35 protein-coding genes are annotated in these 42,969 nt (G+C 72.9%); 14 read left to right on the plus strand and 21 right to left on the minus strand.

The features are described from left to right. Nucleotides 1-69: 69 nt before the first annotated feature. A complete protein-coding gene (locus tag IH45_RS0119105; RefSeq protein WP_030669359.1) occupies nt 70-1,167 on the plus strand; it encodes a citrate synthase 2 in 1,098 nt (365 codons plus the stop codon). Between the two features lie 10 nt (nt 1,168-1,177). Here IH45_RS0119105 and IH45_RS0119110 read toward each other — a convergent pair whose 3' ends face one another. After that, nucleotides 1,178-1,585 (minus strand): VOC family protein, encoded by a 408-nt coding sequence (locus IH45_RS0119110; protein ID WP_030669362.1) that lies wholly within the window; start codon nt 1,583-1,585, stop codon nt 1,178-1,180. Nucleotides 1,586-1,691: 106 nt separating this feature from the next. On the opposite strand from IH45_RS0119110, the gene IH45_RS0119115 reads away from it, so the two are divergent. Next, nucleotides 1,692-2,675 carry a helix-turn-helix transcriptional regulator gene (locus IH45_RS0119115; protein WP_234440592.1) on the plus strand — a complete coding sequence of 328 codons (984 nt, stop codon included), beginning with the start codon at nt 1,692-1,694 and terminating at the stop codon, nt 2,673-2,675. A gap of 5 nt (nt 2,676-2,680) precedes the next feature. On the opposite strand, the gene IH45_RS0119120 is transcribed toward IH45_RS0119115, so the two are convergent. The 8 genes from IH45_RS0119120 to IH45_RS0119155 form a co-directional block, all read right to left on the minus strand. Further along, nucleotides 2,681-3,307 carry a TetR/AcrR family transcriptional regulator gene (locus tag IH45_RS0119120; RefSeq protein WP_030669367.1) on the minus strand — a complete coding sequence of 209 codons (627 nt, stop codon included), beginning with the start codon at nt 3,305-3,307 and terminating at the stop codon, nt 2,681-2,683. After that, the gene (locus IH45_RS0119125; protein WP_030669370.1) at nt 3,295-4,086 is read right to left on the minus strand and encodes an enoyl-CoA hydratase family protein; all 792 of its coding nucleotides are present in this window, start codon (nt 4,084-4,086) and stop codon (nt 3,295-3,297) included. Before IH45_RS0119125 ends, IH45_RS0119120 begins: the two co-directional genes overlap by 13 nt. After that, nucleotides 4,083-5,675: a 4-coumarate--CoA ligase family protein gene (locus IH45_RS0119130; RefSeq protein WP_030669373.1), complete on the minus strand. Its 1,593-nt coding sequence runs from the start codon at nt 5,673-5,675 to the stop codon at nt 4,083-4,085. Before IH45_RS0119130 ends, IH45_RS0119125 begins: the two co-directional genes overlap by 4 nt. A gap of 146 nt (nt 5,676-5,821) precedes the next feature. After that, a complete protein-coding gene (locus tag IH45_RS0119135; RefSeq protein WP_030669376.1) occupies nt 5,822-6,991 on the minus strand; it encodes an acyl-CoA dehydrogenase family protein in 1,170 nt (389 codons plus the stop codon). A 26-nt stretch (nt 6,992-7,017) separates the two neighbouring features. Continuing rightward, nucleotides 7,018-8,916, minus strand: a complete 1,899-nt coding sequence (locus tag IH45_RS0119140) for an acetyl/propionyl/methylcrotonyl-CoA carboxylase subunit alpha (protein ID WP_030669379.1) — start codon at nt 8,914-8,916, stop codon at nt 7,018-7,020. 7 nt (nt 8,917-8,923) lie between these two features. Further along, entirely contained in the window at nt 8,924-10,522 is a 1,599-nt protein-coding gene (locus tag IH45_RS0119145) for an acyl-CoA carboxylase subunit beta (protein WP_030669382.1), read from the minus strand. After that, a complete protein-coding gene (locus IH45_RS0119150; RefSeq protein WP_030669385.1) occupies nt 10,519-12,231 on the minus strand; it encodes an acyclic terpene utilization AtuA family protein in 1,713 nt (570 codons plus the stop codon). Before IH45_RS0119150 ends, IH45_RS0119145 begins: the two co-directional genes overlap by 4 nt. Then, nucleotides 12,228-13,034 (minus strand): TIGR03084 family metal-binding protein, encoded by an 807-nt coding sequence (locus IH45_RS0119155; protein WP_030669388.1) that lies wholly within the window; start codon nt 13,032-13,034, stop codon nt 12,228-12,230. Before IH45_RS0119155 ends, IH45_RS0119150 begins: the two co-directional genes overlap by 4 nt. Before the next feature lie 824 nt (nt 13,035-13,858). Here IH45_RS0119155 and IH45_RS0119160 point away from each other — a divergent pair. Genes IH45_RS0119160 through IH45_RS0119170 form a run of 3 tightly spaced genes read left to right on the plus strand, consistent with a single transcriptional unit; the run spans nt 13,859 to nt 16,499 of the window. Next, a complete protein-coding gene (locus IH45_RS0119160) occupies nt 13,859-15,151 on the plus strand; it encodes a hypothetical protein (RefSeq protein ID WP_050514976.1) in 1,293 nt (430 codons plus the stop codon). After that, nucleotides 15,148-15,750 (plus strand): hypothetical protein, encoded by a 603-nt coding sequence (locus IH45_RS0119165; RefSeq protein WP_158813141.1) that lies wholly within the window; start codon nt 15,148-15,150, stop codon nt 15,748-15,750. The genes IH45_RS0119160 and IH45_RS0119165 overlap by 4 nt, the downstream gene beginning before the upstream one ends. After that, the gene (locus tag IH45_RS0119170; protein ID WP_030669396.1) at nt 15,747-16,499 is read left to right on the plus strand and encodes an ABC transporter ATP-binding protein; all 753 of its coding nucleotides are present in this window, start codon (nt 15,747-15,749) and stop codon (nt 16,497-16,499) included. Before IH45_RS0119165 ends, IH45_RS0119170 begins: the two co-directional genes overlap by 4 nt. Nucleotides 16,500-16,535: 36 nt before the next feature. On the opposite strand, the gene IH45_RS0119175 is transcribed toward IH45_RS0119170, so the two are convergent. Then, nucleotides 16,536-17,543 (minus strand): EamA family transporter, encoded by a 1,008-nt coding sequence (locus IH45_RS0119175; protein ID WP_107058676.1) that lies wholly within the window; start codon nt 17,541-17,543, stop codon nt 16,536-16,538. 69 nt (nt 17,544-17,612) lie between these two features. On the opposite strand from IH45_RS0119175, the gene IH45_RS0119180 reads away from it, so the two are divergent. Further along, entirely contained in the window at nt 17,613-18,473 is an 861-nt protein-coding gene (locus tag IH45_RS0119180; protein ID WP_030669404.1) for a LysR family transcriptional regulator, read from the plus strand. 9 nt (nt 18,474-18,482) lie between these two features. Here IH45_RS0119180 and IH45_RS0119185 read toward each other — a convergent pair whose 3' ends face one another. Then, the gene (locus IH45_RS0119185; RefSeq protein WP_050514978.1) at nt 18,483-21,377 is read right to left on the minus strand and encodes an FAD-binding and (Fe-S)-binding domain-containing protein; all 2,895 of its coding nucleotides are present in this window, start codon (nt 21,375-21,377) and stop codon (nt 18,483-18,485) included. 51 nt (nt 21,378-21,428) lie between these two features. Then, the gene (locus IH45_RS0119190; protein ID WP_030669410.1) at nt 21,429-22,787 is read right to left on the minus strand and encodes an FAD-binding oxidoreductase; all 1,359 of its coding nucleotides are present in this window, start codon (nt 22,785-22,787) and stop codon (nt 21,429-21,431) included. A 74-nt stretch (nt 22,788-22,861) separates the two neighbouring features. Between IH45_RS0119190 and IH45_RS0119195 the strand changes: the two genes are divergently transcribed. Both IH45_RS0119195 and serC read left to right on the plus strand, forming a co-directional pair. Beyond that, nucleotides 22,862-23,941 carry a helix-turn-helix transcriptional regulator gene (locus IH45_RS0119195; RefSeq protein WP_030669412.1) on the plus strand — a complete coding sequence of 360 codons (1,080 nt, stop codon included), beginning with the start codon at nt 22,862-22,864 and terminating at the stop codon, nt 23,939-23,941. Between the two features lie 17 nt (nt 23,942-23,958). After that, on the plus strand, nt 23,959-25,077 hold the full coding sequence (serC, locus tag IH45_RS0119200; protein ID WP_030669415.1) for a phosphoserine transaminase: 1,119 nt from the start codon (nt 23,959-23,961) through the stop codon (nt 25,075-25,077). 79 nt (nt 25,078-25,156) lie between these two features. Here the strand turns inward: serC and IH45_RS0119205 are convergent, their stop codons facing one another. Then, complete coding sequence (locus IH45_RS0119205) at nt 25,157-25,978, minus strand: ABC transporter permease (RefSeq protein WP_030669418.1); 822 nt, start codon at nt 25,976-25,978, stop codon at nt 25,157-25,159. Beyond that, on the minus strand, nt 25,975-26,988 hold the full coding sequence (locus tag IH45_RS0119210; protein WP_030669421.1) for a daunorubicin resistance protein DrrA family ABC transporter ATP-binding protein: 1,014 nt from the start codon (nt 26,986-26,988) through the stop codon (nt 25,975-25,977). The genes IH45_RS0119205 and IH45_RS0119210 overlap by 4 nt, the downstream gene beginning before the upstream one ends. 133 nt (nt 26,989-27,121) lie before the next feature. Between IH45_RS0119210 and IH45_RS0119215 the strand changes: the two genes are divergently transcribed. Then, nucleotides 27,122-27,889 carry a TetR/AcrR family transcriptional regulator gene (locus IH45_RS0119215; protein WP_030669423.1) on the plus strand — a complete coding sequence of 256 codons (768 nt, stop codon included), beginning with the start codon at nt 27,122-27,124 and terminating at the stop codon, nt 27,887-27,889. Between the two features lie 31 nt (nt 27,890-27,920). On the opposite strand, the gene IH45_RS0119220 is transcribed toward IH45_RS0119215, so the two are convergent. Next, nucleotides 27,921-28,925 carry a WD40 repeat domain-containing protein gene (locus IH45_RS0119220; RefSeq protein ID WP_030669425.1) on the minus strand — a complete coding sequence of 335 codons (1,005 nt, stop codon included), beginning with the start codon at nt 28,923-28,925 and terminating at the stop codon, nt 27,921-27,923. A 154-nt stretch (nt 28,926-29,079) separates the two neighbouring features. On the opposite strand from IH45_RS0119220, the gene IH45_RS0119225 reads away from it, so the two are divergent. Then, complete coding sequence (locus IH45_RS0119225; protein ID WP_030669429.1) at nt 29,080-29,769, plus strand: GDSL-type esterase/lipase family protein; 690 nt, start codon at nt 29,080-29,082, stop codon at nt 29,767-29,769. 61 nt (nt 29,770-29,830) lie between these two features. After that, on the plus strand, nt 29,831-30,829 hold the full coding sequence (locus IH45_RS0119230) for an aldo/keto reductase (RefSeq protein WP_030669433.1): 999 nt from the start codon (nt 29,831-29,833) through the stop codon (nt 30,827-30,829). 167 nt (nt 30,830-30,996) lie between these two features. Here the strand turns inward: IH45_RS0119230 and thpR are convergent, their stop codons facing one another. The 3 genes from thpR to IH45_RS0119250 form a co-directional block, all read right to left on the minus strand. Then, on the minus strand, nt 30,997-31,563 hold the full coding sequence (gene thpR, locus IH45_RS0119240; RefSeq protein ID WP_030669435.1) for an RNA 2',3'-cyclic phosphodiesterase: 567 nt from the start codon (nt 31,561-31,563) through the stop codon (nt 30,997-30,999). 114 nt (nt 31,564-31,677) lie between these two features. Beyond that, the gene (locus IH45_RS0119245; protein WP_030669438.1) at nt 31,678-33,078 is read right to left on the minus strand and encodes an MFS transporter; all 1,401 of its coding nucleotides are present in this window, start codon (nt 33,076-33,078) and stop codon (nt 31,678-31,680) included. Between the two features lie 28 nt (nt 33,079-33,106). Next, nucleotides 33,107-33,556: a MarR family winged helix-turn-helix transcriptional regulator gene (locus IH45_RS0119250; protein ID WP_030669441.1), complete on the minus strand. Its 450-nt coding sequence runs from the start codon at nt 33,554-33,556 to the stop codon at nt 33,107-33,109. 130 nt (nt 33,557-33,686) lie between these two features. On the opposite strand from IH45_RS0119250, the gene IH45_RS1000000146625 reads away from it, so the two are divergent. Beyond that, the gene (locus IH45_RS1000000146625; protein ID WP_078897657.1) at nt 33,687-33,875 is read left to right on the plus strand and encodes a ribbon-helix-helix protein, CopG family; all 189 of its coding nucleotides are present in this window, start codon (nt 33,687-33,689) and stop codon (nt 33,873-33,875) included. Nucleotides 33,876-33,905: 30 nt separating this feature from the next. Here the strand turns inward: IH45_RS1000000146625 and IH45_RS0119260 are convergent, their stop codons facing one another. Continuing rightward, nucleotides 33,906-35,375 carry an NCS2 family permease gene (locus IH45_RS0119260; protein ID WP_030669444.1) on the minus strand — a complete coding sequence of 490 codons (1,470 nt, stop codon included), beginning with the start codon at nt 35,373-35,375 and terminating at the stop codon, nt 33,906-33,908. A gap of 285 nt (nt 35,376-35,660) precedes the next feature. Here IH45_RS0119260 and IH45_RS0119265 point away from each other — a divergent pair, with 285 nt between their 5' ends. Then, nucleotides 35,661-35,930 (plus strand): DUF2530 domain-containing protein, encoded by a 270-nt coding sequence (locus tag IH45_RS0119265; protein WP_030669446.1) that lies wholly within the window; start codon nt 35,661-35,663, stop codon nt 35,928-35,930. Nucleotides 35,931-36,160: 230 nt separating this feature from the next. Beyond that, on the plus strand, nt 36,161-38,554 hold the full coding sequence (locus IH45_RS0119270; RefSeq protein WP_030669448.1) for an HAD-IC family P-type ATPase: 2,394 nt from the start codon (nt 36,161-36,163) through the stop codon (nt 38,552-38,554). Between the two features lie 4 nt (nt 38,555-38,558). Here IH45_RS0119270 and IH45_RS0119275 read toward each other — a convergent pair whose 3' ends face one another. Both IH45_RS0119275 and IH45_RS0119280 read right to left on the minus strand, forming a co-directional pair. Beyond that, nucleotides 38,559-38,867: a hypothetical protein gene (locus IH45_RS0119275; protein WP_030669451.1), complete on the minus strand. Its 309-nt coding sequence runs from the start codon at nt 38,865-38,867 to the stop codon at nt 38,559-38,561. Nucleotides 38,868-39,159: 292 nt separating this feature from the next. Continuing rightward, nucleotides 39,160-42,384: a sacsin N-terminal ATP-binding-like domain-containing protein gene (locus IH45_RS0119280; protein ID WP_030669454.1), complete on the minus strand. Its 3,225-nt coding sequence runs from the start codon at nt 42,382-42,384 to the stop codon at nt 39,160-39,162. Between the last annotated feature and the right edge of the window lie 585 nt (nt 42,385-42,969).

Genomic DNA, 42,969 nt, shown 5'->3' on the forward strand with positions numbered 1-42,969 from the left:
TGACAGTTCTCGAACGCACGGCATCTTGGTCATGAGCCGCATGTCGTCCACATCTTGAGGAGCCGCCTGATGTCCGACTTCGTCCCCGGACTCGAAGGAGTCGTCGCGTTCGAAACGGAGATCGCCGAACCGGACAAGGAAGGCGGCGCGCTCCGGTACCGCGGTGTCGACATCGAGGACCTGGTCGGAAAGGTCTCCTTCGGGAACGTGTGGGGGCTGCTGGTCGACGGGTCGTTCAACCCCGGCCTGCCGCCGGCCGAGCCGTTCCCGATCCCCGTCCACTCGGGTGACATCCGGGTGGACGTGCAGTCCGCGCTGGCCATGCTCGCGCCGGTGTGGGGCCTGAAACCGCTGCTGGACACCGACGAGCAGACGGCCCGGGACGAGCTGGCGCGGGCCGCGGTCATGGCGCTGTCGTACGTGGCGCAGTCGGCGCGCGGACAGGGCCTGCCGATGGTGCCGCAGAAGGAGATCGACAAGGCCGGGACCATCGTCGAGCGCTTCATGAAGCGCTGGCGGGGCGAGCCCGACCCGAAGCACGTCGCGGCCGTGGACGCGTACTGGACCTCGGCGGCCGAGCACGGCATGAACGCCTCCACCTTCACGGCGCGGGTCATCGCCTCGACCGGTGCCGACGTGGCGGCCGCGCTGTCCGGCGCGGTCGGGGCGATGTCCGGGCCGCTGCACGGCGGCGCGCCGTCCCGGGTCCTCGGCATGATCGAGGAGATCGAGCGGACGGGTGACGCGACGGCGTACGTGAAGCGGGCGCTGGACCGCGGCGAGCGGCTGATGGGCTTCGGCCACCGGGTGTACCGCGCCGAGGACCCGCGGGCGCGGGTGCTGCGGCGCACGGCGCGCGAGCTGGGCGCGCCGCGCTTCGAGATCGCGGAGGCGCTGGAGAAGGCCGCCCTGGAGGAGCTGCACAACCGGCGCCCGGACCGCGTCCTGGCGACGAACGTGGAGTTCTGGGCGGCGATCGTGCTGGACTTCGCGGAGGTCCCGGCGCACATGTTCACGTCGATGTTCACCTGTGCCCGTACGGCGGGCTGGAGCGCGCACATCCTGGAGCAGAAGCGGACCGGCCGCCTGGTCCGGCCGTCGGCCAAGTACGTGGGCCCGGGGCCGCGCGGCCCCGAGTCGGTGGACGGCTACACGCTGCCCGCATAGGGGCCGGTGCCTAGGCGGCCGGGCGCTCCTGGCGCCGTATGGCGTCCTCGGTGACGGGCGTGAACAGGTTGACCAGGTTGCCGTCGGGGTCCCGCAGGAGCAGGGAGCGGTTGCCCCACGGCATGGTCGTGGGCTCCTGGACGAACGTGCGGCCGAGGGACGCCAGACGCCGGTGTTCCGCGTCGACGTCGGTGACGCGGAACTCGGTGATCACGGTGTGGTTGGCGGCGGCCCGGGCGGTCCCCTCGCCGAACAGGGCCACCGTGCGGCTGCCGGCGATCGCCAGCGTGCCGGAGGGTGTGCGGAGTTCGGCGAATTCGGGGGTGGACCAGGCGGCGGTCACGCCGGTGACGTCTTCGTAGAACGCGACGAGGCGGGCGACGTCGTCGGTGATCACGCGGAGGGAGACGAGGTTCACGGTTCGGCTTTCTGGTGTAGGGAGATGCGCCCTGATCTGCGGGCTTCCCTCACGCTAGGACCAATACCGGACAGGTTCCGCCCGGTATTCGCGGCAGACTTCCAGGGTGACCACTTCGACCACCGCCCGGGTGCTCGCCCTGCTGGAGATCCTTCAGGGCGGCGGCATCCGTACCGTTCCCGACCTGGCCGCCCGCCTCGGCGTGGACGAACGCACGGTCCGCCGCTACGTCGGCCACCTGCTGGATCTGGACATCCCCGTCGACGCGGTGCGGGGACGCCACGGCGGCTACCGGCTCGCCCCCGGCTACCGGATGCCCCCGCTGATGCTCACCGACGAGGAGGCCCTGGCCGTCCTGCTGGGCCTGCTCGCGGGGCAGCGCGGCGGGCCGGGTGCCGCCTCCGCGGCGGCCGGTGAGAGCGCCGCGGCGAAGGTGCGGCGGGTACTGCCGGTGGCCTTGCGGCGGCGGCTGGAAGCGCTGCTGGAGACGGCCGACTTCACCGAGCGGCCCCGGCCCGCCGCTCCGCCGGAGGCGGCGGTGCTGCTCGAACTCGCCGAGGCCGTACGACGGCGGCGGCCGGTGGAGTTCGCGTACACCGACCGCAAGGGCAGCGGCAGCGCCCGTACGGTCCTGCCGTACGGTCTCGTGGCGCACTCCGGACGGTGGTACCTGACCGCGGCGAACCGGGACGGCGGGGAGATGCGGATCTTCCGGCTGGACCGGATCGCCCTGGTCCGCGTGCTGTCCGGTTCGTTCGATGTCCCGGACGGTTTCGACCCGGCGGCGACCGTCCTCGACCACCTCGCCCGTACGCCATGGACCCACGACGTGTCGCTGCGCGTCCGCGGCAGCGTCGAGCAGATCCGCGAACGCCTCCCGGCCGGGATCGCCGCCCTGTCCGATGACGGGGCCGAATGGGTCAGCGTCCGCATCCGGGCCGAGCGGCTGGACTGGATTCCGCCCGTACTGGCCGCGCTGGACCACCCGTTCGTCATCGAGCGCCCGGCCGCCCTGCGCGACCTCGTACGCGAGCTGGCCCGCCGCCTGGGCTCGTACGCGGACGCCGAAGCCGACGAGCGGCCCTCCTGACCCCGTCATCCCCCGTTCAGCACGGTGTCCAGGATGTGCGCCCACTGCGTCACCACGCGGTCGCGACGGGGCTTGTCCTCCGTGAGGAGGGTGGCCAGGCCGAGGCCGCGGGACATGTCGAGGAGACCCTGTACGGTCTCGCGGACGCCGGGGACCGACTCGTCGGCGCCCAGCAGGCCGACCGCCGTACGGTGCGCCTCGCGGCCGACGCGGGCCTCCAGGGCGGTGACCCGGTCCCGCAGCGGTTCCTCGTCGGATGCCGCCACCCACAGGTGGAGGGCGGCGCGGAACAGGGGGCCCGTATAGAGGCCGACGATCTCCTCGACGACGATACGGGTGCGTGCCGACGATCCGGTGGGCGGCAGGTCGTTCGCCACCGCCTTCAGCGCGCTCTGGCGCATTTCCGCGACGTGCTCGACGGCGGCCGTGAACAGGTCCTCACGCGTACGGAAATGGTGCTGGGCGGCCCCCCGCGAGACGCCCGCGCGCTCCGCGACGACGGAGACCGTGCTGCCGCTCCAGCCGCGCTCGGCGAGGCAGGAGACGGCCGCTTCCAGCAGGGCGCGGCGGGTGGCGCGGCTGCGTTCCTGCTGCGGTTCCTTGGCGGCGCGGGAGGAGGTCACCGTACCCATGACGGTTCCCGGCGCTGGAGGAAGGCGGTCATGCCCTCGCGGGCCTCGTCGGAGGCGAAGAGGCGGGCCGAGGTCTCGGCGAGGGCCGCGGTGTCGCGGTCGAAGGTCCGCAGGACTTCGGCGGTGACCAGGGCCTTGGACTCCGCCAGGCCCTGCGGGGAGCCCTTGCGCAGCCCGGCCAGGACCGGTTCGAGGGCGGCGTCGGGGTCGTCGGCGGCCAGCGTCACCAGGCCGGTGCGAGCCGCTTCCGCGGCGTCGAAGCGCTCGCCGGTGAGGTAGTAGCGGGCGGCGGCCCGCGGGTCCATGCGGGGCAGCAGCGGCATGGAGATGACGGCGGGGGCCAGGCCGAGGCGGGCCTCGGTGAAGGCGAAGGTGGCGCCGGGGCCCGCCACCGACAGGTCGCAGGCGCCGAGGAGGCCGAGGCCGCCCGCGCGGACATGGCCGGTGACCTTGGCGACGACCGGCTTGGGGAGTTCGATGACCGTACGCAGCAGGCGGGCGAGGCCGAGCGGGCCGGAGGCCGCGGCAGCGGCGGGATCCGTGGCCTCCGTCAGGTCCGCGCCCGCGCAGAACGTCGTCCCGGTATGGGTGAGCAGCACGGCGCGCGTGCCGGCGGAGTCGGCCGCCGCCGCGAGCGCCGCGTGGAGCTCGCCCACCAGACGCCGGGAGAGCGCGTTGCGGTTGTGCGGGGAGTCGAGGGTGAGGACGGTGACGCCCCGGTCGTGGGCGTGCCGTACCAGCGGTCCGTCCGGGGTGGCGTCCGGTGTGGCGTCGGTCATGAGGCCGTGGAACTCCTTTCCCTGGCGCGCAGTTCGCGCCGCAGGATCTTGCCGGTGGCGGCGCGGGGCACGATCTCCGTGAACTCCACCCGCCGTACCTTCTTGTACGGGGCGACCCGCCCGGCAACGTACGCGATGACGTCCTCCTCGGTGAGCCGGGCCCCCGCCTCGCCGCGCTGCCGTACGACGTACGCCTTGGGGATCTCGTTGCCGTCCACGTCGGTGACGCCGATCACCGCGGCGTCCGCGATGCCGTCGTGGGCGAGCAGCACCGCTTCGAGATCGGCCGGGGCGACCTGGTAGCCCTTGTATTTGATCAGCTCCTTGACGCGGTCGACGACGTGCAGCCAGCCGTCCGCGTCCACCCGCCCGATGTCGCCGGTGTGCAGCCAGCCGTCGGTGTCGATCATGGCGTCGGTCGCCGCGGGCCGGCCGAGGTAGCCCTTCATGACCTGCGGCCCGCGGATCAGGATCTCGCCGCTCTCCCCGGTGCCGAGGTCCTTGTCCGCGTCCAGGCAGCGGATGCGCATCTCGGTGCCGGGCAGCAGCTTGCCGACGGTGCCGGGCGGCGCGTCGGTGGCGCCCAGCGGTACGACGTGGGTGCCGGGCGACAGCTCGGTCATGCCGTACGCCTGCAGGACGGGCGGGATGCCCAGGCGCCGGGCGCAGGCGTCGGCGAGCCGGGCGTCCAGCGGGGCGGCGGCGCTGACGAGGTAGTCGAGCGAGGACAGGTCGTACTGGGTGACGGCCGGGTGCTTGGCGAGGGCCAGGACGATGGGCGGGGCCACGTACACCGCGTTGATCCGGTACTTCTCGATGGTGCGCAGGAAGTGTTCGAGGTCGAAGCGGGGCAGCACGACGACGGTGGAGCCGTTGCGCAGCGGGGAGTTCATCAGGGCGGTCAGGCCGTAGATATGGAAGAAGGGCAGCACGGCCAGTACGCGGTCGCCGGGGCCGCTGCCGATCAGCCGGTTGAGCTGGGCGAGGTTGGTGGCGAGGTTGCGGTGGGTGAGCATCACGCCCTTCGGGGTGCCGGTGGTGCCGGAGGAGTACGGCAGGACGGCCACGTCCCGGGCGGGATCGACGGTGACGGCCGGTTCGGGCGCGGTGGAGGCGATCATGTCGCGTACGGAGCGGTGCCCCACGGCGCCGTCGCAGACGAACACCTCGGTGATGCCGCCCGCCTGCTCGGCGGCGCTGCGGGCGGTCTCCAGCAGCGGGGCGGCGGTGACGATCCAGTTGGCGCCGGAGTCGCGCAGCTGCTGGGCGAACTCCCCCGACGTGGACAGGGGGTGCACGGTCGTCACGGCGGCGCCGCAGCGCGAGGCGGCGTAGAAGACGGCCGGGTAGGCGAGGGTGTTGGGGCTGTGCAGCGCGAGCACGTCACCGGGGCAGACGCCCGCGTCGGCCAGCGCCGCGGCGATCCGGCGGGTGGCGCCGTCGAGCTCGGCGTAGCTGACCGTGGTGCCGTCCTGGCCGTCGATCAGCGCGGGCAGGGCGGCGTGCGCGGTGGCCGACCGGCCCAGTACGGCTTCGTGGATCGGCAGGTCCACGGGCGCGACATCGGCGTACTGACTGTGAAAGACCATGGCCATCCCCTCAGCAGCGGCGCGCGCCCGGTGCCGGTACGGGCCGCGGGCGGGCGCCTGTCCGTGTGCGTGCAGCATCGCGGTTGCCGGTGCGGTTGTCAGTACGGCGACCGCGATGCCGCGCACGGCCGGACGGACCCGGGTGCTCAGTACGACTTCGGAAGCCCGAGGCTCTGGTGGGAGACGTAGTTGAGGATCATCTCCCGGCTGACCGGCGCGATCCGCGCGACGCGGGCCGCGGTGATCAGTGAGGCGAGGCCGTACTCGTGGGTCAGGCCGTTGCCGCCGAGGGTGTGCACCGCCTGGTCCACGGCCCTGACCGCGGCCTCGGCCGCCGCGTACTTGGCCATGTTGGCGGCCTCGCCCGCGCCCGTGTCGTCGCCCGCGTCGTACAGGTGGGCCGCTTTCTGCATCATCAGGCGGGCGAGTTCCAGCTCGATGTGCACCTGGGCGAGGGGGTGGGCGATGGCCTGGTGGGCGCCGATGGGCGCCTTCCAGACCTGGCGGGTACGGGCGTAGTCGACGGCCCGCTCGACCGCGTACCGGCCCATGCCGAGCGCGAAGGCGGCGGTCATGATGCGCTCCGGGTTGAGCCCGGCGAAGAGCTGGAGAAGGCCCGCGTCCTCTTCGCCGACGAGTGCGTCCGCAGGCAACCGCACATCGTCCAGCGTCAGCTCGAACTGCTTCTCCGGCGCGCCCAGCTCCATGGATATCCGGCTGCGCCCGAACCCGGGGGCATCGCGCGGCACGATGAACAGGCAGGCCTTGAGCTTGCCGGTGCGGGCGTCCTCCGTACGGCCGACGATCAGCGTGGCGTCGGCGATGTCCACGCCCGAGATGAAGACCTTGCGCCCGTTGAGGACCCACTCGCCGGTGGCCGCGTCGCGGCGGGCCGTGGTGGTGATGCGGTGCGAGTTGGAGCCCGCGTCCGGTTCGGTGATGCCGAAGGCCATCTTGCGGGAGCCGTCGGCGAGGCCGGGCAGCCAGGCGCGCTTCTGTTCCTCCGTGCCGAAGCGGGCGATGACCGTGCCGCAGATGGCGGGCGAGACGACGAGCATGAGCAGCGGGCAGCCGGCCGCGCCCAGCTCCTCCAGCACGATGGAGAGTTCGGCGATGCCGCCGCCTCCGCCGCCGTACTCCTCCGGCAGGTTGACGCCCAGGTAGCCCAGCTTCGCGGCCTCCGCCCACAGCTCGTCGGTGTGCTTGCCCTCGGCGACGACGCGGGCGAAGTACTCGCGTCCGTAGCGCTTGCCGAGCGCGGCGACGGACGCGCGCAGGGCGCGGTGTTCCTCGGTCTCGATCACGGGGGTGCTCACGGGGACTCCTTCGAGGGGGAGCGCCGTCATGCGGTGACGACGGCCAGCGGCGTGCCCACCTCGACCTGCTGTCCGGCCTTGACGTGCAGGGCGGTCAGCGTGCCGGAGGCGGGTGCGGTGATCTTGTGTTCCATCTTCATGGCTTCGAGCCAGAGCAGCGGAGCACCGGCCTCCACCCGGTCGCCCTCGGCCAGGCCGTCCGCCACGCGTACGACGGTGCCGGGCATGGGGGCGAGCAGCGAGCCGGGTTCGGTGCGCGCGGCGGGGTCGGGGAAGCGGGGCAGGGCGGTGAGGGTGCGGGAGCCCACGGCGGAGTCGACATAGACCTGGTCGCCGTGGCGGGTGACGGTGAACTCTCGCCGTACGCCGTCCACTTCGAGGACGACGCGGCCGGGTACGGACTGGACGAGCCGCACGCCGGGGAAGTCTTCGGCGTACAGCCCGTCCCGGCCCAGCCGGTAGCGGATCGCGTGCTCGGTCCCGCCGCATGCGTACGTCTTGGTCTGCGGCTGCGACGGTACGTTGCGGAAGCCGCCGAAGCGGGACCGGCCGTGTGCGTCGGCGAGGGCGGCGGCCAGCGCGCACAGGCCGGTGACCGTCGCGTCCGGTGCCGCCGTGAGGGCGTCGAGATGGCGGTCGTAGAAGCCGGTGTCCAGGCCGGTCGCGGTGGCGAACTCGGGGTGGCGCAGGGACCGTACGAGCAGGTCGCGGTTGGTGACCGGCCCGTGCACCCGGGCCCGTTCCAGCGCGCCTGCCAGCTTCCGTACGGCCTCGGCGCGGCCCGGCGCCCAGGCAATGACCTTGGCGAGCATCGGGTCGTAGTGGACGCCGATGACGCCGCCGTCGGCCACGCCGGAATCGAGGCGGACGCCGTCGGGCACGGCGAGGTGGTGCAACGTCCCGGTCTGCGGCTGCCAGCCCGCCGCCGGGTCCTCCGCGTACAGCCGGGCCTCGACGGCGTGCCCGCGCGGCGCGGGCGGCTCGCCCGGCAGTGCCTCACCCTCGGCCACCCGCAGCTGGAGCGCAACGAGATCCACGCCGTACACGGCCTCGGTGACCGGGTGCTCGACCTGGAGGCGGGTGTTCATCTCCAGGAAGTGGGCGTGGCCGGTGGCGGAGACGAGGAATTCGACGGTGCCCGCGCCGCGGTAGCCGATGGTGCGGGCGGCGTCGGCGGCGGCCGTGTGCAGGGTGGCGCGCAGTGCGTCGGAGAGGCCGGGTGCGGGGGCCTCCTCGATGACCTTCTGGTGGCGGCGCTGGAGGGAGCAGTCGCGGGTGCCGAGGGTCCAGACCGTGCCGTGCGCGTCGGCGAGGACCTGCACCTCGACGTGCCGCCCGCCGACGACGTACGGCTCGGCGAAGACCTCGCCGTCCCCGAACGCCGCCGCGGCCTCGGCCCGCGCCGCCGCCAGCTCCCCCGGCAGGTCGTTCAGGTCCCGTACGACACGCATCCCGCGACCGCCGCCGCCCGCCGCCGCCTTCACCAGCAGCGGCAGGTCGGCGGCGGTGGCCAGGGCCGGGTCGACGGGGGCGAGCAGCGGCACCCCGGCCGCCGCCATCAGCTCCTTGGCGCGCGTCTTGGAGGCCATTGCCTCGATGGCGGCGGGCGGCGGTCCGACCCAGGTCAGGCCCGCGTCGGCGACGGCCGCGGCGAAGCCGGCGTGCTCGGAGAGGAAGCCGTAGCCGGGGTGGACGGCGTCGGCTCCGGCGGCGTGCGCGGCCTTCACGATCAGGTCGCCGCGCAGGTAGGTGTCGGCGGGGGCGCTGCCCGGCAGGCGTACGGCGGCGTCGGCCTCGCGGACGTGCGGCGCGTCGGCGTCCGCGTCGGAGTACACGGCCACCGTGGCGATGCCCAGCTCCCGGCAGGTGCGGAAGACGCGGCGGGCGATCTCGCCACGGTTGGCGACGAGGAGGGAAGAGATCACGGGTTCCTCACATCCGGAAGACGCCGAAGCCGCCGCGCGCGCCCTCGACGGGCGCGGTGTGGACGGCGGACAGGCACAGGCCGAGGACGGTTCGGGTGTCGCGCGGGTCGATGACGCCGTCGTCGTACAGGCGCCCGGACAGGAACATCGGCAGCGACTCGGACTCGATCTGCTGCTCCACCATGGCGCGCAGCCCGGCGTCCGCCTCGTCGTCGTACGGCTGCCCCTTGGCCGCGGCGGAGGCGCGGGCGACGATCGACAGCACCCCGGCGAGCTGCTGCGGGCCCATCACGGCGGACTTGGCGCTGGGCCAGGCGAACAGGAAGCGCGGGTCGTAGGCGCGGCCGCACATGCCGTAGTGCCCGGCGCCGTACGAGGCGCCCATCAGGACGGACAGGTGGGGGACCGTCGAGTTGGACACCGCGTTGATCATCTGGGCGCCGTGCTTGATGATGCCGCCCTGCTCGTACTCCTTGCCGACCATGTAGCCGGTGGTGTTGTGCAGGAAGACCAGCGGGATGTCGCGCTGGTTGGCGAGCTGGATGAACTGCGCGGCCTTCTGCGACTCCGCGCTGAACAGCACGCCTCGGGCATTGGCGAGGATGCCTACGGGATAGCCGTGCAGCCGGGCCCAGCCCGTCGTCAGCGAAGGCCCGTACAGCGGCTTGAACTCGTCATAGTCCGAGCCGTCCACGATGCGGGCGATGACCTCGCGCGGGTCGAAGGGGGCCTTGAGGTCGCCGGGGACGATGCCGAGCAGTTCGTCCTCGTCGTACTTGGGCAATTCGGCCGGGCCCGGGTCTTTGTGCGCCTTCCGCCAGTTGAGACGGGCGACGACCCGCCGGGCCTGGCGAAGCGCGTCCGGCTCGTCCACGGCGAAGTGGTCGGCGAGTCCGGACGTACGGGCGTGCATCTCGGCGCCGCCCAGCGACTCGTCGTCGCTCTCCTCGCCGGTGGCCATCTTGACCAGCGGCGGACCGCCGAGGAAGACCTTCGCCCGCTCCTTGACCATGATCACGTGGTCGGACATGCCCGGGATGTACGCGCCGCCGGCAGTCGAATTGCCGAAGACCACGGCCACGGTGGGGATGCCCGCGGCCGACAGCCGCGTGATGTCCTTGAACAGCGCCCCGCCCGGAATGAAGATCTCCTTCTGGCTGGGCAGGTCCGCGCCGCCGGACTCGACCAGGGAGACGACGGGCAGCCGGTTGGCAAAAGCGATCTCGTTGGCGCGCAGCGCCTTCTTCAGCGTCCAGGGGTTGCTGGCCCCACCCCGTACGGTCGGGTCGCTGGCCGTGACCAGGCACTCCACGCCCTCGATGACGCCGATGCCGGTGACCAGCGAGGCGCCCACCGGATAGTCGCTCCCCCAGGCGGCCAGCGGCGACAGTTCGAGGAACGGAGTGTCGGGGTCCAGAAGCAGCTCGATGCGCTCACGGGCGAGCAGCTTGCCGCGCCTCCGGTGCCGCTCGACGTACTTCGGGCCGCCCCCGCCGAGGGCCTTGGCGTGTTCGGCCTCGATCTCGGTGAGCCTGGCGAGCATCGCCTCCCGGTGAGCCGCGTACTCGGGCCCTGCCGGGTCCAGTCGGCTGCCGAGCACGGTCACAGCAGTACCTCCGGTATGTCCAGGTGGCGGGCGCGCAGCCACTCCCCCACGGCCTTGGCCTGCGGGTCGAAGCGGGCCTGCGCGGCGACGCCCGCGCCGAGCAGGCCGTCGATCACGAAGTTGAGGGAGCGCAGGTTGGGCAGGACGTGGCGGGTGACGGGCAGGCCGGCGGCCTCGGGGAGGAGTTCGCGCAGGCGGTCGGCGGTCAGCTCGTGGGCCAGCCAGCGCCAGGCGGCGTCCGTACGGGCCCAGACGCCGACGTTGGCCGAGCCGCCCTTGTCGCCGCTGCGGGCACCGGCGACCAGGCCGAGGGGCGCACGGCGGAACGTGCCGTCATGGGTGGGCGGTTCGGGGAGCGGAGGCTCGGCGAGCGGTGTGAACTCACGGGTTTCCGCAGGTGGGGGCAGTTCGGTGCGGCTGCCGTCCGGGAGTACGGCGATGTGCGGTACGTCCGCGGCGGCCACGTACTCCGCTTCAAAGATCCCGTACGGCTCGCCCTTGCCCGGCGGCGCCGTCATGTGAAAGCCGGGAACGCTCCCGAGCGCCAGCTCGACAGCCGCCCCACTCACCACCCTCCCCACCGCGTCCTGGTCGGCGTCCCGCACGACCAGCCGCAGCAGGGCGCTCGCCTCCTCCTGTACGGCGGCGTCCGGGTGGTCGGTCCGCGCCAGCGTCCATTCCGCGGAGGCCGGGCGGCGCTCGGCCGCGTCGAAGGCCGCCTCCATCTGCTCCCGTACGAGGGCGGCCTTGGCCTCGATGTCGAGGCCGGTCAGCACGAACGTGACCGCGTTGCGCCAGCCGCCGAGGCGGGTCAGGCCCACTTTCAGCGTCGGCGGCGGGGCCTCGCCGCGTACGCCGTCGATACGGACCCGGTCGGTGCCGTCCTGAGTCAGCCGTACGGTGTCCAGCCGCGCCGTCACGTCCGGGCCCGCGTAGCGCGCGCCGGCCGTCTCGTAGAGGAGCTGGGCGGTGACGGTGCCGACGGTGACCGCGCCGCCCGTGCCCGGGTGCTTGGTGATCACCGAGGAGCCGTCGGCGGCGATCTCGGCGAGGGGGAAGCCGGGATGGCGCAGGGTGTTGGCGTCGTGGTCGGTGAAGAAGGAGTAGTTGCCGCCGGTGGCCTGGGTGCCGCACTCCAGGACGTGGCCCGCGACAACCGCGCCCGCCAGCCGGTCGTGGTCCGTGGACGCCCAGCCGAAGTGGGCCGCCGCGGCCCCGCTGACCAGGGCGGCGTCGGTGACCCGGCCGGTCACCACCACGTCGGCGCCGGCGCGCAGGCACGCGGTGATGCCCTCGCCGCCGAGATAGGCGTTGGCGGTCAGTACGCCCTCGCGGCCGGCGTACCGGGGCATGAGGTCGTCGCCCTCCACGTGCGCCACCCGGACCGGGACGCCGATCCGGTCGGCCAGCGCCCGTATGGAGTCCGCGAGTCCGGCGGGGTTGAGGCCCCCGGCGTTGGTGACGATGCGCACGCCGCGCTCGACGGCCAGGCCGAGGGTGTCCTCCAACTGCCGCAGAAACGTCTTCGCATAGCCGCGCGCGGGATCCTTGAGGCGGTCGCGGCCGAGGATGAGCATGGTCAGTTCGGCGAGGTAGTCGCCGGTGAGGATGTCGAGCGGGCCGCCGGTCAGCATCTCGCGTACGGCGTCGAAGCGGTCGCCGTAGAAGCCGGAGGCGTTGCCGACGCGCAGCACGCCGCCGCCGGTCACCGGGCGCCCCGCCCGCCCGGCTCCCTCCCCTTGCCGGGCGGCCCGGCGAACGCCTGGGCGATGTCCAGCCAGCGGTCCGCGTCCGCGCCGTCGGCCCGTACGTCCACGTCGTCGCGGTGTGCGCGCTGCGTCACCAGCAGGCAGAAGCCCAGGGCATCGCCGGTCACCCGCTGCGCCGCGCCCTCCGGGCCGTACGTCCAGGTGCCGCCGCCGGGGGCGCGCAGTTCGACGCGGAACTCCTCGGCCGGAGCGGGGAGCCCGTTGGCCACGTACGCGAAGTCCCGCGCGCGCACGCCGATGCGGGCCACGTGCCGCAGCCGCGCGGTGGGCTCCCGCCGTACGCCCAGCGTGTCGGCGATGTCCTGGCCGTGCGCCCAGGTCTCCATCAGCCGCCCCGTGGCCATGGAGGCGGTGCTCATCGATGTCGCGAACCACGGCATCTTGTCCCGCGTGGTCCGGGTGGCCAGGGCCTCGTACAGCTCGCCCCGGACCGCCCGCCAGCGGGCGAGCAGCTGCTCGGGCGGCGCCTGCGCTTCCTGTCGCGCGCCCTCGTCGACGAAGGTCGCGGGTGAGGCAAGGGCCCGCTGGGCCGCTTTCTCGAAAGCGGCGGGGTCGGTGGCGGACAGCAGGGCCTGCCGGTCGGTCCAGGCGAGGTGCCCGATCTGGTGGGCGATCGTCCAGCCCGCGGCCGGTGTCGGCTCCGCCCACCGCCCCGGCGCCAGCCCGCCGACCAGCGCGTCGAGCGCGTCCCCTTCATCCCTCAGGTCCGCCAGTACTGCCGGTACGGCGTCGGCGTCGGACACGCGGCACTCCCCTCGTCGGCCATCTGCCGTACGGGCAGGGCACGTTGGCTGATGCGGTGCGGGTACCGAGCGTGGCAGCGCGGGGAGAAACAATCAAGCACGCCTGCATGATTTTTCCCGGAGGGACGCGGGGTCACCTTGCGGGTACCTCAGAGCCGAAGCGTTCGAGACGCCGAGCCCGGAAGCGCCACACCGCCCCCGAGTCACGCACAGTTCAGCGGACGCACAGTTCAGCGCCAGCCACGGGCGTGATCGAGATTCGGCCACAATCAAAGACGCACCCTGATCTTCTTCATTTCCCCCTTCCGCTCATGCCAAGATTTGGAATCGAACGCGGTTACGCCGCATCTCACCGGGGGGCAGGTCGACCGGAGCGTTCGGAAACTCATTGAGACAGCGGACGGCAGGTCTTGGAATCATTTGAAGGTCGAACGGTGACCCCGGCCCCGGTTGCAAGGGCCGACGATTCCCGAGGCACCGGCAAGTCAACACCTCGGCAGCCCGCTCGGGAGAATCCCGGAGCCCACCGCACAAGGCACCCTTGGCCGACTTCTGTCCGCGCGATAGCCACCTGAACTTGCCCAGGTCGCACGTGACCGAGAGGCATTCCGCATAAGGAACGTGCAGCGTCACGGATGACCGGCATTCTCAGCATTCGACCACTTCATAACCGCGTCGGCATATAAGGGCCGCATCGCGGAGTGAACAACTCCGAGCGAGGCGGCGGCATACGGGGCTGATCAATCGGTCAGTTACGACTGGAGCCCGTATTGGTACGAGGCCAGGGCGATTCGCCCCGTCGGCCGCGGGCACAAGGAGGTTGAGTGCGGCTCTGGAGCCGGGTCCGTACCAGTAGCGCACTGTGGGCGGCACCATTCGTCGCGGCTATTCCGCTGCTTTACTACATCGGCGGTGCCGGCAAACCGGTGGGAGAGGTGTACGAGTACGCCCCCACAGTCGTCTCCGCGCCTTTGTATGCGGCCTATGCCTTCGCCTACGCGGCCGTCGCGGCGCTGGCGGCGTGGGAGGGCGGCAGGTTGAAGGAAGCGGGTGTCTGGCGGCTGGCTCCAGCCCGCAGTCGGTACCGGATCGCCGTCGGCGCGTTGTGGCCGGTGGTTGTTCTGGGCTGGCTGACCGTGATCCTTCCGGTCGTCGTGGCCCTCGTCGACTACGGGGTGTGGCCCACCGGGCCGAGCCTGCGGCCGGTGTGGCTGGCCATGGTGATGTGCCTGGCGCACGCCGTGATCGGTTTCGCCGTCGGGCAACGGGTGCCCAAGGCCATCGCCGCTCCGGTGCTGGCCATCGGCGTATGGGTGGTGGTCAGTTACAGCGTCACCCTCGATCCTGCGTGGCTGCGCAACGTCTCCGGCGCGTTCTTCAACAAGTTGATGCTCGGGGAAGCCGTCCCGTACCGGGTGCTGCTCCCTCATGTCCTGCTGACCGGCAGCATCGCGCTGGCGCTCGCCCTGGGGTGGGCGCGCCTGGGCAAGGCCGTCCTGCGTATGGTCCTGGCTCTCGCGGTGATCGCCGCCGGCAGCGGGACCGCATGTGCGATGGCCGCTGACTGGGGCTACACCCCGCCTCTCCTGGCCGACCAGGCGCCCATGGCCTGTTCCGGCAGCGCACCACGGGTGTGCGTTCCGCGGACGCTGGGTGGCGTCCTGAAGCCGGCGCAACGCGAAGTGTCCGAGGTGATCAAAGCGTTCGGCGCCGCGGGAGTCGGACTCGCCCCCGCGCTGGTCAGTGACAGCCTCACCCAGGGGCGCCAGGCGGGCGAGCGGCCCTCCACGGCGCGCACCTGGCGGCCGCCGCTCACCGCCGCAGCGCGGGAAGGCCAGCTGCGCTACGCGGTCACCGTGGCAGCCGTCGTTCCCCCGTGCCTGCGTCCCGACCCGGCACGGATGCTGGCCGCGACACTGTGGGCGACCGGCCTCACCGGAACCCAGCGCGACCTACGCAAGGATGTCGTCACCAACAGCACGGGCGCACCCGATGAGATGGCCGTACGGGACCGGGCCGAACAGGCCTACCTCAAGGCCCGGACGCTGCCCGAGGACGAACAGGCGACGTGGTACCGGGCGACGCTGCGCGCCGCCTGCCCAGCAGGCTCGCCATGACCCGGTGCGGTGTGTGGTGGTGGGCCAGGGCCCGCCGTCTGTGGGTCCTGGGCATGGCGCTGGCCGCCTTCGCCGCGCTGGTGGCTGCCACTCAGCAGGGTGTTGCGGTGCCCCTTCTGTCTCTCCTGTCCGCCGTATCGGTGCCCGTGCAGTTGCTGTTGTTCGCGCCGGTACCCGTCGTCGCGGCCCTGGGCTGGTGCCTCGACAACCGGCTGCCGGAAGCCGAGGCCATCGCGGTACGGTCGGTACGGCTGACCGATACGGCTCTGGCCGCTGCCACGGGCGTCGTGGCTGTGGCGGTCGCCGCGGTGCTCGCCGCGGCCGCTGATTCGGCGGCGGCCGTCGCCGCAGGCCGTGACACGTGCTTCCTGGTCGGCCTCATGCTGTGTCTGCGGCCCGTGCTCGGCCAGGGCGCCGTGATGACCGGGCCCGCCTGGCTGGCCGTCGTCGTCTTCTTCGGCTTCGCTCCCGACAGCGCTCTGTACCGCTGGACGATCGTCGGCCACCCCGCGACGTCGGTGCCCTCCCTGGCCGTCACCACACTGACCCTCGCCGCCGGCCTGGCCGTGCTGGCACGCTCGACCCGGAGGTCCTTATGACCCTGGAACTGTCCGACTGCACCTACCGCTACGGCCGCCGTCGCCCACCAGTGCTGAACGGCCTCACCTACCGGCTCCCGGACGGCCTGACCGTGCTGCTCGGCGCCAACGGAGCAGGCAAGTCGACACTGTTGCGTCTCGCGGCTTCCGTCACCCGCCCGGAGAGCGGGAACGTGTCCCTCGACGGACTGCGCGCGGGGACCGCCGCCTACCGGCGAACCGTCGCCTGGATGCCGCAGTCCATCACAGCGATGCACGGCCTGACCGCACGCGAACAGGTCGCCTACTGCGGCTGGCTCAAAGGCATGTCGAGCAGGACCGCTTGGGGAAAGGCAGCCCAGGCACTGGATGCCGTCGGCTTGAGTGACCGGGCCGGCACGAAGACGACGGAGCTGTCGGGCGGCCAGCTCCGACGTCTCGGCGTGGCCGGGGCACTCGTCCACGACGCCCGCGTACTCCTCCTGGACGAGCCGACCGCCGGCATGGACCCGCGTCAGCGCCGCGTCTTCCGCGACCTGTTGAACCAGGTCACCCGCTCCGGTGTCCGCGTACTCATGTCCACTCACGACGTCGCCGACCTCGCCGAGGAAGCCGACCACGTCACCGTCCTGGTGCAAGGCGGTATCGCCCACAGCGGGCCCACCCGGGCGTTCCTCGCCCGCGCCCCGGCCGACACCCCGCCCGGGCGCGCCGCCGAAGCTGCCTATAGCGCCCTCGTGGAGGCCGCCAGCGGTGACATGTCACTGTGACGCATCACGAGGCACCCCGTCAGGGGATACCGCACGCTAGCCGTTGCTCGTACTCCGCACCGCCCCCACACTCGCCAGCACCACCAGCCCGATCGCCACCATCTCCGCCCAGCCGAGCGACTGGTGCAGCACCAGGAACCCGGCGAGCGCGCCGGCGGCCGGCTCCAGGCTCATCATTACGGCGAAGCCGGAGGCCGGGAGCTTGCGGAGGGCGAGCAGTTCGAGGGTGTACGGCGTGACCGAGGACAGCAGCGCGACGGCGGCGCCCAGGCCGATCGTGACCGGGTCCAGCAGGGCCGTACCGGCGCTGGAGATGCCGATCGGCAGGCTCAGCAGCGCGGCCACCGACATGGCCAGGGCCAGGCCGTCCGCCTGCGGGAAGCGCTGGCCCGTACGGGACGAGAGCAGGATGTACGCGGCCCACAGCGCGCCCGCCGACAGGGCGAGCACGGCGCCGAGCGGGTCCAGCCCGTCGAAGCCCTCGCGGCCGAGCAGCACGACGCCGCCCAGCGCGAGCGCCGCCCACACCAGGCTCAGCGCCCGCCGGGAGGTGACCACCGAGAGGATCAGCGGGCCCATGAACTCCAGCGTGACGGCGGCGCCCAGCGGGATGCGGTCGATGGCCTCGTAGAAGAGCGAGTTCATGCCGACCAGGGCGACACCGAAGGCGATGATCGTGGCCCAGTCGCCCCGCGAGTAGCCGCGCATCCTCGGGCGGCAGGCGATCATCAGGACGAGCGCGGCGACGACCAGGCGGAGCGTGACCACGCCGAGCGCACCAGCCCGCGGGAAGAGCAGCACCGCGACCGAGGCGCCGAACTGGAGCGAGATGATGCCGCCGATCACCAGCGCCACGGAGACCAGGCGCCCGCTCCCCGCCGCGTCCCGCTCCGCGGCGCGGACCTCCGGGGAGGCCGGGACCGGCTCGGGGACGGGGGGTACGGGCGGCAGGCCGGCGGCGGTGCCGCCGGACGGGCCGCCGGACGGGCCTTGTGCCTGGCCGGCGGGGAGCGGGGTGCTGGACTCGTGGTGCGACTCGTTCACACGCCCACGCTACGGCCCGCCGTGCGCGCCGTGAAATGCGATTTCCACCTGCTGTTATGCTCCGCCCGCATGACCATCGAGCTGCGGCACCTCCGCTGTTTTCTGGCCGTTGCCGACACGCTCAGCGTGACCCGCGCCGCGGAGCGGCTGCACCTCAGCCAGCCCGCCGTCTCCCGCGCCCTGCGGCAGCTGGAGCAGGAGACCGGCACCCGGCTCGCCGACCGGTCCACCCATCACCTGGAGCTGACGCCGGAGGGCCGCGCCTTCCGCGTACGGGCCCGGGCCGCCGTCACCGCCTTCGACGACGCCCTGGCCCACGCCCGCCCGGCGCCCCGGCCACTGCTCCTCGGCCATGCCTGGTCCGCCGCCGGCCCGTACACCACGCCCCTGCTGCGCCGCTGGCACGAGCGGCACCCCGGCACCGCGCTGGAGCTGCGCCGGATCGACGACCGCACGGCGGGTCTGCTGCGCGGGGACGTGGACGCGGCGCTGCTGCGCGGCGAGCTCCGGGAGGAGGGCCTGGTGGCCGACCGGCTCGGCACCGAGCCGCGGGTGGCGGCCCTGCCCGCCGACGAACCACTGGCCCGGCGCCGCTCACTGACCCTCGCGGACCTCGCCGGGCGCACCCTCGCGCTCAACACCGTCTCCGGCGTCACCACCCCGGACCTGTGGCCGGCGGACGCGCGGCCCGCCGCGACCGTGCCGATCACCAACACCGACGACTGGCTGGCCGCCATCGCCGCCGGCCGCTGCTTCGGCGTCACCTCCTCGGCCACCGCGGAGGTGCATCCGCACCACGGCGTGCGGTACGTCCCCCTCCGCGGCGCCCCGGCCGTCGCCGTGCACCTCGTCCGCCGCGCGGGACCGGGACACCCGGCCGTACCCGACCTGGTGGCGCTGGCGCACGAGGTCTTCGGTGAGGCGCCGTGAGCGCCCGCCTCACCCCTCGCCCGGCAGCGCCTCGGCCGGGCCTTCCGCCAGTGCTTCGGCCAGGACCTCGGCCAGGTGCCGGGCCCGCCGGTCGGTGAGCTGGCCGATCTGAGTACGGCAGGAGAAGCCGTCCGCGAGCACCTCCGTGCCGGGCGCCGCTTCCCGTACGGACGGCAGGAGCTGTTCTTCCGCGCAGGCCACGGACACCTCGTAGTGGCCGCGTTCGAAGCCGAAGTTCCCGGCCAGGCCGCAGCAGCCACCGCTGAGGCCGCCCGCCAGCCCGGCCCGCTCGCGCAGGCGCTGTTCGGCCGCCTCGCCCAGGACGGCGTGCTGGTGGCAGTGGGTCTGGCCGACGGCCGGGCGGTCGAGGCGCGGGGGCTCCCAGTCGGGCGCCCGCTCTTCCAGGGTCTGCGCGAAGGTGCGTACGGAGGCGGCCAGCCGCGCCGCGCGCGGGTCGTCGGGCAGCAGCTCGGGCAGGTCGGTGCGCAGGGCCGCCGCGCAGCTCGGTTCGAGGACGGTCAGCGGGGTGCCGTCGGTGAGCAGCGGGTCGAGCGCGTCCACCGTACGGCGCATGACCGTGCGCGCCTGGTCGAGCTGGCCGGTGGAGACGTAGGTCAGGCCGCAGCACAGGGGGCGGCGGCGCTGCGCCGAAGGCAGGCGGACGGCCAGCCCGGCGGCCTCCAGGACGTGGACGGCGGCGCGGCCGACCTCGGGTGCGAGGTAGTTGGTGAAGGTGTCCGGCCACAGCAGGAGCGCCGGTCCTGCCGGGGCCGGTGCGGGCGTCCGCTTCGCCCACCACCGTACGAACGGCTCGGTGGCCAGCTCCGGGATCGGCCGCTGCGGCGCGATGCCGCCGAGGCGCTTGGCCGCGCCCGCCAGCGGGGTCCGGGCCAGCGCGTTGAGCAGCGGCGCGACCGGGGCCGCGGTGCGCAGCCAGCGCGGCAGGCGGCCCATCGAGTAGTGCGCGGCGGGGCGCAGCCGCCCGGCGTAGTGGTGGTGCAGGAACTCGGCCTTGTACGTGGCCATGTCCACGCCCACCGGGCAGTCGCTGCGGCAGCCCTTGCAGGACAGGCACAGGTCCAGCGCGTCCCGTACCTCCTCGGAACGCCAGCCGTCGGTGACCACCTCGCCCGCCAGCATCTCGTGCAGCAGCCGGGCGCGCCCCCGGGTGGAGTGCCGCTCCTCGCCGGTGGCGCGGTACGACGGGCACATGACGGCCGAGGGGCCGGGGGCGGCGTTACGGCACTTGGCGACGCCGACGCAGCGGCGTACGGCCGCCGAGAAGTCACCGCCGTCGTGCGGATAGCCGAACTCCACGTCCACCGGGCGCTTCGGCAGCGGCGCGAAGCGCAGGTTGTCGTCCATCCGGTCCGGCCGGACGAGCATGCCGGGGTTCAGGCCGCCCGCCGGGTCCCACAGGTCCTTGAAACGGCCGAAGAGGCCGACCAGTTCGGGTCCGTACATCTTCGGCAGCAGTTCGGCGCGGGCCTGGCCGTCGCCGTGCTCGCCGGAGAGCGAGCCGCCGTGCGCCACGACCAGTTCCGCCAGGTCGCCGGAGAACTCCCGGAACCGGCGGACACCGGGCGCGGTCAACAGGTCGAAGTCGATACGGACGTGGATGCAGCCGTCGCCGAAGTGCCCGTACGGTGTGCCGCGCAGGCCGTGCTGGGACAGCAGGGAGCGGAAGTCGCGCAGGTAGGCGCCGAGGCGCGCGGGCGGCACCGCGCAGTCCTCCCAGCCCGGCCACGCCTCCGAACCGTCCGGCATCCGGGTCGCGGTGCCGGACGCGTCCTCGCGCACCCGCCACAGGGCGCGCTGCCGTGCCGGGTCGGTGACGACGGTGTGGTCGGTCGTGGCCGCGCCCGCGCCCCGGCACAGGTCCTCGGCGCGCGCCAGCGCCTCTCCCGGGTCGTCGCCGCCCATCTCGACGAACAGCCAGGCGCCGCCCTTGGGCAGGCCCGCCGCGCTGCCCACCAGGTCGGCGGCCATGCCCTCGACGGTCAGCGGCTGGTACGGCAGCAGCGTGTGCGCCGCCTCGGCCGCCGCGCTCTCGTCCTCGTAGCCGAGTACCGCCAGCACCTTGGCGGCGGGCGGCCTGACCAGCGCAACCGTGGCCTCGGTCAGCACGCCGAGGGTGCCTTCGCTTCCGGTGAGCGCCCGCGCCAGGTCGGTGCCCTGCTCGGGGAGCAGGGCGTCCAGCGCGTAACCGGAGATGCGGCGCGGGAGGCCGGGGTAGCCGGTGCGCAGGAGGGCCAAGTCGCCGTTCACCAGCGTGCGTACGCCGTCCCGCAGCCGCCGCGGAAGCGCGTCCAGGGCCGCCGTCCCGCGCCCGGCGCGCAGCCGCTCGCCCCCGTACGTCAGCACCTCCAGCTCGCGCACGCTGTCGGCGGTGGTGCCCCAGGCCACCGAGTGCGAGCCGCAGGAGTTGTTGCCGATCATGCCGCCGAGGGTGCAGCGGCTGTGCGTGGACGGGTCCGGGCCGAAGGTCAGGCCGTGCGCGGCGGCCGCCGCCCGCAGGTCGTCGAGGACCACACCCGGCTGGACGACCGCCGTGGCGGCCTCGGGATCCAGCGTCACGATCCGCCGCAGATGCCGGGTGAAGTCCAGCACCACGCCGAGGCCGGTGGCCTGCCCGGCGATGCTCGTGCCACCGCCGCGCGGCACCACCGGCACGCCGCGCTCCCGGCACACCCGCAGCGCGGCGGCCACGTCCTCGGCGTCCCGTGGCGCGACCACCGCCTGTGGCACCCGGCGGTAGTTGGACGCGTCCATGGTCATCAGCGCCCGGTCCCCGGCGGCGGCCGAGACCTCGCCGCGCACCGCGTCCGCCAGCTCCCGGGCCAGCTCCCGGGCCAGTTCGCGCGTCCCGTCCCGCGCCCCGCGCGTCTCCGTACGATCAGCCATGCCCCCAGCCTGCCCACTCGGCCGGGGGCGCTCCCCACCCGCTGCCCGCGACTACGCCCGGAACACGTTCTCCGGGTCGTACGCGGCCTTGGCACCGGCCAGCCGCCGCCGCACCGGCTCCTCGTACGCGTCGGCCACCGCGTCACCGTGATCACCGAACAGGAAGTTGACGCTGCGGCCGACCGCCCAGGGCGCCAGCACCCCGCGGACCTCCGCGTGCAGCGCCCGGACGGCCGCCACATCCGTATCGTCCAGCAGTGACAGCAGGCGCACCAGGTAGCGTGCGTCCCGGTGGCCGACTGAGCCGCCGCCCTCCGCGAGCGCGCCACCGAGGTGGTTGAGCTGCACCACGGTCATCATCGGGGCGTCCGGGCCGGTCAGCGCGGCCACCGCGCGCAGCGCGTCCGCGTCCAGGCCGCTGAGCAGCACGCTGTCGCCGTCATAGGCGTGCGGCGTGGTGGGATCCTGGTGGATGGTCTGCGACTCGGTGTACGGCATGTCGCGCAACGTGTCGGTCACCCGGGGCCCGACCGCGCGCAGCGGCGCGACCAGCCGCTCGCCGTCCTCCGCCGTACCCGTGTACGCGATCCGGATGTGGGCGAGGTGGCGCCCGCGCAGATGGCCGGGCATCGCCGGCACGTCCGGGTACGCGATCAGCCCCATCGACGAGGTCAGCGTGGCGGGCAGGTCCTCGGTCCAGGCCAGGTACGCGGCCAGCGCCTCGTCCAGCAGGTCGGCGCCGAAGACCAGTTGCCCGCCGTACACCCGCGCCACCGGCACCAGCCCGAACTCCAGGCCGGTCACCACGCCCAGCCCGTGGCCGCCGCCGCGCAGCGCCCGGAACAGGTCCGGGTCGCGTGCCTCGGAAACCCGGCGCAGCTCCCCGTCGGCGGTGACCAGTTCCACCGCCCGGACGTGATCGGACGCGTATCCGAACTCCCGCCCCAGGATGCCCAGTCCGCCGCCGAGCGTGAACCCGGCGACGCTCACCCCGGGCGACGACCCGTGCACCGGCGCCAGCCCGTACGGCGCGGCTTCCTCGATCGCCTTGCCACAGAGCGCACCCGCACCGGCCCACGCGGTGCGGGCTTCCGCGTCGATGCGTACCTCGTCCATCCGGCGGGTGCTGATCAGCAAACCCCCGTCGGTCGCCGCCGCGAGGCCGTGCCCGGTCGACTGCACGGACACCGGCAGGCCGTGGGCACGGGCGTAGCACACCGCCGCCACGACATCGGCTGCCGAGGCCGCTCCGACGATCACCGACGGGCGGTGCCGGTACCCGGTCTGGTAGCCGGAGCGCTCCGCGTCGTAGCCGTCGTCTCCGGGGACGAGGACGACGCCGGTGACCTGGCCCGTCAGGTCGGCGAGGGTGGGGGAAGCTGCGGGAACGGTGTCCTGGGTGAAGTTCATGGCCGGGACTCTCCCGCGATAACTTGACACTTTCCGTCAGGTTTTCTGCCGGGTTTTCCGGAAGACTGGACCGCGTGAAATCCGACCGCCTCCTCTCCATCCTGCTGCTCCTCCAAACCCGCGGCCGGGTCCCCGCCGCCGAGCTGGCCGAGCGGCTGGAGGTGTCCGTCCGGACGATCTACCGCGACATCGAGTCGCTGTCCACGGCCGGGGTACCGGTGTACGCCGAGCGCGGGCGGCACGGCGGCATCGCGCTGCTGCCGGGATTCCGTACGGACGTGACCGGGCTGACCACCGACGAGGCGCGGGCGCTGTTCGTGCTGGCCGCCGAGGGCGCGCACCAGGCGCTGGGGCTGGACGACGCGCTCGGGTCCGCGCTGCGCAAGGTGATGGCCGCGCTGCCCGCGCCGCACCGCCCTGCGGCCGAGCTGACCAGCCGCCGCATCCTGGTCGATCCCGGGCGCTGGCTGTCCGCGCCCCAGCCCGCGGTCGACCTGGACACGCTGCACACCGCGGTCTTCGCCGACCGGCGGCTGCGCATCCGCTACCGGCACAGCGGCGAGACCCGTACCCGTACGTACACCGTCGATCCGTACGGGCTCGTCTCCAAGGCCGGGACCTGGTACCTCGTCGCCGACCGGCGGCGGCGCGCCCAGCTGTTCCGGGCCGACCGGGTGGCCGCGGCCACGATGCTCGACACGCCGGTGCGGCGCCGGGACGGCGTGGAGCTGGCGGACGCGTGGGAGGCGCTGCGGCGGCAGGTGGAGGACCGGCCGGCGGGGCTGCGGGTGACGGCGCGGGTGCTGCGGTCCCGGCTGGACCTGTTCGTACGGATCATGGGGCCCGCACTGGTGGAGCCGCCGCGCGACACCGGCGGTACGTGGGTGACGGTCGAACTGGCGCTGGAAGAACGGCGCGCGGTGCGCCAGCTGTTGCAGTTCGCCACGACGGTCGAGGTGCTGGGACCGGCGGAGGCGCGGGCGGAGCTGGCGCGGGCGGCGGCATCGGTGACCGGTCTGTATGCGGACGCCGGCCGGACGGAGAGCCATCAGGGGGCGGGCCGGGAAGCGGAGGCCCAGCAGGGGGACAGCGGTCCGGCAACGGTGTCCGATCCGTCTCACCCGGTGGACCCCGGTCCTGCGCCGGCCCCCTGACGGATTACGCTTCGCCCGTGGCTGATATCCAGATTCCCGCTGACATCAAGCCCGCCGACGGTCGCTTCGGCGCGGGCCCCTCCAAGGTGCGTACGGAGGCGCTCGACGCCCTCGCCGCCACCGGACGTTCCCTGCTCGGCACGTCCCACCGCCAGGCTCCGGTCAAGAACCTGGTCGGCAAGGTCCGCGACGGCGTGCGCGAGCTGTTCCAGCTGCCCGAGGGCTACGAGGTCGTCCTCGGCAACGGCGGCTCCACCGCCTTCTGGGACATCGCGACCCACGGCCTGATCGAGAACAGGTCCCAGCACCTCACCTTCGGCGAGTTCTCCTCGAAGTTCGCCAAGGCCGCCAAGCTGGCGCCGTGGCTGGCCGAGCCCACGCTGGTCTCCGCCGACCCGGGCAGCCACCCGGAGCCGAAGGCGGAGGAGGGCGTGGACGTCTACGCCTTCACCCACAACGAGACCTCGACCGGTGTCGCCGCCCCGATCAAGCGGGTGGCGGGCGCGGACGCCGGCTCGCTCGTCCTGGTGGACGCCACCTCCGGCGCGGGCGGCCTGCCCGTGGACATCGCGGAGACCGACGTCTACTACTTCGCGCCGCAGAAGTCCTTCGCCTCCGACGGCGGCCTGTGGATCGGCGTCTTCTCCCCCGCCGCCCTGGAGCGCGCCCGCACCATCCACGCCTCGGGACGGCACATCCCGGAGTTCTTCTCGCTGCCGACCGCGATCGACAACTCGCTGAAGAACCAGACGTACAACACCCCGGCCCTGTCCACCCTCTTCCTGCTCAACGAGCAGCTGGAGTGGATCAACGGCCAGGGCGGCCTGGACTGGGCCGTGCGCCGCACCGCGACCTCCTCGCGCACGCTGTACGGGTGGGCCGAGGAGTCCAAGTACGCGACGCCGTTCGTCACCGACGCGGCCAAGCGCTCCCAGGTCATCGGCACCATCGACTTCGACGACGAGATCGACGCGGCGGCCGTCGCCAAGACGCTGCGCGCCAACGGCATCGTGGACACCGAGCCGTACCGCAAGCTGGGCCGCAACCAGCTGCGGGTGGCGATGTTCCCGGCGATCGACCCGGCCGATGTCGAGGCGCTGACCGCCTGCATCGACTACGTGATCGACAAGCTCTAGGGGCACCGGGCTCCATACGGCCGGGCCCGGCGGGACGCACCCGCCGGGCCCGGCCGTCGTGCTGTGCCCGAGCGCCCGCTCAGCGGCTCAGGCGCTGGAAGCGGCGTACGGCCAGCGGCAGGAAGACGGCGGTCAGGGCGATCGGCCAGACCACCGCCATCAGCAGGGCGTGCTGTTCGATCCAGCTGTCGCCGGTCGTGCCGGGCTGCCCGAACAGCTCACGGATCGCGTTCGCCGTCGAGGAGACCGGGTTCCACATCGCGATCGCGCCGAGCCAGTCCGGCATCATCGACGGCGGCGTGAAGACGCTGGAGATCATGCCGAACGGGAAGGCCAGCGCGAACAGCCCGCCCGCCGCCTCCTGGTTGGGCACCAGCAGGCCCAGCAGCACCCCCACCCAGATGAGGGCGAAGCGCAGGTGCAGCAGCAGGGCGAACGCGGCCAGCGTGGCGAGCGGGCCGCCGTCCGAACGCCAGCCGACGACCACGGCGATCAGCGCCAGCACCGCCAGGTCCAGCGCCGCACCGAACACGTCCGAGACGCCCCGCCCGCTGACCACCGCCGACCGCGCCATCGGCATCGAACGGAAGCGGTCGGTCACGCCCCGGTCCTTGTCGACCGCGACCAGCATCGCGGTGTTCATGAAGCCGAACGCCATCGTCATGGCGAACATCCCGGGCATCGCGTAGTCCCGGTAGGAGCCCTCGCCGCCGACGTCCATCGCGCTGCCGAAGACATAGACGAAGAGCAGGACGGAGACGATCGGGAAGCCCAGCTGCCAGGCGATGTTGGCAGGCTGCTTGACGAGGTGCGTCAGGTCCCGGCGGACGATGGTCCAGCAGTCGGCGAAGGCCCAGTACAGGCGCCGCTCGGCAGCGGCGCGGGCCGTGGGGGCGCTCATGCGGCGGCCTCCGTCCCGTACGTACGGCCGGTTCCTGCCCCGCCCGTCTCCTCCGCCGCCGTACGATGCCCCGTCAGCCGCAGGAACACCTCGTCCAACGTCGGCCGCCGCAGCCCGATGTCCGCCACGCCGATCCCCGCGTCCTTCAGCGCCCGCGCCACCTCGGTCAGCGCCGCCACACCGTCCGTCACCGGCACACCGACCCGCCGTTCCGCCACGTCCGTGTCCGGGGCCGCGCCGTCCGCCGCCACCCGCGCCACGATCCCCGCCGCCCGCGGCAGTTCGGCGGCCTCGCGCAGCACCACCTGGACGCGGTCGCCGCCGATGCCGTGCTTGAGGCCGTCCGGAGTGTCCTCCGCGACGGTCCGGCCGTGGTCGATGACGGCGATCCGGTCGGCCAGCTGGTCGGCCTCGTCGAGGTACTGCGTGGTGAGCAGGACGGTCGTACCGCCCGCGACCAGGTCCCGTACGGTCTCCCAGACCTCGTTGCGGCTGCGCGGGTCGAGCCCGGTGGTCGGCTCGTCCAGGAACAGCACCTCGGGCGCGAGCAGGACACTCGACGCCAGGTCCAGGCGGCGCCGCATGCCGCCGCTGTAGTGCCTGACCTGCTTTCCGGCCGCGTCGGCCAGCCCGAACCGCTCCAGCAGCTCGCCGGCGCGGGCCCGTGCCCGCCGCCCGTCCAGGTGGAACAGCCGCCCGAACATCTCCAGGTTCTGCCGCCCCGTCAGGATCTCGTCCACGGCGGCGTACTGCCCGGTCAGGCCGATCCGCCTGCGTACGGCGTGCGGCTCGCGCGCCACGTCGTGCCCGGCGACGACCGCCCGCCCGCCGTCCAGCCGCAGCAGCGTCGCCAGAATCCGAACGGCCGTGGTCTTGCCCGCCCCGTTCGGTCCGAGCAGGCCCTGCACGGTGCCGCGCCGTACGGCCAGGTCGAAGCCGTCGAGCGCCCGCTTGTCCCCGTACCGCTTCGCCAGCCCCTCCGCCAACACGGCCACTTCGGGTGTGTTCATGCGCTGTCCCGTCCTCCCCGTTCGCCCCGCGCCCCGAAATCGGGTACGCCGTACCCAGTAACGCGGACCACCGTACCCGATGACCGCGTACGGCGTACCCAGTTTTCGGGCGGCGGCATAGACTGGCCGCACCATGACGACAGAACACAGCGGCAGCGGTGACGCGGCACGCAGCATGGAGCTGCTCTGGGGCACCGGCGAGCGCCCCACCCGCGGCCCCAAGCCCGGCCTGACCCTCGACCGGATCGTCGGCGCCGCGGTCACGGTCGCGGACGCCGAGGGAATCGGCGCGGTGTCGATGCGCCGGGTCGCCGCCGAGCTGGGCGTCGGCACCATGTCGCTCTACCGCTACCTCCCGGGCAAGGGCGAGCTGCTGGACCTGATGCTCGACAGGATCGCCGCGTTCGACCCCGCCGAGTTCCCCGGCCCCGAGGCCGGCTGGCGCACCGTCCTGGAAACCGTCGCGCGCGGCAGCTGGCAGCTCCACCACCGGCACCCCTGGCTGCTCCAGGTCGACCAGACGCGCCCACTCCTGGGCCCCAACTCGGTCAACGCGCTGGAGTACACCATCCGCGGTCTGTCCGGCGTCGCCCTGCGCGACCCGGAGAAGATCCGGCTGCTGATGATCGTGGAGGGCTACGTCGCAGGCGCGGCACGCACCCGCCTGAACTCGGCCCTGGCCGAGAAACGCACCGGCATCACCGACGAGGAATGGTGGAAGATCCAGGGCCCCTTCCTCGTCCAGGCGATGGAGAGCGGCCGCTACCCGCACCTGGCCCAGCTGTCCGAGGACACCTTCGCGTTCGACGACGAGGGCGACGAGGGCGACGCGCTGTTCGAGCTGGGGCTCGGGCGGCTGCTGGACGGCATCGCGGCTTACATCGAAAGGCGGGGTGGCTGAAGGCGGAGAGCTGCCGGAGCTCGGCCGGCCTTCACCGCCGCCGGAACATCCTCCGCACCCCCAACACCACCACCGTCGCCACCCCGAACGTCACCGCCGCCAGCAGCAGGTTGCGGTTCTTGCCGGGGCCGTTCTCGTTCGGGTTGCCGGTGTCGCCCGTGCCGTCGCCCTTTCCATCGGACGCCTTCGCCGCCCCCGGCAGCTGATCTCCGCTCAGCCCCACCGGCTGTACGCGGCTGGCCTTGCCCTCCGAGCCGAACAGCAGCGTGCGGCCGTCGGGGGTGAAGCTGACGGACTCGCCCTGCATCTGAAGGGGTACGCCCACGCTTCCAATGTCCTTCGGGCGGCCGCGCTCCCAGCGGTACATCTCCGCGCCGAGGTAGCCGCGCAGCACCAGCCGTGTGCCGTCCGGGGAGAACGCGCCGTCGGTCACCCACTGGTCGATGGCCGCGATCCGGCGGAAGGTGTTCGTGCCGCGCGACGACAGGCGTTCCGGGCCCTCGTACAGGGCGGCGCCGCCGCTCTTCTTCTTGCTGGCGATGTAGACCCGGCCGGTCCTGGGATGGACCATCATCGCCTCGGCGTCGCGCGGGCCCTCGTCGTACGTGACGGTGAGCTGCGCCGCCGTGACGGTCTGGTCGCGCAGCCGCTCCGGCTCCGGGAAGCGGTAGATCCAGACGTGGTTCCAGGTGCCGCCGCGGTTGTCACCGATGTCGCCGACGTACACGTTGCCGTCCGGGCCGACCGAGACCGCCTCCACGTCACGCGGTTCGCCGATGCCGCGCAGGGTGACGGTGGCGACCGTACGGCCGGTGCGCGCGTCCACGGCGTAGACGTACGGGCCGTCGTCGCTGTCGTTGTGGGTCCAGTACACCCCCGGGTGCGCCCGGCTGGCCGCCAGGCCGCTGGATTCCTTGATCCGCGGGTCGGTGATCGTGAACCCCTCGCCGCCCCCTCCGTCGTCGGCCGCCACCGGCCCGGCCGCGGCGAACAGCAGTATCCCCGCGGCCCCGGCCGCGCACAGTAGCGAACGCATGGGGTCAGCTTGCCACTTCGGGGCGGCCGGTCCGCGGCGCCGGGCGGGCGGGAGGCCCGGCCCCGGCCGCCTGCCCCACGGCTTTCTATGATCTCCGCATGAGCACCCCGACTGCGCCCTCCGGCGCCCCCGGGCCGGCGGGCCGGGAGGCCGTATGCGCGTGATGTTCGTCGGCGACTCGATGACGATCGGCAGTGCCGGGGACTTCACCTGGCGCTACCGCATGTGGCAGCACCTGAACCGGACCTTCGGCGGTCCGTACCGCATCGTCGGGCCGCGCAGCACGCTGTACGACACGGCCGCCGACGCGCCGGTCTCGTACGCCTACCGGGACCCGGACTTCCCCGAGAACGCGCGGCGGCACCTCGCCGGGTGGGGCGAAGGGTGGTGCCACATGGCGCCGCTGATCGGCGAGGCCGTGCGGACGTCCAAGGCCGACACCCTGCTGGTCTCGCTCGGCCTGATAGACCTCGGGTTCTACACGAACGCGGAGCAGACCGCCGCGAACGTGCGCCGCTTCGTCGCCGAGGCACGGGCCGCCCGCGCGTCCGTACGCGCCGTACTGCTGCCCGTCATCCCGAACACCCGGGCCCTGTGCGACGCCCCCTTCGCCGCCGAGTGCGAACGCTTCAACGAACTGCTGGCCAAGGCGGTCGCGGACCTGTCCACCCCCGCCTCACCGCTGCTGCTGGCCTCCCACCCGGCGGAGTACGACCTGGACCGGGACACCTACGACGGAACGCACCCCTCCGCGTCCGGCGAGCACCTGCTCGCGGCGGCCTTCGCGGACGCCATGCACCAGGCGTGGGGCGTGGGCGGTCCGTACGGGGAAACAGGGACCTGAGAGGCACGGGTCGCGGCCCGCGTCTTGATTCGAGCGCGCTCCAAGGCGTTGGCTAAAGGCCATGGAGTATGAGCAGCTCGGACGCACCGGACTCAAGGTCAGCCGCATCGTTCTGGGGACCATGAACTTCGGACCCCAGACGGACGAGGCCGACAGCCACGCCATCATGGACGCCGCGCTTGCTGCGGGCGTCAACCTCTTCGACACCGCCAACGTCTACGGATGGGGCGACAACAAGGGCCGCACGGAGGAGATCGTCGGCTCCTGGTTCGCCCAGGGCGGCGGCCGCCGCGACAGGACCGTGCTGGCCACCAAGGTCTACGGCAACATGGGCGGCGACGGCGAGCAGGTCTGGCCCAACCACGACCGGCTCTCCGCGCTGAACATCCGGCGCGCGGTGGACGCCAGCCTCAAGCGCCTGAACACCGACCACATCGACCTCTACCAGTTCCACCACGTGGACCGGCACACGCCGTGGGACGAGATCTGGCAGGCCGTCGACGTCCTGGTACAGCAGGGCAAGATCCTGTACGCCGGATCCTCCAACCACGCGGGCTGGCACATCGCGCAGGCCAACGAGACCGCCGCGCGCCGCGGTTCGCTCGGGCTGGTCAGCGAGCAGTGCCTGTACAACCTCGCCGAGCGGCGCGCCGAGATGGAGGTGATCCCGGCGGCCGAGTCGTACGGGCTGGGTGTCATCCCGTGGTCGCCGCTGCACGGCGGCCTGCTCGGCGGCGCCGTGCGCAAGGAGCGCGAGGGCGGCGGGTCCCGTACGAACGGGGGCCGCTCGGCCGGCGCGCTGGCGAACTCCGCGATCCGGGCGCAGATCGAGGCGTACGAGGACCTGCTCGACAAGCACGGTCTGCAGCCGGGCGAGGTCGCGCTGGCCTGGCTGCTCACCCGGCCCGGGGTGACGGGGCCGATCGTCGGGCCGCGCACGCCGGAGCAGCTCGACTCGGCGCTGCGCGCCGTGGAGCTGAAGCTGTCGGAGGAGCTGCTGGCCTCGCTCGAAGAGATCTTCCCGGGGCCGGGGCCGTCACCGGAGGCGTTCGCCTGGTGAGCTGAGGTCCCCGGCGGGGGCGGCCGTCCGTACGCGATCAGCGCAGGGCGGCCGCCACGATCACGACGACGAGCAGCACGGCGAACAGGCCGGACATGATCCGGTTACGGGTTTTGGGATCCACCCTTCGAGCGTAACCGGCCCGGCCGGAACGCCCGCGGCCAGGCTCAGCGGCCCAGCGGCCAGGCGGCCACCGTCTCGTACCGGGGCTGCTCGCCCGGCACCCCGCCGGCCGGCAGGTGGCTGCGGACGAGCGCCAGCTCCCGTACGGTCCAGGCTTCGCCCTCGAAGTCCTTCAGGGCCTGGACGAACGGGTCCAGGTCGAGGGTGCCGCCGCGGTTGCGCGCGACGGTCAGGTGCGGGGTGTACGCGCGGTGGCCGGACATCTCCACCCCGGCCCGGCGGGCGGCCGCGTTCGCCGAGTCCGCCAGCTTCCGCAGGGCCGGCAGGCCGCCGTCGGCCCCGGCCCAGACCACCCGGTCGGCGAAGCGCCCGCCGCCCTTGAGGCGCAGCGGGATCGGCTCGTACCGACGGGCCGCCCGCGCCAGCCGCTCGCGCAGATCGGGGAGGACGGTATCGGGCACCTCGCCGTAGAAGGCGAGCGTGAAGTGCCAGCCGGCCCGCCCGGTCCAGCGCAGCCGGTCGGCGCCGGGCAGCCGCCGCAGCCCGCGCACCCGGGCCGCGAGTTCCTCGACGGCGGACTCGGGCGGGAGCGCTGCGGCGAAGAGTCTCATGCGGTCAGTGTCGCGTACGGGGGCGTGGGCCTGGCGGGGGCGGGGATCGCGTGGCCGAGGGCCGTAGGGGACGGGACCGCCGTACGCACGCGGTCCCGGCCCCGTACGGGCGTATCAGGCAGCCGCCGCCAGCCGCTCCGGTTCGCTGTCCCGCTGCCGTGGCACGAACCGTACGTGCTGGTGGCCGCGCCGCAGGTCGATCCGTACGCGCAGACCGCCCGCGCGGGTCAGCATCAGGCCGACCCCGGCCGCCGCCAGCGCGGAGATCAGGCCGCCCGCGAGGAAGCCGAGGCGGGCGCCGTACGCGTCGGTGACCCAGCCGACGATGGGCGCGCCGAGCGGCGTGCCGCCCATGAAGACCATCATGAACAGGCTCATCACCCGCCCCCGCATCAGCGGATCGGTCGCCATCTGCACGCTGGAGTTGGCCGTGACGTTGATCGTCAGGCCGACCACGCCGATGGCGATCAGCAGCGCGCCGAAGATCCAGACGGCCGGGGAGAGGGCCGCGGCCATCTCCAGCACGCCGAACAGCAGCGCCGCGCCCACCAGCAGCCGCAGCCGCGAGGTGCTGCGCCGGGCCGCGAGCAGCGCGCCCGCCAGTGAACCGGCCGCCATCAGCCCGTTGAACCAGGCGTACATGCCGGCACCGCCGTGGAAGACCTTGTCGGCGAAGGCGGTCAGCCAGATAGGGAAGTTGAAGCCGAAGGTGCCGATGAAGCCGACCAGGACGATCGGCCAGATCAGCTCGGGGTGGCCCGCGACGTAGCGCACGCCCTCCCGCAGCTGGCCCTTGCCGCGTGGGGCGCGGTCGACCTTGTGCAGTTCGCGGGTGCGCATCAGCAGCAGGCCGGCCAGCGGCGCGAGGAAGGACAGGCCGTTCAGGAGGAAGGCCCAGCCGCTGCCGAGGGAGGTGATCAGCGCACCGGCCACCGCGGGGCCGATCAGCCGGGCCGACTGGAAGTTGGCCGAGTTCAGGCTGACGGCGTTGCGCAGGTCGTCCGGGCCGACCATCTCGACGACGAACGCCTGGCGCGCCGGGTTGTCGACGACGGTGATCAGGCCGAGTACGAAGGCCATCAGGTAGACGTGCCAGACCGCGACGTGCCCGCTGAGGGTCAGTACGGCCAGCGCCAGGCCGGTCAGGCCCATCGAGGCCTGGGTGATCAGCAGCAGCTTGCGCTTGGAGACCCGGTCGGCGATCACGCCCCCGTACAGCCCGAAGAGCAGCATGGGCAGGAACTGGAGCGCGGTGGTGATGCCGACGGCGGCGGAGGAGCCGGTGATGCTGACCACCAGCCAGTCCTGGGCGATGCGCTGCATCCAGGTGCCGGTGTTGGAGACGACCTGTCCGGTGGCGAACAGCCGGTAGTTGCGGACGCGCAGCGAACGGAACATCCCCCCGCGCGGCTCGGCGGCGGTGCCCGGGGAGCCTGCGCGGGGCGCGGTCGCGGCGTCGGTGGAGTCGTTGGGTATCGGTGCGGGGGCGGAGTCTGCTCCGGATCCCGTACTCAAAGTGGGTTCGCCTCCTCGGCTTTCGGTTCTACAGCTGGGCGAGCTTCTCCAGTACGGGTGCGGCGGTCCGCAGAGCGGCCCACTCGTCCTCGTCCAGCCCGGAGGCCAGCTCGGCCAGCCACGCGTTGCGCTTGCGGCGGCTCTCTTCGAGCATCGCCTCGGCCTGTTCGGTCTGGGTGACGACCTTCTGCCGGCGGTCGTCGGGGTGCGGTTCGAGCCGGACCAGGCCCTTGGCCTCCAGCATCGCCACGATGCGGGTCATCGACGGCGGCTGGACGTGCTCCTTGCGCGCCAGCTCGCCGGGGGTGGCGTGGCCGCACCGGGCGAGGGTGCCGAGCACCGACATCTCGGTCGGGCTGAGCGACTCGTCGACCCGCTGGTGTTTGAGTCGGCGGGAGAGCCGCATCACGGCGGACCGCAATGCGTTCACGGCGTCGGCGTCGGCGGCAGCGTCGTCGCCAAGGGACAGTTCCGGCATGTTCGTTAGCATAACTCATTACCCTCTCTAATGAAAGCCCGTACAGGCGCACCCTTCCGCGTCACCCTTCCGAGTGAGGACGCAGCGGAAAGTGACCCGCCTGACCAGGGCGTGAGAGGACCGTTGCGGTATGGGATCGGGAGTGCTCAGCCTGCGCATGGACGGGGAACTGCTGGAGCGCCTTCGGCAGCACGCCGCAAAACGCGGAATGAGCGTCCAGGACTATGTGACCCGGACGCTCATCCGCGAGGACTTCGACGAACGTTTCAAGCTGTCGGTGGACCGGACGGAGCGGTTCTACGCCGCCCCGCCGCTGTGAGCCGGTCCCTCCGTACGGACCGGCCGGGCGTCACCGGACGCCCAGCGCCTGCTCGATCGGGTTGAGCAGGAAGTAGACGAGGAAGGCCAGGCCCACGGCGTTCAGCAGCCAGGGGATCTCCTTGAAGCGGCCGGTCGCCGACCGCAGCAGGATGAAGGCCAGCACGCCCATGCCGATGCCGTTGGTGATGCTGTAGGTGAACGGCATCGAGATGATCGTCAGGAACGCCGGGACGGCGACGGTGAAGTCGCTCCAGTCGATCTCCCGGACGTTGGCCGACATGATCAGGAAGCCGACGACCAGCAGGGCGGGCGTCGCGGCCTGCGACGGGACGACCGTCGCCAGCGGTGTGAAGACCAGCGCCAGCAGGAAGAGCCCGCCGGTCACGACGTTCGCCAGGCCCGTACGGGCGCCCTCGCCGACGCCCGCGGTGGACTCCACGAAGCAGGTGTTGGCCGAGGCCGAGCCGACACCGCCGGCCGCGACGGCGATGCCGTCCACCATCAGGATGCGGCCCATGCCCGGCAGGCTGCCGTTCTCGTCGGTCAGCCCGGCCTCCTCGCCGACGCCGATGATCGTGCCCATCGCGTCGAAGAAGCCGGACAGCAGCACGGTGAAGACGAAGAGGCAGCCGGTCAGCAGGCCGACCTCCTTGAAGCCGCCGAACAGGCTGATCTGACCGATCAGGCCGAAGTCCGGGGCGCCGACGAGGCTGTCCGGCACGTTCGGTACGGCCAGGCCCCAGCTCGCGTCGGGGATCTCGGCGACGGCGTTGATGATGATCGCGACGACCGCCATCACGACCATGCCGATCAGGATCGCGCCCTTGGTCTTCCGCACCGTCAGCAGGAACATCAGCGCCAGGCCGACGACGAAGACCAGCACCGGCCAGCCCTGGAGCTGGCCGCCCTGGCCCAGCGTCAGCGGCACGGTGGTGTGCGCGGCGTCCGGGTTGCGGGTGACGAAGCCCGCGTCGACCAGGCCGACCAGCGAGATGAACAGGCCGATGCCGATCGCGATGGCGCGCCGCAGCCCGTTCGGGATGGCGTCCATGACCCGCTGCCGCAGGCCGGAGGCGACCAGGATCATCAGCACCAGACCGGCCAGCACGACCATGCCCATCGCGTCCGGCCAGCTCATCTTGGGGGCGAGCTGGAGGGAGACGACGGCGTTGATGCCGAGGCCCGCGGCGACGGCGATCGGCACATTGCCGATGACGCCCATCAGGAGCGTGGACAGGCCCGCCATCAGGGCGGTGGCGGTGACCAGCTGGCCGTTGTCGAGGTGGTGCCCGAACTTGTCCTGGCCGGCGCCGAGGATGATCGGATTCAGCACGACGATGTACGCCATGGCGAAGAAGGTGGCGAGACCGCCGCGCAGCTCGCGGGAGACCGTGGATCCCCGCTCGGAGATCTTGAAGAACCGGTCGAGACCGTTCTTCGGCGGCTGCGGGCCTGGGCTCTGGACGGCGTCGACCGGCGTGGTGGCCGAGGGGGACATGCGCGGACCTCAGTCGTACGGGCCTGAAGAGGCGTGGGGGCCCCGGATCGGGCCCAGAACACAAACAGACCGGATCGGATTGGATGATTCAACGAATCAAACCAGTCAGAACCGGATAGGTTCAGTATGAATAAACAAGTCGATGATCGCTATCTCCGCGCGTAGACCCTTGGGGGGAACCGGCCGTGAGCGCTTCGGGGCGATCCGCGGCCCGGCCGTTGCCCGCGCCGCGCGGCCCGGCCTGCCGGGATCGGCGCTGTCAGCGGCTGCCCGTAAGCTGGCCCCATGTGGAAGAAGTCCGAACTGCGCGAGGCCCCGGAGCCTCTTGAGGGCCCCGTCGTCGGCACGATCACCGGCGGCACCATCATCTGGTTCGTGCTCTTCCTGGCCCAGCTCCCCTTCTACGGCTGGTTCGCCGACCACGACCGCACCTGGTGGGTGTGGACCTGCCTGGCCGGCGGCAGCCTCGGCCTCCTCGGCATCTGGTACGTCCGCAAGCGCGACGCCGCGATCAAGCGCGCGGCGGCGGCGCGGGCGTCGGCGGACGCGGCCTGAGACGGGCGACTGGACGGCCGCCCGTCCGGACTGCCCGTCCGGCCGTCCGTACGACTGGCTGCCCCGCGAGGGCCCGTACGCGCCCCCGTGTCCGCCCCCTGGACAGTTCCACCCCATAGTGGACGCATCCCGACCCCCGACGGTTGACGCGCGCCCCTCCAACAACTCCCACCACCTTCCTGTGCGCATCCAGCGGGTGAATCGTCCGTTCCGCCCGTAACGTCGAAGGCATGACTCAGCGGGCGCAGACCGAAGCCGGAGGCCGCGAGCAGGCCGCCGAACCGGCCCACCGCGGCCTGACCGCCGCCCAGGTCGCCGAGCGGGTCTCCAGAGGCGAGGTCAACGACGTCCCCGTACGGTCCTCGCGCTCCACCGCCGACATCGTCCGCTCGAACGTCTTCACCCGCTTCAACGCCATCATCGGCGTGCTGTTCGTGATCATCCTGATCGTCGGGCCGATCCAGGACGGCCTGTTCGGCTTCGTCATCGTCGCCAACACCGGCATCGGCATCATCCAGGAACTGCGCGCCAAGAAGACCCTGGACAGCCTCGCCGTCATAGGCGAGTCCAAGCCGACCGTACGGCGCGACGGGAAGTCCGCCGAGATCCCCACCTCCGAGGTGGTCCTCGGCGACGTCCTCGAACTGGGCCCGGGCGACAAGGTCATCGTCGACGGCGAGGTCCTGGAGAGCGACGGCCTGGAGATCGACGAGTCGCTGCTGACCGGCGAGGCCGACCCGGTGGTCAAGAAGCCCGGCGAGAAGGTGATGTCCGGCAGCTTCGTCGTCGCCGGCGGCGGCGCGTTCACCGCCACCAAGGTCGGGCGCGAGGCGTACGCGGCGCAGCTGGCGGAGGAGGCGTCCCGCTTCACCCTCGTCCACTCCGAGCTGCGCACCGGCATCAGCCAGATCCTCAAGTACGTGACGTGGATGATGGTGCCGACCGGCGTCGGCCTCATCCTCAGCCACCTGTTCACCCTGAACATGGCGGGCGACGAGGCCGTACGCCGCATGATCGCCGGGATCGTCCCGATGATCCCCGAGGGCCTGGTCCTCCTCACCTCCGTCGCCTTCGCGATCGGCGTCATCCGGCTCGGCCGCAAGCAGTGCCTGGTCCAGGAGCTGCCCGCGATCGAGGGCCTGGCCCGCGTCGACGTGGTCTGCCTGGACAAGACCGGCACGCTCACCGAGGGCGGCATGGACGTCAGCGAGCTGCGGCCGCTGGACGGGGCGGAGGAGGGCCGGATCAAGCAGGTCCTCGGCGCGCTCGGCGCGTCCGACCCGCGCCCCAACGCGTCCCTCCAGGCGATCATCGACGCGTACCCGGCGGGGGACGACTGGCGCAGCACCGACGCGCTGCCGTTCTCCTCCGCCCGCAAGTACAGCGGCGCGGCCCTGGAGGACCCGGACGGCGAACACACCACCTGGCTGCTCGGCGCCCCCGACGTCCTCCTGCCCTCCGGGGACGACGCGCTCTCCGAGATCGACGACCTGAACGCGCAGGGTCTGCGCGTCCTCCTGCTGGCCCGCGCCGAACGCGATCTGCACGACTCCTCCATCACCGACCACGTACGCCCCACCGCCCTCGTCGTCCTCGAACAGCGGCTGCGGCCCGACGCGATGGACACCCTGCGGTACTTCGAGGAACAGGGCGTCCAGGCGAAGGTCATCTCCGGCGACAACGCGGTGTCGGTCGGCGCGGTGGCCGGGAAGCTCGGCATGCCCGGCGCGGACTCCCCCGTGGACGCGCGCAAACTCCCCGACGACCGGGACGAGATGGGCAAGGTCCTGGAGGACGGCGCGGTGTTCGGCCGCGTCACGCCGCAGCAGAAGCGGGACATGGTCGGCGCGCTCCAGAAGCGCGGGCGCATCGTCGCGATGACCGGCGACGGCGTCAACGACGTACTCGCCCTGAAAGACGCCGACATCGGCGTCTCGATGGGCGCGGGCAGCGAGGCCACCAAGGCCGTCGCGCAGATCGTGCTGCTCAACAACAGTTTCGCGACGCTGCCTTCGGTGGTCGCCGAGGGCCGCCGCGTCATCGGCAACATCACCCGCGTCGCGACCCTCTTCCTCACCAAGACCGTCTACTCGGTGCTGCTCGCGATCCTGGTCGCCTGCTGCCAGATTCCGTACCCCTACCTCCCGCGGCACCTCACCCTGTTGTCCACCCTCACCATCGGCGTCCCCGCCTTCTTCCTGGCCCTCGCCCCCAACAAGGAGCGCGCGAAGCCGCATTTCGTCCGGCGGGTGATGCGGTACGCGATCCCCTCCGGCCTGATCATCGGCCTCGCCGCGTTCGCCACGTACCTCCTGGCCCGCAGCCATTACGACGGTCCCGACGCGCTGCCGGCCGAGACGAGCGCCGCCACCCTGACCCTGTTCCTCAGCGCCATGTGGGTCCTGGCGATCATCGCCCGCCCCTACACGTGGTGGCGCGTCGGCCTCGTCCTGGCCATGGGCCTCGGCTTCCTGATCGTCCTCGTCACCCCCTGGCTCCAGAACTTCTTCGACCTGAAGCTGGTGGGCACGACGATGCCGTGGGCGGCGGTGGGGATCGCGGTGGCGGCGGCGGTGCTGCTGGAGGTGGCTTGGCGGGTGATGGGGCGGAAGTTCCCGGCATAGCCGGTTACGCGAGCCAGAGCGAGCCGCGACGATGGCGCGCCGGTGGCACGTCCACGGTGTCCGCGGCGTCGAGCGCGAGCTCGCCGGTGGCGGAGTTCACCAGCCTCAGGAGGCTGCCCGCCTGGGTGCGCAGCCGCTGCCGCGCCCGGCGTTCCTCCGCCGCGGACCAGCGGGCGACGGAGCGGTCCCGCTGGTGACGAGGCCACGAATGGACGGCCACCGTACGGCGGACCATGCGGGGCCGGGGCCTCCTGGACTCCCGCGCCGCCTCGGTGAGGCTGCGGGCGCTGTACCGGAGGTCGTGGAGAACCACGGAACTCCAGGGATCACCCGGTGACCAGCCGGACGCGAGCCGACTGCTGTGCGCAGGGCGAAGGTGATGGGCGGTGCGTGCCACGGGACTCCGATCGCAGCAACCGCCAGGTATCTCCTGGCGGGCTACCTGAAGCCCGTCGGCCCTGAAGAGCGTGCGATTCCCATGCGCGTCACCTTATCCCGCCGGGTTCGGAAGCGGGTGTGCCGCGCAGGGGCGAACGCACCGGCGCGTCCGGCGGTGAACCAGGCGCCCGGCCACCTGATCCCCCACCCGGCCGCGCCGGCAACCGCTAGTCGAACCAGCGGGCCTCCGCCAGTTCCTCGGCGCGTTCCAAGTCCTCCAGGAGAGCGGCGGTTTCGAACCGGCGGGGCCACTGGCCGGCGGCCCAGGCGAGACCGGCGGCCACGCCCTCCAGGGTGGCGGCGTGGACGGTGCCGTCAGGGGTCCGGCGCCAGTCGAGTTCGGTGCCGTCCTCGACAGTCAGTTCTTCATGCTCGACGTACGAATGCGGAGTATCCGGGCCGAGGAGGGTGCGGACCGGCCCGGGGACCTCGTGCCGACTGCCCTCCGACCGTACGGGCGCCGGGAAGACCTCGCTCAGCCACCGGACCTGGAACAGCTCGGCCAGTTCCGCGGCGCGCGCCGGGCGGACCGGCAGCAGCGGGACGCCGGTGGCCAGCGGCATCAGGTCGGGCGCGTCCGCGACCACCGCGTCGGCCGCGTCCACGACGCGTACTTCGCCGTCGACCACGGCCCGCAGGTCGTCGGGGAGCGTGACCTGCTCGGGGTCCAGGTCCGCCAGTACCCCGTACAGCGCGTGCAGTTGGGCGGAGTCCACCTCACGCGCGGGGTCCGCGAGGCGGGAGAGCAGTTCCGCCGCGCCGCCCGGCTCCTCCAGCAGCGCGGCTACGGAGGTGCGTACGCCGAGCGCGCGCAGCACCTGGGCGTCCACCTCGCCCGCGTCCGCCGACTCGTACAGCCCCGCCAGCAGCGGGTCGCCGCCCGCCGCTCGCAGTCCCGCCGGACGTCGGCCGTCCAGTACGGGGTGCCCGCGCAGCCACCACGCCGTGTACGGGCGGACCAGCTCGGTCGTGCCGTCCGGCAGCAGCACCCGTACGGGCGCGGTCAGCGCGTCCCGCAGCGGCGGCCGCGACAGCATGGCCAGCGCCTGCGGCCACGCGTCGTCGTCGACCAGGTCCAGGTCCCGTACGGCCACGATCTCCGTCGCGACCGGCGGCACCGGCGTCTCCGGCAGCCCGTCGAGGACGTCCTCGCACCACACGTCCACGGCGTCCAGCACACCGACATCATCCGGCTCGACGAAGTCCCCGTCGCGGGGCTCCAGTTCGTCCGGGTCCAGCACCACATCGAGGGCCCGTACGAGGGCGAAGCCGGCCAGCACGCCGACGGCGGTCAGCGGCTGCTCGCCCCAGCGCTCCGCGAACTCCGCCTCCACCGAGGCGAGTTCACCGTCCCGTATCACCTGCTCGAAATCGCTCCCGGGCAGCACCAGTTCGCCCGCCGGGGCCGGTTCGCCGTCCTCGTCGGGCAGGGCGAGCGCGGCCAGCCAGGGCTCGTCGCCGGGTGCGAGGTGCGCATCACGTACGAGACCGAGCACGGTCTCCGCCAGCTCCTCGCCGCCGAGCCCGGCCGGCTCCCCGTCGAAACCGAAGGCGTAGTCGTCCTCGGCCGCGTCCAGGGAGCCCGCCACGGCCGCCCGGACCTGCGGAGTCGTCAGGACGGCGCGCGGGTTCGCCGGGGTGGCCCCCAGCTTCTCCAGCAAGGGGTGCACGGCGTCGGGATGGGCAACCTTCAGCCCCAGGCGGGCCAGGGTGCGGTGGCGCTCCGCGTCCTCCCCCGCACCGCCGCCGGAAAGCGGCAGCAGCACCTGGCGCGGGCCGATCGTGGTACGCGACACCCCGCCGTCCTCGGTCCCGGAACCGGCCAGCGGCACCGGAAGCCCGCTCAGCCGCTCCGGGTCCGTACCGGCCAGCGAGTCGTACAGCCGCCACCACCAGGCGGGCGACCGGTCCACGCCCGCCAGCCGGTCGATGACCTCGCCCAGCGGCACCCGCGCGACCCCCAGGGCGCGCAGCTCGGGCCGCCGCTCCAGCCCGGCGGGCAGCAGGCTCGGGAACAGCTCCGCCAGCACGCGGACCGTGTCGGCACCGGCCCCCTCGACCAGCTCCGCGTCCACCGGCCGCAGCACGTACGCGTCCTCCTCGCCGCGGGCACCGCCCCAGCCGCCGCCCTCGCCGGGGGCCAGCTCGTCGGGGCCGCTCGTGGCGGGCAGCGCCTCCAGGGGCAGCTCCGCGCGCGTCGCGGGCGCGGCCGCGCTCGGCAGGAACCGTACGCGCGGCAGCAGCTCCAGCACCTGCCGCCGCAGCTCGTTGTCCAGCTCGCCCTGGCCCAGCGGCCCCGGCACGAGGTCGATCGTGCCCGCCGAGACGGGCTGCCAGGCGGCCAGCAGCGCCGCGTACGCCTCGGCGGCGCGCCGTACGAGGTGGTCGGCGAGCGCGCCGGGCGCGACGCGGCGCCGGGTCGGCTCCAGCGGGAACGAGGCGATCAGCAGCGCCGGCAGGCCGTGCCGCTCGTCGGTGGGCGTCGGCGCGTGCACGACCGGCGCGGTCGCCGGGCGCACCGGGGCACCCTCCTCGTCCACCGGGACCGCCCAGGTCACCGCCCAGTGCGGGCGCAGGCGCTCCTCCACCGGGCGGTCGGCCAGCAGCTCCGGGTCCAGCGCGCCGTTCTCGCTCCTGACCCGCCAGCGGGAGGTACCGCGCTCGCTGTCCTCGATGACGACGTACGCGCCCTCCTGGCGCCGCCTCATCTCCCGTACGCCGTCCGGGGTCTCGATCACGACCTCGGCCAGGCCCGGCAGCGTCAGCAGCAACGCGGCGTCCAGACCGGCCAGCAGGCGGGCCGTCAGCTCGTGCGCGGCGCCGTCGCGCAGCGGCAGCACGACGGAGGTGTCGTAACCCTGCGGGGCACTGCCCTCGGCGGGGAAGGGCAGGCGCAGCAGCGGTACGTGGCCGTCGCGGCGGCGCAGCTCACCGCCGAGGCCGGGGCTGTGCACGGCGAACTGGCTCGCCAGCTCGCGGGCCTCGGTCAACGACCAGCGGACACCGCCGGTACGGCCGACGAGCGCGGGCTCATCGCTGACGGCAAGCACCGCCGAAAACCCGACGCCGAAGCGGCCTACGGCCGCGGTTGCCCCGGTCTCCGTTTCGCGTTTGGCGGAGGCGCGCAGGGTGGCCAGGGATTCGACGCCGGTGGCGTCGATGGGGGCGCCGGTGTTGGACGCGACGAGTACGGCCGGCTCCGGGCCTGGACCTTCGGCCGGATGCAGGGTCAGTCGCAGGCGTCCGGGGACGCCGGCGCGGGCGGCGGCGTCCGAGGCGTTCTGCGCCAGCTCGACGGCGAGCCGGTCGCGGTAGCCGCCGAGGGCCAGGTCCTCCTCGGCGTTCGCATCCTCCCGGAACCGGGCCGGCGAGGCCGCCCAGGCGTCGAGCACACCCCGGCGCAGCCGGGCCGTCCCAAACGGATCCGCCTCTGCCCGTGCCGCCGCTGCCGCCCCTGCCGCTTCGCTCACGTTGTCTCCCGTTGTCGGTGCCGGCTTCATTCTGTACCGGGTGAGGGTTCACGCATGCGTGAGGGGTCGCGCATGCGTGAAGGGTCACGCATGCGTGAAGGGTCACGCGGGTGTGACATGGGGGGCGCTGGCCTGGGTGGGGGTGCGCGTCTGGCGCGGTCTGTCCGGTGGGTGGGGGCTCGGGGCCACACAGGGGTCACTCCTCGTTGCCGGGGACGCGACCTTGTGTCTATTCGTAACCGGGGCCTCGGTCGCCTGCGGGGAGACCCCTGTATGTCCCCGAGCCGCTCCGTTTGCGGCTATCCCGCCGCCGTGGCTGCGGTCCCACAAGCGACACAGGCGGCGGCTTACGCATGACGCGGAGGCGCCCCCGGCTCTGCGCCTATACGTGCGCGAGCCTGACCACAGGGTGGGCGCGCACCAGGCTTCTTTTAACCTCCCCCACCGGCCCGCACTCGCCCAACCGGCCGGAGGGGGCGTGTAGGGGGCCATCCCCGCAGGCAGCCG

The organism is Streptomyces rimosus subsp. rimosus (genome assembly GCF_000720725.1).
GTDB classification, from domain to species: domain Bacteria; phylum Actinomycetota; class Actinomycetes; order Streptomycetales; family Streptomycetaceae; genus Streptomyces; species Streptomyces rimosus_A.

Excerpts from the sequence above, each read along its gene's own strand:
- IH45_RS0119270 (WP_030669448.1), top strand. The coding sequence starts at position 36,161 with ATGACTCAGCGGGCGCAGACCGAAGCCGGAGGCCGCGAGCAGGCCGCC.
- IH45_RS0119220 (WP_030669425.1), bottom strand. The coding sequence starts at position 28,925 with ATGCGTTCGCTACTGTGCGCGGCCGGGGCCGCGGGGATACTGCTGTTC.
- IH45_RS0119125 (WP_030669370.1), bottom strand. The coding sequence starts at position 4,086 with ATGACCGACGCCACACCGGACGCCACCCCGGACGGACCGCTGGTACGG.
- IH45_RS0119210 (WP_030669421.1), bottom strand. The coding sequence starts at position 26,988 with ATGAACACACCCGAAGTGGCCGTGTTGGCGGAGGGGCTGGCGAAGCGG.
- IH45_RS1000000146625 (WP_078897657.1), top strand. The coding sequence starts at position 33,687 with ATGGGATCGGGAGTGCTCAGCCTGCGCATGGACGGGGAACTGCTGGAG.
- IH45_RS0119130 (WP_030669373.1), bottom strand. The coding sequence starts at position 5,675 with ATGGTCTTTCACAGTCAGTACGCCGATGTCGCGCCCGTGGACCTGCCG.
- IH45_RS0119120 (WP_030669367.1), bottom strand. The coding sequence starts at position 3,307 with ATGGGTACGGTGACCTCCTCCCGCGCCGCCAAGGAACCGCAGCAGGAA.
- IH45_RS0119185 (WP_050514978.1), bottom strand. The coding sequence starts at position 21,377 with ATGGCTGATCGTACGGAGACGCGCGGGGCGCGGGACGGGACGCGCGAA.
- IH45_RS0119165 (WP_158813141.1), top strand. The coding sequence starts at position 15,148 with ATGACCCGGTGCGGTGTGTGGTGGTGGGCCAGGGCCCGCCGTCTGTGG.
- IH45_RS0119105 (WP_030669359.1), top strand. The coding sequence starts at position 70 with ATGTCCGACTTCGTCCCCGGACTCGAAGGAGTCGTCGCGTTCGAAACG.
- IH45_RS0119265 (WP_030669446.1), top strand. The coding sequence starts at position 35,661 with ATGTGGAAGAAGTCCGAACTGCGCGAGGCCCCGGAGCCTCTTGAGGGC.
- IH45_RS0119170 (WP_030669396.1), top strand. The coding sequence starts at position 15,747 with ATGACCCTGGAACTGTCCGACTGCACCTACCGCTACGGCCGCCGTCGC.
- IH45_RS0119260 (WP_030669444.1), bottom strand. The coding sequence starts at position 35,375 with ATGTCCCCCTCGGCCACCACGCCGGTCGACGCCGTCCAGAGCCCAGGC.
- IH45_RS0119215 (WP_030669423.1), top strand. The coding sequence starts at position 27,122 with ATGACGACAGAACACAGCGGCAGCGGTGACGCGGCACGCAGCATGGAG.
- IH45_RS0119225 (WP_030669429.1), top strand. The coding sequence starts at position 29,080 with ATGCGCGTGATGTTCGTCGGCGACTCGATGACGATCGGCAGTGCCGGG.
- thpR (WP_030669435.1), bottom strand. The coding sequence starts at position 31,563 with ATGAGACTCTTCGCCGCAGCGCTCCCGCCCGAGTCCGCCGTCGAGGAA.
- IH45_RS0119180 (WP_030669404.1), top strand. The coding sequence starts at position 17,613 with ATGACCATCGAGCTGCGGCACCTCCGCTGTTTTCTGGCCGTTGCCGAC.
- IH45_RS0119230 (WP_030669433.1), top strand. The coding sequence starts at position 29,831 with ATGGAGTATGAGCAGCTCGGACGCACCGGACTCAAGGTCAGCCGCATC.
- IH45_RS0119205 (WP_030669418.1), bottom strand. The coding sequence starts at position 25,978 with ATGAGCGCCCCCACGGCCCGCGCCGCTGCCGAGCGGCGCCTGTACTGG.
- IH45_RS0119250 (WP_030669441.1), bottom strand. The coding sequence starts at position 33,556 with ATGCCGGAACTGTCCCTTGGCGACGACGCTGCCGCCGACGCCGACGCC.
- IH45_RS0119190 (WP_030669410.1), bottom strand. The coding sequence starts at position 22,787 with ATGAACTTCACCCAGGACACCGTTCCCGCAGCTTCCCCCACCCTCGCC.